Annotated in this window: 53 protein-coding genes and 2 pseudogenes; 27 read left to right on the top strand and 28 right to left on the bottom strand. The window is 65.8% G+C overall.

All coding sequences use genetic code 11. The features are described 5' to 3' along the window. Positions 1–106: 106 nt before the first annotated feature. Positions 107–332 (bottom strand): annotated as a pseudogene (locus tag H276_RS25455) (helix-turn-helix domain-containing protein); the annotation flags it as partial. 174 nt (positions 333–506) lie between these two features. Here H276_RS25455 and H276_RS0121755 point away from each other — a divergent pair. Further along, complete coding sequence (locus tag H276_RS0121755) at positions 507–1,160, top strand: sensor domain-containing protein (RefSeq protein ID WP_019973398.1); 654 nt, start codon at positions 507–509, stop codon at positions 1,158–1,160. Between the two features lie 109 nt (positions 1,161–1,269). Here H276_RS0121755 and H276_RS0121750 read toward each other — a convergent pair whose 3' ends face one another. Together H276_RS0121750 and H276_RS0121745 are read right to left on the bottom strand one after the other, a co-directional pair. After that, the gene (locus H276_RS0121750; protein ID WP_019973397.1) at positions 1,270–1,704 is read right to left on the bottom strand and encodes an FHA domain-containing protein; all 435 of its coding nucleotides are present in this window, start codon (positions 1,702–1,704) and stop codon (positions 1,270–1,272) included. A gap of 90 nt (positions 1,705–1,794) precedes the next feature. Further along, on the bottom strand, positions 1,795–2,028 hold the full coding sequence (locus tag H276_RS0121745) for a hypothetical protein (protein WP_019973396.1): 234 nt from the start codon (positions 2,026–2,028) through the stop codon (positions 1,795–1,797). 807 nt (positions 2,029–2,835) lie between these two features. On the opposite strand from H276_RS0121745, the gene H276_RS0121740 reads away from it, so the two are divergent. After that, positions 2,836–3,141, top strand: a complete 306-nt coding sequence (locus H276_RS0121740) for a transposase (RefSeq protein ID WP_019973395.1) — start codon at positions 2,836–2,838, stop codon at positions 3,139–3,141. Between the two features lie 8 nt (positions 3,142–3,149). After that, positions 3,150–4,031 (top strand): annotated as a pseudogene (locus H276_RS0121735) (IS3 family transposase); the annotation flags it as partial. Between the two features lie 26 nt (positions 4,032–4,057). On the opposite strand, the gene H276_RS25730 reads toward H276_RS0121735, so the two are convergent. The 9 genes from H276_RS25730 to H276_RS0121690 form a co-directional block, all read right to left on the bottom strand. After that, complete coding sequence (locus tag H276_RS25730; RefSeq protein ID WP_019973393.1) at positions 4,058–4,255, bottom strand: TnsA endonuclease N-terminal domain-containing protein; 198 nt, start codon at positions 4,253–4,255, stop codon at positions 4,058–4,060. 437 nt (positions 4,256–4,692) lie between these two features. Then, the gene (locus H276_RS0121725) at positions 4,693–7,359 is read right to left on the bottom strand and encodes a replicative DNA helicase (protein WP_026357291.1); all 2,667 of its coding nucleotides are present in this window, start codon (positions 7,357–7,359) and stop codon (positions 4,693–4,695) included. Between the two features lie 500 nt (positions 7,360–7,859). Next, the gene (rplI, locus tag H276_RS0121720; RefSeq protein WP_019973391.1) at positions 7,860–8,315 is read right to left on the bottom strand and encodes a 50S ribosomal protein L9; all 456 of its coding nucleotides are present in this window, start codon (positions 8,313–8,315) and stop codon (positions 7,860–7,862) included. A gap of 11 nt (positions 8,316–8,326) precedes the next feature. Beyond that, the gene (gene rpsR, locus H276_RS0121715) at positions 8,327–8,584 is read right to left on the bottom strand and encodes a 30S ribosomal protein S18 (RefSeq protein ID WP_018603057.1); all 258 of its coding nucleotides are present in this window, start codon (positions 8,582–8,584) and stop codon (positions 8,327–8,329) included. A gap of 36 nt (positions 8,585–8,620) precedes the next feature. Then, complete coding sequence (locus H276_RS0121710; protein WP_019973390.1) at positions 8,621–9,121, bottom strand: single-stranded DNA-binding protein; 501 nt, start codon at positions 9,119–9,121, stop codon at positions 8,621–8,623. Positions 9,122–9,190: 69 nt separating this feature from the next. Next, entirely contained in the window at positions 9,191–9,481 is a 291-nt protein-coding gene (gene rpsF, locus H276_RS0121705) for a 30S ribosomal protein S6 (RefSeq protein ID WP_018603055.1), read from the bottom strand. Between the two features lie 104 nt (positions 9,482–9,585). Next, the gene (locus H276_RS0121700) at positions 9,586–11,211 is read right to left on the bottom strand and encodes a glycosyltransferase family 87 protein (protein WP_019973389.1); all 1,626 of its coding nucleotides are present in this window, start codon (positions 11,209–11,211) and stop codon (positions 9,586–9,588) included. Continuing rightward, positions 11,208–13,646, bottom strand: a complete 2,439-nt coding sequence (locus tag H276_RS0121695) for a transglycosylase domain-containing protein (protein WP_019973388.1) — start codon at positions 13,644–13,646, stop codon at positions 11,208–11,210. Before H276_RS0121695 ends, H276_RS0121700 begins: the two co-directional genes overlap by 4 nt. Continuing rightward, entirely contained in the window at positions 13,639–14,070 is a 432-nt protein-coding gene (locus H276_RS0121690; protein WP_026357289.1) for a DUF5318 family protein, read from the bottom strand. Before H276_RS0121690 ends, H276_RS0121695 begins: the two co-directional genes overlap by 8 nt. A 103-nt stretch (positions 14,071–14,173) precedes the next feature. Between H276_RS0121690 and H276_RS0121685 the strand changes: the two genes are divergently transcribed. The 8 genes from H276_RS0121685 to H276_RS0121650 all read left to right on the top strand — a co-directional run bounded on the left by H276_RS0121685 (position 14,174) and on the right by H276_RS0121650 (position 23,325). Then, positions 14,174–15,025 (top strand): DUF1707 domain-containing protein, encoded by an 852-nt coding sequence (locus H276_RS0121685; protein WP_019973386.1) that lies wholly within the window; start codon positions 14,174–14,176, stop codon positions 15,023–15,025. Between the two features lie 229 nt (positions 15,026–15,254). Further along, positions 15,255–15,800: a PadR family transcriptional regulator gene (locus H276_RS0121680; RefSeq protein WP_026357287.1), complete on the top strand. Its 546-nt coding sequence runs from the start codon at positions 15,255–15,257 to the stop codon at positions 15,798–15,800. Between the two features lie 62 nt (positions 15,801–15,862). Beyond that, positions 15,863–16,942, top strand: a complete 1,080-nt coding sequence (locus H276_RS0121675) for an inositol-3-phosphate synthase (protein WP_019973384.1) — start codon at positions 15,863–15,865, stop codon at positions 16,940–16,942. 215 nt (positions 16,943–17,157) lie between these two features. Next, positions 17,158–19,239, top strand: coding sequence for a PhoX family phosphatase (locus H276_RS0121670; RefSeq protein WP_026357286.1), 2,082 nt, complete (start codon positions 17,158–17,160; stop codon positions 19,237–19,239). A gap of 30 nt (positions 19,240–19,269) precedes the next feature. Continuing rightward, positions 19,270–20,085 carry an LLM class F420-dependent oxidoreductase gene (locus H276_RS0121665; RefSeq protein WP_196807973.1) on the top strand — a complete coding sequence of 272 codons (816 nt, stop codon included), beginning with the start codon at positions 19,270–19,272 and terminating at the stop codon, positions 20,083–20,085. Positions 20,086–20,192: 107 nt separating this feature from the next. Then, positions 20,193–21,962, top strand: coding sequence for an ABC transporter substrate-binding protein/permease (locus H276_RS0121660; protein WP_019973381.1), 1,770 nt, complete (start codon positions 20,193–20,195; stop codon positions 21,960–21,962). After that, positions 21,962–22,699, top strand: coding sequence for an amino acid ABC transporter ATP-binding protein (locus H276_RS0121655; RefSeq protein WP_019973380.1), 738 nt, complete (start codon positions 21,962–21,964; stop codon positions 22,697–22,699). The genes H276_RS0121660 and H276_RS0121655 overlap by 1 nt, the downstream gene beginning before the upstream one ends. 92 nt (positions 22,700–22,791) lie before the next feature. Then, complete coding sequence (locus H276_RS0121650) at positions 22,792–23,325, top strand: MarR family winged helix-turn-helix transcriptional regulator (protein WP_019973379.1); 534 nt, start codon at positions 22,792–22,794, stop codon at positions 23,323–23,325. 6 nt (positions 23,326–23,331) lie between these two features. On the opposite strand, the gene H276_RS0121645 is transcribed toward H276_RS0121650, so the two are convergent. Continuing rightward, positions 23,332–24,672, bottom strand: coding sequence for an amylo-alpha-1,6-glucosidase (locus H276_RS0121645; protein WP_026357285.1), 1,341 nt, complete (start codon positions 24,670–24,672; stop codon positions 23,332–23,334). 75 nt (positions 24,673–24,747) lie between these two features. On the opposite strand from H276_RS0121645, the gene H276_RS0121640 reads away from it, so the two are divergent. Continuing rightward, on the top strand, positions 24,748–25,413 hold the full coding sequence (locus H276_RS0121640; protein ID WP_019973377.1) for an SDR family oxidoreductase: 666 nt from the start codon (positions 24,748–24,750) through the stop codon (positions 25,411–25,413). 49 nt (positions 25,414–25,462) lie between these two features. Here the strand turns inward: H276_RS0121640 and leuS are convergent, their stop codons facing one another. After that, positions 25,463–28,327, bottom strand: coding sequence for a leucine--tRNA ligase (gene leuS, locus H276_RS0121635; RefSeq protein WP_019973376.1), 2,865 nt, complete (start codon positions 28,325–28,327; stop codon positions 25,463–25,465). A gap of 224 nt (positions 28,328–28,551) precedes the next feature. On the opposite strand from leuS, the gene H276_RS0121630 reads away from it, so the two are divergent. Continuing rightward, positions 28,552–29,469, top strand: coding sequence for an LpqN/LpqT family lipoprotein (locus H276_RS0121630; RefSeq protein WP_019973375.1), 918 nt, complete (start codon positions 28,552–28,554; stop codon positions 29,467–29,469). A gap of 59 nt (positions 29,470–29,528) precedes the next feature. Then, a complete protein-coding gene (locus H276_RS0121625; RefSeq protein ID WP_019973374.1) occupies positions 29,529–29,879 on the top strand; it encodes a hypothetical protein in 351 nt (116 codons plus the stop codon). An 11-nt stretch (positions 29,880–29,890) separates the two neighbouring features. Here H276_RS0121625 and H276_RS0121620 read toward each other — a convergent pair whose 3' ends face one another. Beyond that, positions 29,891–30,496, bottom strand: coding sequence for a YqgE/AlgH family protein (locus H276_RS0121620; protein ID WP_019973373.1), 606 nt, complete (start codon positions 30,494–30,496; stop codon positions 29,891–29,893). Positions 30,497–30,648: 152 nt separating this feature from the next. On the opposite strand from H276_RS0121620, the gene H276_RS0121615 reads away from it, so the two are divergent. Both H276_RS0121615 and H276_RS0121610 read left to right on the top strand, forming a co-directional pair. Next, positions 30,649–31,935: an MFS transporter gene (locus H276_RS0121615; protein WP_026357284.1), complete on the top strand. Its 1,287-nt coding sequence runs from the start codon at positions 30,649–30,651 to the stop codon at positions 31,933–31,935. Between the two features lie 21 nt (positions 31,936–31,956). Further along, positions 31,957–32,769, top strand: a complete 813-nt coding sequence (locus tag H276_RS0121610; protein ID WP_019973371.1) for a TIGR03084 family metal-binding protein — start codon at positions 31,957–31,959, stop codon at positions 32,767–32,769. 83 nt (positions 32,770–32,852) lie between these two features. On the opposite strand, the gene H276_RS0121605 is transcribed toward H276_RS0121610, so the two are convergent. Together H276_RS0121605 and H276_RS0121600 are read right to left on the bottom strand one after the other, a co-directional pair. Beyond that, positions 32,853–33,365: a hypothetical protein gene (locus H276_RS0121605; RefSeq protein ID WP_019973370.1), complete on the bottom strand. Its 513-nt coding sequence runs from the start codon at positions 33,363–33,365 to the stop codon at positions 32,853–32,855. A gap of 18 nt (positions 33,366–33,383) precedes the next feature. After that, positions 33,384–34,826 carry a CCA tRNA nucleotidyltransferase gene (locus tag H276_RS0121600; protein ID WP_019973369.1) on the bottom strand — a complete coding sequence of 481 codons (1,443 nt, stop codon included), beginning with the start codon at positions 34,824–34,826 and terminating at the stop codon, positions 33,384–33,386. A gap of 84 nt (positions 34,827–34,910) precedes the next feature. Between H276_RS0121600 and H276_RS0121595 the strand changes: the two genes are divergently transcribed. The 8 genes from H276_RS0121595 (at position 34,911) to H276_RS0121560 (ending at position 45,867) form a co-directional block, all read left to right on the top strand. After that, a complete protein-coding gene (locus H276_RS0121595) occupies positions 34,911–35,711 on the top strand; it encodes an NUDIX hydrolase (protein WP_019973368.1) in 801 nt (266 codons plus the stop codon). Between the two features lie 26 nt (positions 35,712–35,737). Next, a complete protein-coding gene (locus tag H276_RS0121590) occupies positions 35,738–38,113 on the top strand; it encodes a hypothetical protein (protein WP_081625530.1) in 2,376 nt (791 codons plus the stop codon). Further along, positions 38,110–41,718 (top strand): murein biosynthesis integral membrane protein MurJ, encoded by a 3,609-nt coding sequence (gene murJ, locus H276_RS0121585; protein ID WP_019973366.1) that lies wholly within the window; start codon positions 38,110–38,112, stop codon positions 41,716–41,718. The genes H276_RS0121590 and murJ overlap by 4 nt, the downstream gene beginning before the upstream one ends. Positions 41,719–41,818: 100 nt before the next feature. Next, on the top strand, positions 41,819–42,457 hold the full coding sequence (gene sigM / locus H276_RS0121580; RefSeq protein WP_019973365.1) for an RNA polymerase sigma factor SigM: 639 nt from the start codon (positions 41,819–41,821) through the stop codon (positions 42,455–42,457). Further along, a complete protein-coding gene (locus H276_RS0121575) occupies positions 42,408–43,136 on the top strand; it encodes a hypothetical protein (protein WP_019973364.1) in 729 nt (242 codons plus the stop codon). Before sigM ends, H276_RS0121575 begins: the two co-directional genes overlap by 50 nt. Positions 43,137–43,245: 109 nt before the next feature. Further along, positions 43,246–44,181, top strand: a complete 936-nt coding sequence (gene trxB, locus H276_RS0121570) for a thioredoxin-disulfide reductase (protein WP_019973363.1) — start codon at positions 43,246–43,248, stop codon at positions 44,179–44,181. A 34-nt stretch (positions 44,182–44,215) separates the two neighbouring features. Then, positions 44,216–44,548 (top strand): thioredoxin, encoded by a 333-nt coding sequence (gene trxA / locus H276_RS0121565; protein ID WP_019973362.1) that lies wholly within the window; start codon positions 44,216–44,218, stop codon positions 44,546–44,548. 128 nt (positions 44,549–44,676) lie between these two features. Beyond that, positions 44,677–45,867, top strand: coding sequence for an N-acetylmuramoyl-L-alanine amidase (locus tag H276_RS0121560; protein WP_019973361.1), 1,191 nt, complete (start codon positions 44,677–44,679; stop codon positions 45,865–45,867). A 161-nt stretch (positions 45,868–46,028) separates the two neighbouring features. On the opposite strand, the gene H276_RS0121555 is transcribed toward H276_RS0121560, so the two are convergent. The 11 genes from H276_RS0121555 to rpmH form a co-directional block, all read right to left on the bottom strand. Continuing rightward, a complete protein-coding gene (locus tag H276_RS0121555; RefSeq protein ID WP_019973360.1) occupies positions 46,029–46,673 on the bottom strand; it encodes a class I SAM-dependent methyltransferase in 645 nt (214 codons plus the stop codon). Between the two features lie 141 nt (positions 46,674–46,814). Next, positions 46,815–47,108, bottom strand: a complete 294-nt coding sequence (locus H276_RS0121550; RefSeq protein WP_019973359.1) for a putative quinol monooxygenase — start codon at positions 47,106–47,108, stop codon at positions 46,815–46,817. 76 nt (positions 47,109–47,184) lie between these two features. Continuing rightward, the gene (locus H276_RS23430; protein ID WP_019973358.1) at positions 47,185–47,973 is read right to left on the bottom strand and encodes a hypothetical protein; all 789 of its coding nucleotides are present in this window, start codon (positions 47,971–47,973) and stop codon (positions 47,185–47,187) included. Positions 47,974–48,201: 228 nt separating this feature from the next. Continuing rightward, positions 48,202–49,197 carry a ParB/RepB/Spo0J family partition protein gene (locus tag H276_RS0121540; RefSeq protein WP_019973357.1) on the bottom strand — a complete coding sequence of 332 codons (996 nt, stop codon included), beginning with the start codon at positions 49,195–49,197 and terminating at the stop codon, positions 48,202–48,204. A gap of 51 nt (positions 49,198–49,248) precedes the next feature. Beyond that, positions 49,249–50,217, bottom strand: a complete 969-nt coding sequence (locus H276_RS0121535; RefSeq protein WP_155943215.1) for a ParA family protein — start codon at positions 50,215–50,217, stop codon at positions 49,249–49,251. A gap of 2 nt (positions 50,218–50,219) precedes the next feature. Beyond that, complete coding sequence (gene rsmG / locus H276_RS0121530) at positions 50,220–50,894, bottom strand: 16S rRNA (guanine(527)-N(7))-methyltransferase RsmG (protein WP_036461585.1); 675 nt, start codon at positions 50,892–50,894, stop codon at positions 50,220–50,222. Between the two features lie 60 nt (positions 50,895–50,954). After that, complete coding sequence (locus tag H276_RS0121525; protein WP_019973354.1) at positions 50,955–51,491, bottom strand: R3H domain-containing nucleic acid-binding protein; 537 nt, start codon at positions 51,489–51,491, stop codon at positions 50,955–50,957. Between the two features lie 35 nt (positions 51,492–51,526). Then, positions 51,527–52,612, bottom strand: a complete 1,086-nt coding sequence (yidC, locus tag H276_RS0121520) for a membrane protein insertase YidC (RefSeq protein ID WP_036461583.1) — start codon at positions 52,610–52,612, stop codon at positions 51,527–51,529. Beyond that, the gene (gene yidD / locus H276_RS24335) at positions 52,587–52,871 is read right to left on the bottom strand and encodes a membrane protein insertion efficiency factor YidD (protein ID WP_081625528.1); all 285 of its coding nucleotides are present in this window, start codon (positions 52,869–52,871) and stop codon (positions 52,587–52,589) included. The genes yidC and yidD overlap by 26 nt, the downstream gene beginning before the upstream one ends. Beyond that, positions 52,868–53,224 carry a ribonuclease P protein component gene (gene rnpA, locus H276_RS0121515; protein ID WP_019973352.1) on the bottom strand — a complete coding sequence of 119 codons (357 nt, stop codon included), beginning with the start codon at positions 53,222–53,224 and terminating at the stop codon, positions 52,868–52,870. The genes yidD and rnpA overlap by 4 nt, the downstream gene beginning before the upstream one ends. Positions 53,225–53,245: 21 nt before the next feature. Beyond that, positions 53,246–53,389, bottom strand: coding sequence for a 50S ribosomal protein L34 (gene rpmH / locus H276_RS24330; RefSeq protein WP_070355130.1), 144 nt, complete (start codon positions 53,387–53,389; stop codon positions 53,246–53,248). 509 nt (positions 53,390–53,898) lie between these two features. Between rpmH and dnaA the strand changes: the two genes are divergently transcribed. The 3 genes from dnaA to H276_RS0121495 form a co-directional block, all read left to right on the top strand. Next, on the top strand, positions 53,899–55,353 hold the full coding sequence (gene dnaA / locus H276_RS0121510; protein WP_019973351.1) for a chromosomal replication initiator protein DnaA: 1,455 nt from the start codon (positions 53,899–53,901) through the stop codon (positions 55,351–55,353). A gap of 590 nt (positions 55,354–55,943) precedes the next feature. Continuing rightward, positions 55,944–57,134: a DNA polymerase III subunit beta gene (gene dnaN / locus H276_RS0121500; protein ID WP_019973349.1), complete on the top strand. Its 1,191-nt coding sequence runs from the start codon at positions 55,944–55,946 to the stop codon at positions 57,132–57,134. 25 nt (positions 57,135–57,159) lie between these two features. After that, a partial coding sequence (locus H276_RS0121495; protein ID WP_019972992.1) for an NAD(P)-binding domain-containing protein occupies positions 57,160–57,671 on the top strand: 512 nt, incomplete at its 3' end.

Below are 57,671 nucleotides of genomic sequence, written 5' to 3'. Positions count from 1 at the left end.
TAGGACGAATGGGTCTAGGAACGGGCAACGCCGGCCGCACAAATTCGATTGATGCAACTTCGTGACTCACTATCGGAACTCTGCTGACGACGAGCTGGCGGGACTCTTGGGACAGGTATCGGTATGCAGTTGCACGTCCAATCTCAAATGCCACGGCAAGCTCTCCGACTGGTCCCCCGGTCGCAGCAAGGCGACGCAACTGCTGTTGGCGCTCGGGGCTGAGCTTTGGTGGTTTTGGTGGTCGGCATCTGCCGAGCACGACCGAGTTCGAGTTCGAGTTCGACCAGCGTGGCCATGATCGCTGCCGCGGCTCGACCAGTGGGGGTGGGCGTTGCACTCCTGCGCTGAGCGAGAACAAATGCCTCGGCCAGGCCGCTGGGCCGCTACGGGCAGAGACCCTGCCCGCCGACACCCGGATGCAGATGTCTGACCGGAAACCTCCCCAGACATGGCCAAATCGCACAGGTCAGCCAAGGTGCACCCGCTGAATCTGCGACAGTTGATGCATGCGTGTGCGGATGGGTGTCGCGTTGCTCGGGGTCGCGCTGCTGCTGGGCGCTTGCGCACCCACACCCGTACCTGACGCCGCGGTCGTTTCTCGGCTCGATGACATGCTCGTCGACGGGTCCATCGTCAACGCGATCATGGGTCCGCCACCGCTAAAAGCCACCCACACCTACCTCGCGTTCGAACAATGGCCTGCCGGGTACTCCTACTCGCCCGCAGACTGCCTGGCGGTCAGCGCAAACGCGATGGCGTCGGTGTACCAGGGAACCCGCAGCGGCAAGATGCGCGGGACACTGTTCACCAACGATCAGGGCAGCGCCGAGGTCGACGAGGCGGTGGTGGCGTTCGACACCGCCGCATACGCCCGTGACTTCGTCGCGTCCATTGTGGGTACCTGGCAGCGCTGTTCCGACGAGGTGCTGACCATCACGTCCGCGGGCCGACCGCCGCGGACGTTCACCATCGACGTGCCGCGCGCCGTTGGTGCCGACGAGGTCACGGACTGCCAATCGCAGTCGTACAGGGGCTGGGGCACGGTGCACGCGATGCGAGCCCGCGGCGACGTCGTCATCGATGTGCGGGTCACCGGGGAACGACTCAACGACCAGGCCGTGCGTGTGGTCAATGCGATAGTCGACCACGGAAAGCTCTGAACGCACGAACCATCGAGATTCTTGCCACTTCTTACTGCAAGTTCATCGAAAGAGCAGGTGGAACCAAATCCGTACAGTGCTTTCGAGGGATAGCCCGCTTGCTGCTCGGTCAGCTGGCTGCGCTGCTGGTGAAGAACAGCAAGTGGAAGTTGCCGAGCTGAATTTCATCGGCGTGGGTCAGTGTCGCGGTGTCCACCGGTTGACAGTTGAGGTAAGTGCCGTTGAGGCTGTTGGTGTCCACGATCTGGAATTCACCGCTGGTGCACCGGAATTCGGCGTGCAGGCGGCCGACGGTGATGTCGTCGAGATAGATGTCGCTGCGGGGATGACGCCCGACGGTGGTGATCGGCTGATGCAACAGGAACCGTAGCCCGGGGGTTGGGCCGCGTTTGACGACCAGCACGGCGGCTCCGGCCGGCACCGCGTCGAGGTGATCCAGCACGTTTGCTTCGGGTGCGATGGTTTGGCTGGACGGGGCGGGGAATCCGGTGGCGGTGTCCTCGACCCGGTCCTCAGAGGTCTGGTGGCTGTGTGTGGTGCTCACGGGTTGTCCTTTTCGGCCGCTTGCGCGGTCTCGTGGTGTGTCCTGCATTTGACTGATCTTTTCGAGGGCGAAGCGCCCGCGGGCTTCTGGCTATTCGCCGGCAGGGACGTCGATGGAGAACGAGCGGTCCGTGTGCCACCGATGGCCGGGTAGCACGACGACGGGTGGCCGGGCGATGGTGTTGGGCGTGGCGACGATTCCAGGCCTGGGCGTCGGTTGGTAGGAGTACGTGCCTGCGTTGGCCATGCCCGCCAGCCCGAGTGCTGCGCCGCCGAGGATGCCTGCGGAGACGGCGGACATTGCGATGTAGCGGGTAATGGTCATCTGCGTTCTCCTGCGGGGGTGGGCGTTTCGGTTCTGCTGCCGGTTGTGTCGGCGTTGACACAACTCTCTCGCATCGCGCTGGCCGCGTCTGTCCGGCGATAGGTGGTTGAACCGGTGGAATCCGGTATCCCCCGATCGGGGGACAAGGGCGCCCGTCGCCGGGTCACCCGGCTCAGAGATTGCACCGGATACCAGGACGACGCGGCCCCATCAACGCGTCCCGGTAGGACGCAGCAGCGTCGCGACTTGCGGTTGCGCCCCGGTGGCAACGGCAGTCGGCCCGAACTCACATCTAGAACTGCAGGCGATGCGCTCTCCGCAACCACCACATCATGCAATCGATCGCCGGCCCTCCTGCCCTAACCGAACAAGACCCTTCCCACATTGGTGTCGCAAGCGACATTTCGGCGGCAACTCCAATTGGGAAAATGAGACAGGATCTGGGACCCTACAACATCTGTGACTTCTCAAGTTCGGCTGCATTCACGGATGTCGCTGACCTGGGCTTTGATGTTCTGTCTCACGGCGAGGGCACTCTTGTCCGTCTCACGAGACGCTTCATTTCCTAAGGTAGGAAACACTTCGTGACCACTGCCCCGGGATGTTTGGCGACATACCCTATGAGGTAGATGACAGGAAAGAGGCAAATCGCGACCTGGCGCTTTGGAGCGCAGCGCGGGACATGGCCCGGTTAGCGTTACGAGTATGGGTGAGCCGTGGCGAGAGGCGAAGGTGCGCCCGTGAGCCTCCCCCGAGTGGTGGACATCGAGATAGCGGGATCGAGGATCCCGCTGGAAGGATGTCACTATGTCCCGAACCCGCCGGTCGTTCACGACTGAGTACAAGGTCGAGGCCGCTCATCGGGTGATCGATTCCGGTCGCACGATCGCCGAGGTCGCACGTGAACTGGGCCTCAACGAGGGTCTGCTCGGGCGGTGGGTCGCCGACGAACGCCGCCGCATAGGGGCTGCAGCAGCCCGCGACGACGTGCCACTGACTGCGGCCGAGCGCACCGAGTTGGCGCGGTTGCGTAAGCAGGTCGCCGAGCAGGAGAAAGACATCGCGTTTCTGAAAAAAGCCTCCGCGTACTTTGCCGCCAACGGACCGAAGTAGACCGGTTCGAGTTGATGGCCGCAGAGTGCGCGACCACCGAGACCACCCGAATGGCACGCCTGCTGGGGGTATCGACCTCCGGCTACTACAAATGTGTGAGGCGTTCGGCAACAACGGAATTGACCGATCGGGAACAACGGAAGGCTGACCTGATCGTGAAGATCACCGACCATCACCGCGACTCGGGCGGCACCTACGGTTCGCCACGGATCACCGCGGATCTGCGGGCTGCCGGTGAGCAGGTCTCGGAGAAGACCGTCGCCAAGATCATGGCCGAGATCGGGCTCGCCGGGATCAGCCCACGTACGTTCAAGGTCAAAACCACCGTTGTCGATCCCGCTGCATCGTTTCCCGACGATCTGGTCGAGCGCCGATTCGACCAGGGGCGACCCGACGCGGTGTGGAGTTCGGACATCACCTACCTCACGTGCGGTGAGGGCGACATGTACCTGTGCGCGATCCGTGACGAGCACTCCAAGCGGGTGCTCGGTTGGTCGGTGGCCGATCACATGCTCACTGAGCTGGTCACCGACGCGTTGGCCCGGGCGGTCGCGGTGCGGGGCGGCGACGTGGCCGGCACGATCATGCATTCCGATCGCGGCACGCAGTTCACGGCTCACGCGATGGCCCGGGCCTGCGCTGATGCCGGCCTACGCCGCTCCATGGGCGCCACGGGGATCTGCTGGGATAACAGTGGCGCCGAATCGCTGTGGTCGACGTTCAAACACGAGTACTACTACCGTCACACCTTCGCCACTATGGCGGAACTCGTTGCAGCCATTGACAATTGGATGCACTTCTATAACAATCGAAGACGCCACTCAGCGATTGGAATGCTCAGCCCCATCGCGTACGAACAATTACTGACCACGGCCGGCCAGGCCGCATAACCCCTGTCCACTTTTCGGGGGGAACCTCAGAGTTCCACCGCCGGCGGCTCACTCCACACTTCGTAGCGCCAGCCACGACTCTCCACGAGCTTGCGCGACCATCCCAGGCTGAAGCGAACTTTGGGATCATCCAGCCGCGCAGCAGGTTTCACATCGACGATGACCGGCCCATCCGCATCGACGAGCAGAAAATCCGGGACATGCCGGCGTTCGCGTCCTTCCACCGTCGCTTTTAGGAGAAACGGCTGCGGAACGATTCGGCGCCACCGCGAAGTCGAAGTCGGCGTAGAGCAACCGCGCCAACTCCAGGCGAGATTCGTAGATGACATGGGCACACTCCGTCGCCGACCAATACGTGCCCGAATAGTGCTTTTGTCCGCGGTACCACCTAAAGGTGCGCCACGGTGCGGCGGTGCTGAGCAGATCAAGGGTCGCGAGGCCCCAGTCGGTGGATAACTCGGCCAGGGTCTCTTTGTTTCGAACGGAAACCGTCGCTTCGGCGGTCCGTCGAATGCCGGACACCCCTCGACGATCCCACCTCGACGGGCTCCCGCTCCGCAACCGCGTGCGGCGTGTCTCACGTTAATTGCACAAGTGCAGCGGTCGTGCAGTCAATCGTGAGAAAGTGCAGTCAAACTTGAGAACCTACAACATCGTCGCCTTATCGCGCCATATTCGTGAACCGCGACAAATGCAGTTGGTGCGCAACAGTTATCGTCGCGGTCGGGCCGTTGCGGTGCTTGCCAAGAATAATGTCGGCTTCTCCGCCGCGCGGATCGTCTCGATCAAATGCATCTGGCCGATGCAAAAGCATCACCATGTCGGCATCTTGTTCCAAGGAATTATGGGCCGTGATGCCCTGGGCAACGAAATTGCTTGTGCCAGGAACCGTTCCGTCATAGACATCGCAGTAACCGATGCTGGTGATCGCGACGATCTCGTCCCAGAACACGTCGTTGGTGGCCAAGGCATGCAGGTCGGAATCGTCGAGCACTGCCGCAGCCCGGTGCAGCCGTGATCGGCTCGGCGCATGCTTCCACAGCGCCGAGCCGCAGAACTGTGTGCCCATCGCGGCAGCGAACTGCCGGTGCGTCGTCCCCTGACGCACCAACGCCGACTTCACCTGCCCCCAAACCCCTTTCGGTACGGTGTCGCGGTTTGTGTTTGGCGCGGCGCCTTCGAGATGTGCCAGAACCTCGCGCGCTTTATCTCCGCGGGCACCGTGCACACCGACGTGCGCTATGAACCGCTTCTGGTTCTCCCCGCCATAGATGAGCACATGCCAGCAGTCGCGGTAGCCCGGCTTCTTGGCACACTTGATCCACGCGTAGACACCGACCCGCAGCAACAGTTGTGTCACGTCATCGGCCAGTTGCCGGCTGGTAGTGGCGTAGTAGACGCGTCCCTGGCCGACCTTCGAGTCCCACCGCACCGAACCGTCAGTCGCCCACAAGTGCTTCAGGAACAACGCCACCTGATCATTCGGCAGCGCGAAAACCTCTTTGGGAACGAACTTCTCGTAGCTCCGTCTGCCAAAGAGGCCCAGCTTGTCTAGCCACGCGGTGATGGGATTGCGCTTGCCATGGGTCAAGCGGTACGGCGCGGGCAGCCGCATCGTCGTGACGCGCGCTGCCGGATACTCGTCACGAATCGGTGTGACGCCGAAGTGGGCGGCGGAGATCTCTACCGCTGCCAGATTGGCCTCGTCGATGCTGGTGTAGCGGATCGGCTGACGTTTCACGCATGAGCCGTCGCCGATCATGTGCGCGAGCATCACTACCTCAGAGTCATGCATACGTTCGATCTGTACCGGCTCGGGCACCCGCCGCGGCGTCGCGAGAGGGTCCCCGATGTTCAGCTCTCCTAACGGAATCCAGCCGTCGATCGTGAGGAACGGATGATTGGCGGTCGCCTCAACTTCACGTCCGGACGCCAGCCGGAGCTTGAACACCTCTTTGTGCCCGCTGTAGAACACGTTGGTCATCGGCCGGGCCACCATGCGCTTGTGCTCGTCGAGGGACCACACCAACGGCCGCTCGCCGGTCGCCATCAACTCGCCGAAAGTGACCTCAGCGCCGTTGTCGGCCCGCAGGATTCGTGTGTTCGCGGTCAGGCAGCCGGACTCACGAAGGTCGGACACCTGCGGCCGCTTGTCGGTGCGTTGCTCAGGCCCGCGATTGAGCTGGCTGATCGCGACCACGGGCACGTCGAGCTCCTTGGCCATCAGCTTGAGGCTTCGGGAGAAGTCCGACACTTCCTGCTGGCGCGACTCATACTTCTTGCCGGAGCTCATCAGCTGCATGTAGTCGACCACCACGAGCCGCAGATCGGCCTTCTGCGCCAACCGTCGTCCCTTGGCGCGGATCTCCATCATCGTCAGGTTGGGCGAATCATCGATATACAAAGGCGCTTCGCTGATCTCACTCATGCGCCGCGCCAGCCGAGTCCAGTCGTCATCGCTCATGCGGCCTGAACGCATATCGCCCAGCTTGATCTTCGCCTCCGCCGAGAGCAGGCGCATGACGATCTCGGACTTGCTCATTTCCAGTGAGAAGATGACGCTGGCCATCTGGTGCTTGATCGAGCAGGAGCGCATGAAGTCAAGTCCCAGAGTCGATTTCCCCACACCGGGACGCGCCGCGATGATGATCATCTGCCCGGCGTGCAGCCCGTTGGTGACCTCGTCGAGCTCGGTGAACCCGGTGGGTACGCCGCGGGCGATTCCGCCCTGGGACGCAATCGCGTCGATCTCGTCCATGGTCGGCTGGAGCAGGTCTTCCAGCGGCACGAAGTCTTCCGACGCGCGCCGCTCGGTGACGTCGTAGATCTCGGCCTGTGCGCGGTCCACCACGTCGCTGACATCGGCGCCGTCGGCACCGGCGTAGCCGTACTGCACCACGCGGGTGCCTGCCTCCACGAGCCGGCGCAAGAGCGCCTTCTCCGCGACGATGCCGGCGTAGAAACCGGCATTGGCGGCAGTCGGCACCGTGGAAATCAGGGTGTGCAGATAGGGCGCTCCGCCGATACGGCGCAGCAGACCGCGCCGGTCCAGCTCGGCCGCGACAGTGACCGCGTCAGCGGGCTCCCCACGGCCGTAGAGGTCAAGGATCGCGTCGTAGATGTTCTGGTGCGCCGGGCGGTAGAAGTCACCGGGTCGCAGCCGCTCCAGTACGTCGGCGATCGCGTCCTTGGAGAGCAGCATCCCGCCCAGCACCGACTGCTCGGCGGCCATGTCCTGCGGTGGCTGACGGCCGAAATCCTCGCTCGGTGGCGCGCCGTCCATATTCGGAGGTCCGTCCGGATGCCCCAGGTCGTCGACGACAGCCACAGACTTCCACCCCCTTTTCGAGACCTGCCCTACAACAAGCTCGAACGTCTATTCGAAACGGCACTGCAACTGTAAAACCGAGGTCCGACAACCAAACCCTTCGAACGCCTCGCGGCAGCTTACGGTAGACGTTGCTGGCGACCCCCGATACCCGGCCTGTTGATGAAGTTGTGGATGGCATGGGGATATCTGTGGGTAGTGGTGTTGAGTCGTTGGGGAGAACCTGTGGATTACTGCCGAGTCAGTTGCCATACGCCCAGTTCAGATCACTAACCAGCACGTGAAAAACTGTGGATGGGAATTACCACGGCGTGTCGTGGCGGGTTGCCAACTCGGGCGTGTTGTGTTGCGCACAAGGGCCGGTCAGGTTAACGCTCGGGTGGGTTCGCTGCACACGGCATCTTGCCGGCAATGTTCGCCGCGGACACAGCAACGCCCGGGTGGGATCCGATCACGGACCCGACCCGGGCGTTTTGACGCTGCCGCTAGAACTCGGCCACTTACTCCGCGATGACGTTCAGCGACACCTTGGCTTCGACACCGGTGTGCAGGCGAATGGTCACCGGGTGGGTGCCGACGGACTTGATGTGTGCCTTGGGCAGCTGGACGGTGCGCTTGTCCAGGTTCGGGCCACCGGCCTTCTTGATCACTGCGACCACGTCGGTCGCAGTGACCGAGCCGAACAGCTTGCCGGTGTCGGCAGCCGCGTGGACGGGCAGCGGCACCTCGCCCAGACCCTCCAGCGCGGTCTTGAGCTCGTTGGCGTGCTCCAGACCCCGCACGACCTTGGTCTCGCGGGCCCGACGGATCTCCTCGGCCTGGCGCTCGGCGCCCCGGGAGGCCACGATGGCCAGCCCGCGCGGCAGCAGGTAGTTGCGGCCGTAGCCGTCCTTGACCTCGACGGCGTCGCCGGCGACACCCAGGTGCTCCACCTCGGCGGTGAGAATCAGCTTCATGATGTTCCCCTCTACCGCGTCGACGAGCTGAACGGCAGCAGAGCCACCTCGCGGGCGTTCTTCACGGCGACGGCGATGTCGCGCTGGTGCTGGACACAGTTGCCGGTCACCCGGCGGGCACGAATCTTGCCGCGCTCGCTGATGTAGGTGCGCAGCAGCGCAGTGTCCTTGTAGTCGATGTTCTGCCCCTTCTTGGAGCAGAACACGCACTTGCGGGTTTTGACCGGCTTCTCCGGTGCCGGCCGCCGCTTGGTATTCGACTTGGCCATTGGTTATCTCTTCCTTGCAAAAATTTTCGATGTTGATCAGAAGGGCGGTTCGTCGTCGGCCCCGCTGAAGGAGCCCGACGCGGGCGCGCTGCCCCACGGATCGTCTTTCGGCTCGGACTGGCGGGAGCCTCCCCCGCCGCTACTGCCGAACCCGCCGCCACCCCCGCCACTGCGGCTGGCCTTGTTGACCTTGGCCGTGGCGTAGCGCAGGGACGGACCGATCTCGTCGACCTCGAGCTCCACGACGGTGCGCTTCTCGCCCTCTCGAGTTTCGAAGGAGCGTTGCTTGAGCCGGCCCTGAACGATCACCCGCGAACCGCGGGTGAGGCTCTCGGCCACGTTCTCGGCCGCCTCGCGCCAGATGTTGCAGCGCAGGAACAGCGCCTCGCCGTCTTTCCACTCATTGGTCTGACGGTCGAACGTGCGCGGTGTCGACGCAACGGTGAAGTTGGCGACGGCCGCGCCGGACGGCGTAAAACGCAGTTCCGGGTCGGCAGTCAGGTTTCCGATAACGGTGATGGTGGTGTCACCAGCCACGAGATCCTCCTGGGATAGGCATGTCCGTTTGCGCGAAGCCTACGTAGCGACGCCGACGACTGACAGCCTTTAGTGCTTGTCGGTCCGCATCACCTTGGTGCGCAGCACCGACTCGTTCAGGTTGAGCTGACGGTCGAGCTCGGACACGGTGGCCGGTTCGGCCTTGACGTCGACGACGGCGTAGATGCCCTCGGCATGCTTGGCGATCTCGTACGCGAGCCGGCGACGGCCCCAGATGTCGACCTTGTCGACAGAACCGCCGTCCTTGCGGATAACGTTCAGGAACGTTTCCAGCGACGGAGCTACGGTGCGCTCGTCAAGTGTGGGGTCGAGAATGACCATGATTTCGTATGGACGCATTAGAACCTCATCACCTCCTATGGTCGTTTCGGCCACGGCGGATTCCGTGGCAGGAGGGTCGCCTGCGTCGGCAACCGACCTAGGCTACCCGAAACCGCCCTGCGCTATGAAATCGCGATGGGACGAGGATCGGGCGCGGCCTCCACGCGTACCCGGTCGCGGTCGGGGCGCAGCCAGTCCGGCAGCCACCGCGGCGGATTGTCGGGTGCCCCGTCGAACACTCCGCCCGCCGGATCATCGATGCGGCCACCGTGCCGCACCAGATCCAGCTCAGGCCGGTAGATTTGACGAATCACCAACGCGCACAAGGTGATAACGGCGATATCGCGCAGCAGCACCGTCGTGGTGAACCACTGCTCGGGCAGTCCCCGGTTGGCCTCGCCGTACAGGTAGAGCATCCGCGGCACCCATACCAGCGCGTCAATAGTCATCCAGGCCAAGAGGATTCGGCGATGCGGCAGGGCCAACACCGCCAGCGGCACCAACCACAGGGAGAACTGCGGGCTCCATACCTTGCTGGTCAGCAGAAATGCCGTCACCACCAAGAACGCCAGCTGCGCCACCCGGGGTCGCTGCGGCGCGGTCAGTGCGATGTAGCCGATGACGATGAGGCAGGCCGCGAACAACACCGCGGTGACGACGTTGGTCACCGTCGGCGGTTGCCAGAAGCCGAGATTCGGGTCGAACCCGCGCCACCCGGTGAACGACTTCACCACGTTGTAGAGCGAATCCATGTCGTCGCCGCGGCGGGTGTTGAGCCGGAAGAACTCCGACCACCCGCGCGGGAACATCACCATGATCGGCAGGTTCACCACCAGCCAGGTGGACACCGCCGCCAGCACCGTCCTGCCGACCTCCCGGCCCCGCCCGGTGCGCACCGCCAGCATCGCCACCGGCAGCAGCAACAGCAGCGGATAGAGCTTGGCCGCGACGCCGAGGCCGATCAACAACCCGGCGAGCCCGGGTTTGCGGCGCGCCCAGGCCAGCATCGCGCCGGCCGCCGCGGCAGTCGCCAACGCGTCGAAGTTGGTGAATATCTGGAAAATCAGGATCGGCGAACCAGCCACCAGTGCGGCATCCCAGATGCGCCGGGCCGCCAACCGTGCCGTCGCCCACACGGTGGTGAGCCAGGCCAGCGCCAGCCCGAACGCAGAGATGTTGAAGAACATCACCACCTCGGCGATGATCGGGAGCGCAATCACTGTCGTGGCGGCGGTATAAGTCTTCGCCAGTGCCATCGACACGTACTGGTAGATGCCGGTGAGCACCGGATACTCCATGTAGCGCACAGCGGGCTTGCCGTCGTACTGCAGGCGCTGTTTACCCGTCGCGTCGTTCTCCTGCCAGCTCGACTTGTACGGGAACTTGCCGAGGTTCAACAACTCTGCGGTGTAGAGCGGGACCGTGTCGGAATAGCACAGCTCGTAGTAGGCCCGGTTGTTCTCCCAGTTGGCGACGCGTTGGCCGGCAGTGCCCGATCCGGTGGTCTGCAGGCAGGCGGCCTTGGTCGAGTAGCCCAGGGCCAGGAACACCACCGCGATGATGAACATGACGCGCAGCGGCGTCATGAACCGCGCCCGCCCGATCACCGCATGCCGGCCGACCGGGCCGCCGATCGGATGCGACAGCGCCCGACTCAGGACGTCGTTGCGGCTGGGCAGGTCGCGATCGTCCGCCTCGCGGGTGTCCTCTGCGAGCGGAGCCGGTGAAACCAATTCCCGTTCCGTCACGGAGGCGGCATGGGCGCGCCGGGACCATCCGGTGCAACCGGTTCAGCCGGCTGCACCGGTGCCACCGGCACGGTCGTCGGGGGGCCGACCGGGATCGTGATACCCGGCGCCACTTCGATGGTCGGCTGGATGACGGTCTCCGACGGCGGGGTGCCTGGCACGGGTTGGCCCGGCAGCACCACCGGAACCGACGGCGCGGGCGGCGCGGGCGGCGGCGGCACACCGGCATAGCCACCGATCTCCGTCGGCTTCGGGAAGGACTCGTTGTCGGTGCCCTCCAGGGCGCCGTCCATCGTCGACTTCCAAATGTCCGACGGCAGGCCGGACCCGTAGACCGGTGAACCCCACTGATTCACCAGCGGTTTGACACCCTCCGTGGTGCCAACCCACACCGCGGTCGACAGCGAGGGCGTGTAACCGACCATCCACGCATCGCGGTTGGCGCCGGTGTCGCCGAGCTGGACGGTGCCGGTCTTGGCTGCCGAGAGCCGGCCACCGGCCAGGTTGTGCCCACGCGACCATCCGGCGATCGGCTGCATCGCCGAGGTCACGTTATCGGCCACGGCTTTGTCGATGCGCTGTTCCCCGTTGTCCTGCTGCGAGGCGTCGAACAGCACCTGGCCCGCGGAGTTCACGACCTTCTGCACGAAGTGCGGCTTGTGGTAGACGCCCGACGCGGCCAGCGTGGCGTACGCCGAAGCCATGTCGAGCACCCGGGACTGGTACTGCCCCAGCACCACACCATTGTTCGGTGGGCCGCCCTTGCCGTCCTCGGACAGCGTGTGCTCGACCCCGGGGAAGCTCTCGGCGACACCGGCGTCATGCGCGGCCTTGGCGACGTCTTCCGGTCCATTCTTGAGCTTCAGCATCAACCGGTAGTAGCTCGTGTTGAGCGACCGCTTGAGCGCCTCGGCGATCGAACAGACCCCGCAGCCCTCACCCTCCACGTTGGTGATCTGGATACCGTTGACCGTCACCGGCGAGCTGTCCACCTGGTAGCCCAGACCGATGCCCTGCTGCAACGCGGCGACGAGGGCGAACACCTTGAACGACGACCCGGTCGGCAACCCCGCCTGGGCGAAGTCGAAGCCGTTGGCGTCCGATCCGCCGTAGTACGCCTTGATCGCCCCGTCGTGCGGGTCGACCGACACCACCGCGGCCCGCATGTCCGAATCCTGGCCGTCCATGTACTTGGTGACGGCCTTCTCGGCGGCCTCCTGCGCCTGCGGATCGATCGTGGTGGTGATCTGCAGGCCCTCGGTGTTCAGCGTCTGCTCGCTGACGTCGAACAGGCCCATCAGTTCCTTCATGACCTGCCGTTCGATCAGACCGTTGGGACCGGTGGTCTGATTCTGTTCGCTGGCCTGGTCACGCGACACCGTCGGCGGAAACACCTGCTTGGCCCGATCACCGGCCGACAGCGCCCCGATGTCGACCATGCCGTCGAGCACCCAGTTCCAGCGCTCCGCGGCGCCCTCGGGATCGACCGCGGGGTCCAGGGTGGACGGACGCTGGATCAGTGCCGCCAGCAGAGCGCCCTCGGCCACGTCGAGTTGCTCGACGGGCTTGTTGAAGTAGGCCTTGGCCGCCGCGGAGATGCCGTAGGCGCCGCGACCGAAATAGATCATGTTCAGATACGCCTGCATCACGGCGTCTTTGGACCATTCGTTGGACATCTTCGTCGAGATGACCAGCTCCTTGGCCTTACGGACCAGGCCGCCGATCCCGGAGCGCTCGTCGCCGACCAGCGCGTTCTTCACGTACTGCTGTGTGATGGTCGAGCCGCCCTGCAGTTCACCGCCGAACAGGTTGTTCTTGATGGCCCGCATGAAGCCGGTGAACGAGAAGCCCGGATTGGTGTAGAAGTCACGGTCTTCGGCAGCCATCACCGCGTCGCGGACGTGTACCGGGATCTGGTCGATGTTGACGTCCACCCGGTTGCCCTCCGGCGGCACAATCTTGGCGATCTCTGAGCCGTCGCTGGCCAGGATGGTCGACACCTGATTGGTGCGGATGTCACCCGGCTGTGGAACGTCGACGATCAAGTAGGCCATGCCGAACGTCACCAGTGGCAGCAGCACCAGCACGGCCACCACGGCGGCTGACCCGCGTCGCACCCACTTCCAGTTGATCCGGAACTGCTTGCGGGGTTGCTGCGGTCCTGGCGGGGGCTCGGACGGTCCGGACGGACCACCGCCGCCGGTCGGAGGCGGAGGCGGTGGCTTGGCCGGCGGGGTGCCGTCCAGCGCGGCCTTGACGACATCAATGGGGGCCGGGCTGCCCTCGCGGACCGGCGGCAGCACTGTGGTCAGCCGGTCGTCCGGCGGAACCGCGGAATGCGACCGATTGGCGCCCAGGGGCGGACGCGCACCGAGGCGACCAGCCGCGTCCTGGACGTCGTCGGCTGACCGGTGCTGGCGCCCTTCGCTATTCACTGGCTGTACGCGCGGATTTGCGCGGCGCCGGGGTTCGTCGTGGCCTGCGCGCCTCCGGAGGACGGGGCGCGCCGAGCACATACGACTTGACCAAATGGTTCCAACTGCAGGTCCGGCATACCTCCACCACGTGTACTGCGAACTCGTCGTAGCGGGTCGCCAACAAGACCAGCTCCTCTGCCGTGCGCGCGGACCCCGACACCGGGCCCAAATGATCCCCGAACACCCATGACACCAGCGTCAGTTGTTCCTTGCGGCAGATCGGACACATCACCGAACTGGGTTTTCCGTGGAACTTCGCCGCGCGCAACAGGTACGGATTGGCGTCGCAGACCTCGGAGACGCCGGTGCGGCCCGAGTAGACCTCAGCCAGCAGGGACCGCCGCCGCAGCGCGTAATCCACCACCTGTCTCTGCAATCGCACGTTGACCAGAGTACGTCGGCCCTCACGCCGCCGAGGCGTGACCGTGTCTGGAACTCCTACGATCATCGGCGTGGCAACAAGACAGCAGTCTCCGCAAAGCGCCATGACACGGGCCAAGGACAGCGACCGCGACGACACCTGCAAAGTGCTCGACAGCGCGTTGGAGGAAGGTCAGCTGTCGATGGAGGAGCACCGTCAACGCGTGAGCGCCGCCACCAACGCCACCACCTTGGGCCAACTCGCCACGCTCGTGGAGGACCTGCAGAACTCCAACGCACCGGTCCGACTGCCGACCCTGACCCAATCGCGGGTGCGAAAAGTGCCGGGCCCCATCCACGCCGGCTGGGGTCTGCGGTTGGCGATGGCCGTGGTGCTGGTGCTGTTCGGCATCGGGATCGGCTGGGGTCTCTACGGCAACACCACGTCACCGCTGAGCTTCACCACGGACCCGGGCGCCAAGTCCGACGGCATCCCCGCCACGGTGCTCACCTCGCCACGGCAGCTGCTGTCCCTCGGCGGGTTCAACGGGCTCTTCGAGCAGATGCGTAAGAAGTTCGGCGACACCACCGGCTACGAGCTGGAGATCCGGGAGGACTGGGCGGAGCTGTACCGCGCCGACCCCAACGACAACCGTCGCAAGATCGAGTACGACTACCGCGGCGGCTGGGGCGACCCGAGATCATCATCGCCGAGCGCGCTGAGTGACGGGGACCGCCTCGTCGACCTGGCGAAATTCAATTTCGACGCGATCATCGGCATGCTGCGCGGCGCACCGGAATCACTCAACGTCCCTCGGGCCGACGTCAAGTACACGTGGTTGGAGATCTCCCCGTCAGAGGATCCCGCGACGCCGGATGCGGTGAACATCACCATCCGTGTCAGCGGTGATTTCGGCGGCGGCTACATGGTTCTCGCGCCCGACGGCACTCCCAAAGAGGTCTACCCCAAGCAGTGATCGGCCGCCGATGATCCGGCCGGCTGGTTCGCTCCCGTGCGTCACTCTGGCGTGACGCTCGACGTCGGCAGCCACTCTGGCGTGACGAAGCCGGAGGTGACAAAGCCGGCAGTGGCGAAGCGTGCGTGTTGAAGTTCAGTTGGCAAGCAATATATCGGCGCGATACAGTGACACGAGGTGTTGATCCGCCGTAGCGATCCACACATGTCCTGTCGAGGGGGTGAATTCGGTGCTGGAGCTCGCCATCCTGGGTCTTCTGCTCGAATCACCCATGCACGGCTACGAGCTGCGTAAACGCTTGACGGGTCTACTTGGCGCCTTCCGGGCGTTCTCGTACGGTTCGCTCTACCCGGCACTGCGGCGCATGCAGGCCGATGGGCTGATCGTCGAGGATGCAGCGCCGCTCGGGTCGACCAAGGTGCGCCGTGCGCGCCGGGTTTACCAGCTCACCGATGCCGGCAAACAGCGGTTCACGGAGCTGGTGGCCGATACCGGCCCACAGAACTTCTCCGACGACGGTTTCGGGGTACACCTCGCCTTCTTCAACCGCACCCCGGCCGAGGCCAGGATGCGAATTCTGGAGGGGCGCCGCCGCCAGGTAGAGGAACGCCGGGAAGGTCTGCGCGAAGCCGTGGCGCGGGCCAGTAATTCGTTCGACCGCTACACCCGTCAGCTCCACCAGTTGGGGCTGGAGTCGAGCGAACGCGAAGTGAAATGGCTCAACGAATTGATCGCGGCTGAACGGCTGGGCCAAGGCCGCCCAGAGAACACTTGAGTGCAGCCGGCCCGGAACCAGGCCACTGCCGAGCAGTACCGAATTGAGTAAGGAGACCGTCCATGTCTGAGCACGCAGGAGAGATCCGGGTCGCCATTGTCGGCGTGGGTAACTGCGCGTCGTCCCTGGTACAGGGCGTGCAGTACTACCAGAACGCCGACGAGAACACCACCGTGCCCGGGCTGATGCACGTGAAGTTCGGCCCGTATCACGTCCGTGACGTGAAGTTCGTCGCCGCGTTCGACGTGGACGCCAAGAAGGTCGGCTTCGACCTGTCCGAGGCGATCTTCGCCTCCGAGAACAACACCATCAAGATCGCCGATGTGCCCCCGAGCGACGTCATCGTGCAACGCGGCCCGACCCTCGACGGCATCGGCAAGTACTACGCCGACACCATCGAGGTCTCCGACGCCGACCCGGTCGACGTCGTCAAGGTCCTGCGGGAGGCCAAGGTCGACGTGCTGGTGTCCTACCTACCGGTGGGTTCCGAAGAGGCCGACAAGTTCTACGCCCAGTGCGCCATCGATGCCGGGGTGGCATTCGTCAACGCACTGCCGGTGTTCATCGCCTCGGACCCGGTATGGGCCAAGAAGTTCGAGGACGCCGGGGTGCCGATCGTCGGCGACGACATCAAGAGCCAGGTCGGCGCCACCATCACCCACCGCGTGATGGCCAAGCTGTTCGAGGATCGCGGCGTACAGCTCGACCGCACCATGCAGCTCAACGTCGGCGGCAATATGGACTTCCTGAACATGCTCGAGCGTGAGCGCCTGGAGTCCAAGAAGATCTCCAAGACCCAGGCCGTCACCAGCAACCTGCAGCGCGAGTTCAAGACCAAGGACGTGCACATCGGCCCGTCCGATCACGTGGGCTGGCTCGACGACCGCAAGTGGGCCTACGTGCGGCTGGAAGGCCGCGCTTTCGGTGACGTGCCACTGAACCTGGAATACAAGCTTGAGGTGTGGGATTCGCCGAACTCGGCCGGCGTCATCATCGACGCCGTGCGGGCCGCCAAGATCGCCAAGGATCGCGGCATCGGTGGTCCGATCATCCCGGCCTCGGCGTACCTGATGAAGAGCCCGCCCAAGCAACTGCCGGACGACATCGCCCGCACGCAGCTGGAGACCTTCATCGAGGGCTAGTTTTCATCCCTGAGACTGCGTTGAGATCGCCTGAGGATATGCAATCCCGATCTCGGCGCAGTCTTGGCGTATAGAGACTCCCGGTATTCTCTTGTGGCCGAACGTGTCATCAGCAGTTCACCAGCTGGATCACAGCCGATTGCCAAGCTGCCGTAGTTTCGCCGTGACCGGTGGCCCAGCCCTCCGCCGGTGTCGAGCGGAAGGATCTGCGCGCCATGGCGCTCATACCGTTGAATCTCTTTGTCTCCCACCGTGGAACTTCGTCGCGGCAACACATCACGTGCCGCTATCGCTGCGGTGACGCCTGCTCGAAGCCGGTGCCGAACACCAGTGACAACGAGTACTTCGGCGACATCGTCAAGCGGATGTCACGCCGATCGCTGCTGCGGGCCGCCGGTGTAACGGTATTGGCCGTCGGTACCGGGTCGGCGCTGGCGGCCTGCGGACGAGACGAGGCACCGACCTCGCAGCCGCCGGCACCGACCACACCCGACCAGACACCCACCGGTATGCGCTTCGCGTCCGTCGCCCCGAACACCAGTGACGCAGTCGTGATCCCGGACGGTTACCGACAGCAAGTGGTGATCGCCTGGGGCGACCCCGTGCTGCCCGGCGCGCCCGCGTTCGACGTGCACAAACAGTCCGGCGCCGCGCAACGCCAGCAGTTCGGATTCAACAACGACTTCGCAGCCCTGCTGCCGGTCCCCGCCCGGGACGGCAACTTTCTCTTGGTGACCAACCACGAATATGTGACCCCGCAATTCATGTTCCCCGGATACGACGCCGCGGCCCCCACCCGCGAGCAGTTCGACATTGAGATCGCCGCGGTCGGTCTCACCGTGATCGAGGTCGAGCGCACCCGCGACGGCGCGCTGCGGCCCGTGCCCGGGCAGTACAGCCGGCGCGTCACCGCCGACACCCCGTTCACCCTGACCGGACCGGCTGCGGGAACCGACTTCGTCAAGACTCCAGCCGATCCCACCGGCCGCACGGTGGCAGGCACTTTCGACAACTGCTCCGGCGGTGTAACACCCTGGGGCACAGTGCTTTCCGGTGAGGAGAATTTCAACAGTCGGTTTGGTGCGGCCGCGGGCAGCCCGACACCAGGCCCGGTGGACGCCGACCGCTTCAAGCGTTACGGCATCACCGCCGAACCGTCGGAACTGCATTGGGAGACTTTCGATCCGCGCTTCGATCTGACCAAGACGCCCAACGAAGTGAACCGGTTCGGCTACGTCGTCGAAATCAATCCCTGGGACCCGGCCTCGACACCGGTGAAGCATTCCGCACTCGGCCGTCTCAAGCACGAATCGGCCAACATCTACGTCACCGCAGACGGCACTGTGGTCGCCTACACCGGTGACGACGAACGCTTCGATTACATGTATAAGTTCGTATCCGCCAAAAAGATTCAGCCGGGCTGGGAAAGCGGAGACTCCGCCGCCGTCGCACACAACATGACCCTCCTGGACGAGGGCACGCTGTACGTCGCCAAGCTCACCAGCGACATCCCGGCCGACGAGATCGACGGCTCCGGAAAGCTGCCGGCTGCGGGTTCATTCACCGGCTCAGGAACCTGGCTCCCCTTGCTGACGTCTGGGCCAAACGGAACCGGTGAATCGCTCGTTGCCGGCATGACCGCGCAAGAGGTCGCCGTGTTCACCCGGTTCGCCGCCGACAAGGCCGGCGCCACCAAGATGGACCGGCCCGAAGACTTCGAGGCCAATCCGCACACGGGCAAGGTCTACGTCGCACTGACCAACAACGACAAGCGCGGCACCGCAGGCAAGACACCCGCCGACGCGGCCAACCCGCGCAACGAGAACAAGAACGGCCAGATCCTGGAAATCACCGACGACCATGCCGGGACAGCGTTCACCTGGGATCTGCTGCTGGTGTGCGGTGACCCGAATGCCGCCGACACGTACTACGCCGGGTTCGACAAGGCCAAGGTCAGTCCCATCTCCTGCCCGGACAACCTGGCTTTCGACGAACACGGCAACCTGTGGATATCCACCGACGGCAATGCCCTCAAATCCAACGACGGACTGTTTGCGGTTGCCCTCGAAGGGCCGAATCGCGGTGAGACCAAACAGTTTTTGACCGTGCCGGTGGGTGCAGAAACCTGCGGGCCGGTGGTCACCGAGAACCTGGTGACCGTCTGCGTCCAGCATCCGGGTGAAGGTGACGACTACAGCCTGGACAAACCGCTCTCGCACTGGCCCGACGGCGGTTCGGCGCCGGCTCGGCCGGCCGTGGTGGCGGTGTGGCGCGACGGCGGTGCGATCGGTGTCTGATCACGGCGATCGAGCCCGGCGCGAACCACCTTGAGTACGCTGACTGAAGTGACCCTCCCCATCCGCATCGGCGTACAACTGCAGCCGCAACACTCGCCGGAATACAGCTATATCCGTGACGCGGTCCGTCGCTGTGAAGACATCGGCATCGACATCGCATTCAACTGGGACCACTTCTTCCCGCTCACCGGCGACCCCGACGGCGCGCACTACGAGTGCTGGACGATGCTCGGTGCGTGGGCTGAGCAGACGTCGCGCATCGAGATCGGTGCGCTGGTCACCTGCAACTCCTACCGCAACCCCGAACTGCTCGCCGACATGGCCCGCACAGTGGACCACATCAGTGCTGGACGGCTCATCCTGGGCATCGGATCTGGTTGGAAACAAAGAGATTACGATGAGTACGGCTACGATTTCGGCACCGCGGGCAGTCGGCTCGACGATCTCGCCGCCGCACTCCCGCGGATCAGTGCCCGGCTGGCCAAACTCAACCCGGCTCCCACCCGCAAGATTCCGATCCTCATCGGCGGGCAGGGCGAGCGCAAAACCCTGCGATTGGTCGCCGAGCACGCCGACGTGTGGCACGCGTTTGTCGACCGCAACACCTACCCGGCCAAGGCACAGGTGCTTCTCGAGCACTGCGAAAGCGTGGGCCGCGACCCGGCGACCGTCGTTCGCTCGGCCGCGGTGCGGGACACCGGCGGGCTCGATGCCATGCTTGCCGAGGCCGACGCGCTCGCCGATCTCGGCGTCACGATCCTGACCGTCGACACCAACGGTCCGGATTACGATCTGACCGCGGCCGAAGCGCTGTGCCGGTGGCGAGACCGGCGCAACGGCGGCTGATACGGATTCCATGCTCGCCGAGCTGACCGTCGCGGTGTGCTCGGCGAATTGCAGTCGCCTTGAGCAGAATCCCACATCGCTGCGCGTGTGACCACTACGTTGCAACGATGAGCTTCGGACGGCTACTGGCGCTGATGGCATCGATCCTGATGGTCCTGGGGTTGACGCTCGCGGGCCCGGCCCGCGCCGACACCGACCAGTGCGCGCCGCCCGGAATCGACAGCGCCAGTGCGCTGCCGACCAACCTGGCCGCCGCCGCAACCGGTCCCGGGGCGGACAAATACACCACCGCGACGGTGCAGCCGCTGGACACCGTCAAGGTGGACGACCTCGGGCTGGGGACCCCCGGTGTGCTGACCGTCGGCACGCTGTCAGACGCGCCGCCCAGCATCTGCATCAATGCCAAAGGGCAGTTCACCGGTTTCGACAACGAGTTGCTGCGGGCCGTCGCCGACAAGCTGGGTCTGAAGATCAACTTCGTCGGAACGGAGTTCTCCGGTCTGCTGGCCCAGACCGCGGCGCGACGCTTCGACGTCGCGTCGTCCTCGATCACCACCACCGACGCGCGAAGGCGCACTGTCGGATTCACCAACGGCTACGACTTCGGCTACTTCTCGCTCGTGGTGCCCACCGGGTCACCGATCACCGGATTCGGCAAGCTCGCACCGGGACAGCGCATCGGCGTGGTGCAGGGCACCGTGCAGGAGTCCTATGTCATCGACACCCTGCATCTGCAACCGGTGAAGTTCCCCGATTACGCCACCGTTTACGCGAGCCTCAAGACCCGTCAGATCGACGCCTGGGTGGCGCCCTCGCAGCAGGCATCGGGCACTGTCCAACCGGGTGATCCCGCCAAGATCATCGAAAACACGTTCAGCTTGGACAATTTCGTCGCGTGGGCGGTGGCCAAGGAGAACCGGCCACTGATCGACGCACTCAACTCCGGTCTCGACGCGGTGATCGCCGACGGCACCTGGGCTCGGCTGTACTCCGATTGGGTGCCCCGCGCCCTGCCGCCGGGGTGGAAGCCCGGCTCGAAGGCCGCGCCGGTACCGCAGCTGCCCGACTTCGCCGCCATCGCCGCCGCCCGCGAAAAGCCTGCCAGCAACGGTGCCGTGGCACCGAAATCCACACTGTCGCAATTGGCCGCCTCGTTCCTGGACTGGGATCTCTACCGGCAGTCGATCCCCGTCCTGTTCAAGACCGGCCTACCCAACACCGTGATCCTGACCATCTGCGCCAGCATCATCGGGCTCGTCCTCGGGATGGGTCTCGCGGTGGCCGGCATCTCGCGGTCGCGATGGCTGCGCTGGCCGGCCCGCATCTACACCGACATCTTCCGCGGGCTACCCGAAGTGGTGATCATCCTGCTGATCGGGCTGGGTGTCGGGCCGGTGGTCGGCTCACTCACCGGCAACAACCCCTACCCGCTGGGCATTGCCGCCCTGGGATTGATGGCCGCGGCCTACATCGGGGAGATCTTCCGTTCCGGTATCCAGAGTGTCGAGGCCGGACAGCTGGAAGCGTCTCGCGCACTGGGCTTCAGCTATTCCGCGTCGATGCGACTGGTGGTGATCCCGCAGGGGGTGCGGCGGGTGCTGCCCGCGCTGATGAACCAGTTCATCTCTCTGCTGAAAGCCTCATCCCTGGTGTACTTCCTGGGCCTGGTGGCCAGCCAACGCGAACTGTTCCAGGTGGGCCGCGACCTCAACGCACAGACCGGCAACCTGTCCCCGTTGGTGGCAGCCGGCTTGTTCTACCTGCTGCTGACCATTCCGTTGACCCACCTGGTGAACTTCGTCGACAACCGGCTGCGCCGAGGTCGACCCGCCGCCGAGGAAGACCCGCCGGCCTCCGTCGAGCAGGAGATGATCTGATGCCGGCTGCTGAGCCAGTCTCGTTGTCCGCCAAAGGCATCAAGCTCGCCTTTGGGCCGAACACCGTGTTGCGCGGAGTGGACCTGGACGTCCCCGCCGGCACCACGACCGCCATCATCGGACCGTCCGGGTCTGGCAAATCCACCTTGCTGCGGACCCTGAACCGGCTCTACGAACCGGACGCGGGCGACATCCTGCTCGACGGCCGCTCGGTGCTGACCGACAACCCCGACCAGTTGCGCCAACGCATCGGCATGGTGTTCCAACAGTTCAACCTGTTCCCGCACCGCAGCGTGCTGGAGAACGTGACGCTGGGCCCACGCAAGCTGAAAAGGCTTGCCGACGACGAGGCGCGTGAGCTGGGGCTGGCCCAGTTGGATCGAGTCGGCCTGCGGCACAAGGCCGATGTCCGGCCCGCCACGCTGTCCGGCGGGCAGCAGCAGCGGGTCGCCATCGCCCGGGCGCTCGCGATGGCGCCGCAGGTGATGTTCTTCGACGAGGCCACCTCGGCGCTGGATCCCGAACTGGTCAAAGGCATTCTGGCGTTGATGGCCGACCTGGCGGCCGACGGGATGACGATCGTGGCGGTCACCCATGAGATGGGCTTCGCGCAGTCGACCGCAGACACCGTGGTGTTCATGGATCACGGCGCGGTCGTCGAATCGGGCAGCCCGGACCACATCTTCTCCGCGGCCGAAACCGATCGGTTGCGGCGTTTCCTGTCCCAAGTACTGTGAGCCCATGCAGAGGAAACTGTGAGTTGACGCGCGTTCGGCAAACCTCGCAAGGTGGCGTCGCGGCAGGTCCAGACAGGTTAGACTAGCGAACTATGGTGGAGACCGAATCCCAGGTCACCGAGCTGGCAGGGGAACTGCAGCGGGTGCTCTCCAAGGTTTTCTCGGTGCTGCGCCGCGGAGACACGCACAAGGGAACAGCGGGTGAGCTCACGCTGGCTCAGCTATCGATTCTGTTGACCCTGCTGGACCAGGGCCCGATCCGCATGACCGAACTCGCCGCCCGCGAACGGGTGCGCACTCCCACGACAACCGTCGCGATCCGGCGACTGGAGAAGCTCGGCCTGGTCAAACGTTCACGCGATCCATCCGACCTGCGGGCCGTTCTCGTCGACGTCACGCCGCGCGGGCTGGTCCAGCATCGGGAATCCCTCGCAGCGCGCCGCGCCGACCTCGCCAACCGACTTGCGCGGCTCAGCGACGAGGATCTGGAAACCCTGGCCAAGGCGATCGCACCGCTGGAGCGGCTCTCCGCGCAGGACCCCGACGACCAGGCCGGCGCGCACCACGACAGCAGCACCGAAAGTGCGGATAACTCAGCAAAAGCCGACTACCCCGACTGCGGCTGAGCCTGCTCAACCCAACCAATCAAGCACCGCGGCCGCGGTCCACGACTGCTGCATGCTGCCCAGCGGTTCACCGGTGAACGGTTCGTAGTACTCGGCGAAGGTGCCATCGCTGGCCTGCCGCAGCCCTTCCCGGCGCAAATCCAACGACCGCTCGGCCCAGCCGCGGCGGGCAAAGCACCACGAGAACAGCCAGGTCATCACCGGCCACACCGGTCCCCGCCAGTACTCCCTCGGCCGGAAGTCCCGTGACACCGGGGAGGTCGACGGGATCAGCGCGTACCGCAGGTCCGGATGCCCGCAGAAGCGTGGCCCCTCCAACAGTCGCAGCAGGGCCCGTTCGCGCTCATGCGGCAAGCCGCCACAGAGCAGCGGCGCGAACTGGGCGACCGTCTCGGTGGCCACCCACCTTTTTGTCCGGACGTCGTAATCCCTTGCCGCACCGGAACGTTCGTCCGCAGTCTCGACCACACCGGTGCGGAACCGCTCCGCCCACGAGTAGAGATCACGCACGTCGGCGTTGGGGCGCTTGTGCTCCTCTCCGATTTCGGCGAGCACCTGACAGGCCACCGAGAAAATCGCCGAGACGAACACGTCCTCGACCGCGAAGCTCATCACCTTCGGTAGCAGATGATCCTCGTAGCGCACCGATTTCATCTCCTCGAGCAACCACAGGTACCGGTCATACTCGAGGTCCGACGGCCGCTGGGTGGCGTCGGTGACGATGTTGTTGTCCTCCCGCTGGTACTCCGGGACGTTGCCGGGAACCACGTTGGCGTAGGCGGTGTCCCAGCGCGGCGAGTTGTCCATGCCGGACTCCCAGCCGTGATACAGGGTGATGCGGCCACGCCCGTTCTGGTCCCGGTTCTCGGCGAGCCAGCGGTGCCAGCGCACCAGGTCCGCCCAGCGCCGGTCCAGGAACGAGGCAGCGATCGCTCGAGTGGACCGGCCCCGGATGCGGGCATGGTCGAGGATGCGCTGCACCGCAATGGCATGTACCGGCGGCTGGGTGATGCCCGACGTGTGCCGAGTGCGGGGCGCATTCGCCGCGAGCGCCGCGGTGGCCCACCGCGCCGGACCCGGGAAATAGCCGTCGACGCCGTTGGCGAACACGATGTGGGGAATCATGCCGTTGTGCCACTGCGTCGAGAGCAGGGTGTCCAGCTCCACCACGGCGCGCTCGACGCTCAACGGCGCCAGGCCGATCGCGACGAACGCCGCATCCCAGCTCCACATGTGTGGATACAGCAACGGCGCGGCCGTGGTCATGGCGCCGAGATCGTTGCCGCGCAGCAGATAAGCGGCGCGGGCAGCGAGTTGCGTGGGTGCGAAGCTGGGGTCCGGTGGCATCGGTACCATCATGCGACGCGCGCGCAAAACTCGCACACCGACAGCCACCGGTGACGTCTCAGTAGAGTTGCAGTCGTGCCCACCGCGTTGATCACCGGGGCCGGCGGCGGCATCGGCTCGGCCATCGCCGCTGCTCTCGCACCCACCCATACCCTGCTCCTGGCCGGCCGCCCGTCTGCCCGGCTGGACACGCTCGCTGAGCGCCTGGGCGCGCCGACCTGGCCACTGGACCTGGCCGATCGCGACTCGATCGAGGCCAGCTCCGAAGTGCTCGCCGAGCTCGACGTGCTGGTGCACAACGCCGGCGTGCTCTATCCGGGCCGGGTCGCCGAGTCCTCGGCCGAGCAATGGCGGGCCAGCTTCGAGATCAACGTCACCGGCGCAGTGGCGCTGACGATCGCGCTGCTGCCGGCGCTGCGCGCGGTCCGCGGGCACGTGGTGTTCATCAATTCCGGTGCGGGCCTGACGGTTTCGCCCGGTATGGCGTCATACTCGGCAAGCAAGTTCGCGCTGCGGGCGTTCGCCGACTCGCTGCGGGCCGACGAGCCGTCGTTGCGCGTGACGTCGATCTTCCCCGGCCGCACGGACTCCGACATGCAACGCAACCTCGTCGCCTACGAAGAACGCGACTATCGCCCGGACCACTTTCTGCGACCGGAAACTGTCGCGGGGCTCGTCGTCACGGCCCTCACCACCCCGCCCGACGGCCATGTGCACGAGATCGTGGTGCGGCCGGGGTGATTTGTGTGCGTTCAGCGGCGGTCAGCGCCGCTGAACGCACACAAATCACTCAGACGACGAGGTTGACCAGCCGACCGGGTACGACGATGACCTTCTTGGGCGTCTTCCCGCCCAGGAAGACCTGCACCTTCTCGTCGGCCAGTGCCGCGACCTGAAGCGCTGCCTTGTCTGCATCGGCGGCGACGGTGACCTTGCCACGCACCTTGCCGTTGACCTGAACCGGCAGTTCCACAGTGTCGTCGACCAGGTAGGCCGGGTCAGCCACCGGGAACGGCCCGTGCGCCAGCGATGTGTCGTGGCCGAGCCGCTTCCACAGCTCCTCGGCCAGGTGCGGCGCGAGCGGCGCCACCATCAGCACCAATGGCTCGAGCGCGGCGCGCGATGACACGCCTTCCTTGGTGAGATGGTTGGTGTACTCGATCAGCTTGGCGACGGCGGTGTTGTTGCGCAGTGCCGCATAGTCTTCGGTCACCCCGGCGATGGTCTTGTGGAGTGCGCGCAAGGTTTCCTCGGAGAGCGCCTCGTGCTCGGCAACATGTTGAGCGCCGGTGGTCTCGTCGATCACCGCACGCCAGACCCGCTGCAGGAAGCGATGCGAGCCGATGACGTCCTTGGTCGCCCACGGGCGCGACGCCTCCAGCGGTCCCATCGACATCTCGTACACACGCAGGGTGTCCGCGCCGTACTCGTCACAGATCTCGTCGGGTGACACCGAGTTCTTCAGGCTCTTGCCGATCTTGCCGAACTCCTGATAGACCTCGGCGTCCTCGTAGAAGAACTTGCCGTCGCGTTCGACGACCTCGGCGGCCGGCACATAGCTACCCCGGGAATCGGTGTAGGCGAAGGCCTGGATGTAGCCCTGGTTGACCAGGCGCCGGTACGGTTCGCGCGAGGTCACGTAACCCAGGTCGTAGAGCACCTTGTGCCAGAACCGCGAGTACAGCAGGTGCAGTACCGCGTGCTCGACACCGCCGACATACAGATCCACCCCACCCGGATCACCCGCGCCGTGCAGTTCGGGCCGCGGGCCCATCCAGTAGGCCTCGTTCTCCTTGTCGCAGAACTCTTCCGAATTGTGCGGGTCGGCATACCGCAGCTCATACCATGAGCTACCCGCCCACTGGGGCATCACGTTGGTGTCACGGGTGTAGCTCTGCAAGCCGTCGCCGAGGTCCAGTTCGACATGCACCCAGTCGGTGGCCTTGTTCAGCGGCGGGGACGGTTCACTGTCGGCGTCGTCCGGGTCGAACAAAACCGGCGAATAGTCGGGCACATCCGGAAGTTCCACCGGCAGAATGGATTCCGGTAGCGGGTGGGCTTGGCCGTCGGCGTCGTAGACGATCGGGAACGGCTCACCCCAATACCGCTGCCGCGCGAAAAGCCAGTCCCGCAGCTTGTATTCGATGCGGGCCTGCCCGCGGCCGTCGGCCTGCAACCGACTGACGATCGCGTCCTTCGCGTCGGCCACCGACATGCCGTTCAGGTAGTCGGAGTTGACCAGTTTCCCGTCACCGCTGTACGCGCCTTGCGAGATATCGCCGCCCGCAACCACTTCCACAATCGGCAGGCCGAACTCTCCTGCGAAGTCCCAGTCGCGCTGGTCGCCGCCGGGCACCGCCATGATGGCCCCGGTGCCGTAGCCGATCAACACATAGTCGGCGATGAAGATCGGAATCTGGTGGTCGTTGACCGGATTGATCGCGTAGGCCCCGAGGAACACGCCGGTCTTGGTCTTGTTCTCCTGGCGTTCCAGATCGGACTTCGCGGCGATCGCGCTCCGGTACTCGGCGACGGCGGCCGTCGGGGAATCGGCCCCGTAGGTCCACCGGCTGTCGACGCCGTCGGGCCAGGACGCCGCGGTGAGCTTTTCGACCAGCGGATGTTCGGGTGCCAGCACCATGTAGGTCGCGCCGAACAGTGTGTCGGGGCGGGTGGTGAACACCTCGATGTCGCCGGCGTGAGTCGCGAAGTGCACCTGCGCACCGATCGAGCGCCCGATCCAGTTGCGCTGCATGGTCTTGACCTTGTCCGGCCAATCCAGCACGTCGAGATCCTCGAGCAACCGGTCGGAGTAGGCGGTGATCCGCATCATCCACTGCCGCAACCGCTTGCGGAACACCGGGAAATTGCCGCGGTCACTGCGGCCGTCGGAGGTGACCTCCTCGTTGGCCAGCACGGTGCCCAGACCCGGGCACCAGTTCACCATCGAATCCGCGCGATAGACCAGCCGATGGGAGTCGATGACCGTCGCGCGTTCGGCCGCGCTCAGCTGCGACCACGCCCGAACGCCATCGAGAGTACGTGCGCCAGAAGCGAATTGGGCTTCCAACTCGGCGATGGGCCGGGCCTTGTTCTGCGCCGGATCGAACCAGGCGTTGTAGATCTGCAGGAAGATCCACTGAGTCCACTTGTAGAAGTCGACGTCGGTGGTGGCGAAGCTACGGCGGGCGTCATGCCCCAACCCCAGCCGACCCAGCTGACGCCGGAAGTTGACGATGTTGGCCTCGGTCCGGGTCCGCGGATGGGTCCCGGTCTGCACCGCATACTGCTCGGCGGGCAAGCCGAACGCGTCGAAGCCCAAGGCGTGCAGGACGTTACGACCCGTCATCCGGTAATAGCGGGCGTAGACGTCGGTGGCGATGTAGCCGAGCGGATGACCGACGTGCAAACCTTCCCCCGACGGATACGGGAACATGTCCTGGACGAACATCTTGTCGGCAGGGACCGCTGTACCGTCCGGCGGTGCCAGCGTGCCGACCGGGTTGGCGACGTTGAACGTGCCCCGCTCTGCCCAGGTCTGCTGCCAGGCCTGCTCGATCTCCCCGGCCAGCTCCGCGGTGTAGCGGTGCCGCGGAGTGTCTTCTTCCAGACGCGAGGCGTCTGTACCTGACTGCGTGGTCGCGGGTTCGGTCACGCCAAACAGGGTATAAGGCGACCGCTGCCGGACCGAAATGCCCGTTCACCTGCCGTTGGGCCCGCTCCGAGGGCACGGCTTGGTATCGGTTGCATCGCAGCCGTGTCAGGGGTTGATCCCAGGTCGGTTGAGTACCTGGTGGCAAACCCAGTTACCTGGATACAGTCGGCGCCTACGTGTGGAAAGGACTAGTGTCCGCCGGCACCACTGGGAAGGACCGAGGAATGATCGAGATCGCCCGCCGCTGGCGGGTTCTGGCAGTTGGACTGGCCGCGGGAATGGCCGGTGTCATCGGCGTGGCGGGACCGACTGCCTCGGCCGAGCCACTCCTCCCGCTACCTCCCGCTCCAGGCCCTGCCACCGTGAGCCAAACCATGACCGTCGCGGCCACGCCGGCGGGGGTCGCCGGCCCACTCGCGCCAGGCGTCGCAGCCCCGGGTGTCGCGGCCTCCGCTATCCCCGCCGCGGCGCCCGTGCCCGGCGCACCGGCCATCGTGCCGGCCACCTCGGAAACCATCGCCGACTATCTCAACAGCAAAGGCGTCAAACTCGAACCCCAGGTGAGCCACAACTTCACCGCACTGAGCATCGTGTTGCCGATGCCCCAGGGCTGGTCCACCGTGCCCGACCCCAACGTCCCGGATGCCTTCGCGGTGATCGCCGACCGCTCCAGCGCCGACCTGTACACCCCGAACGCCCAGGTCGTGGTCTACAAACTCGTCGGTAACTTCGACCCGGTCGAAGCGATCAGCCACGGCTACATCGACAGCCTGCAGCAGATGGGCTGGCAGACCACCGACATGGCAATGGGCGATTTCAACGGCTTCCCGTCGTCGTTCATCGAAGGCAGCTACCGAGCGGACAGCCAGACGCTGAACACCTCGCGCCGGCACATCATCGCGACCGTCGGTCCCGACCGCTATCTGGTGTCCCTGTCGGTCAACTCAGGAGCCGCAAGCCAGGGCGTGTCGACAGCGGCCGATGCCACCGACGCGATCGTATCCGGGTTCAAGGTGAGCGCGCCTGGCGCCGGCGTCCCAGCCCCGCCCGCACCCCCGGCTGCGGGTTTGCCCGCGCCCGCGGGGCCCGTCGCACCGGCAGCCGCGGCGGGTTTGCCGCAGCTCCTAGGCCTGCACGGCTGAGTTCCGCCCAGCAGAACCCGATCTGACAACATGCCCATCCAGCTCGTATTGTGTGGCCCATGCTGATCGCCGCGCTGCTGTGCCTGAGCGTCGCCGTGATCGTCGGGATCCTGGGTCTGTGGTCGTTGACCAGGCCACAGTCCGACGATCCGGTCCGCACCGTGCTACGAGCCGTGGCCCCCACCCAGCTTGCCGCGGCCGTGATGCTGGCGGCCGGCGGTGTCGCGGCGCTGTCCGCTCAGCCGCGGACCGGCATGGTCGTGGTGACGGTCTGCGTCATCGGTGCGATCACCACGGTGGCAGCCGGCTGCTGGCAGAGCGCCAAGGTCGTCGCTCGCGCCGAGGCCGCGGCACCGGTCGGTGGCGGGTGCACCGGTTCGTGCGCCAGCTGCACCCTGTCGTGTAACTGACCGGACGGCCGTCAGTTACGGCTGGTGTCGATCGGGTGAGTCGCCAGTAACGATGTCGGCAACGGCTGACGCCGCAACACCCGGCCCCACAAATCGATCCGCGGTTCGATCAGCACATCGGACGGCAACGCTGAGAGCACGATCCAGTCGTCGCGCTCGATCTCGCCGTCGAGCTGCCCGATCGTCCACCCGGAGTACCCCGCGAAGATCCTGACGCCTTCGAGCGTCGGGGCGAGTGTGTCCGGGTCGGCGTCGAGATCGACCATCACGATGCGGCCCTGCACATGCCGCAACCCCGGCACCCCGTCGGCGTGCACGCCCACGCGCAGCAGCGCAAGACAGAGCGCGGAATCCCGCTTCACCGGGCCGCCGATGAACATGGTCTTGGGTTTGGCAGCAAGCTTGGCCCACTGCGGCAGCACGTTGTAGACCGCGGTCTCGCTCGGCCGATTCAGCACCACACCCAACGTGCCACCGGCGTTGTGCTCGACGATGTAGATGACGCTGCGACGGAACGTCGGCTCCAGCAGATCGGTATTGGCCAACAGGAGCGTCCCGGGTCGTACCCGGTGCGCCGCAGGCGCGATGAAGTCCTCCGGATCCTCTGACGGCGCCACCCGTCCATCATGGCACCAGCACCGCCGAGACGTGGCGAACAACCACGCGCGGTGCGCAATTTGTGGTGCCGGAAAGTTTGTACTGTGGAACAGGTCGCCGACCGTAGGCTGAACAGTCCCCGACACAACTCCCCGACCAGAATGTGATTGCCGTGGTTGACGCTGCCGCCCCGAGGGCCCTGTGGCGGTCTCTGCGCGGTATGACGGAGTTCCGCAAACTGCTGGAGCTGCGGGCGGTCAGCCAATTCGGTGACGGGCTCTTCCAGGCCGGGTTGGCCGGCGCGATCCTGTTCAGCCAGGAACGGGCTGCCGGGCCGTGGCAGGTCGCCGGATCGTTTGCCGTGACGTTCCTGCCGTACTCACTGCTCGGGCCGTTCGCCGGCGCCCTCCTGGACCGCTGGGACCGCCGGTTGGTGCTGGTCGGCGCGAACCTGGGCCGGCTGCTGGTGGTGCTGCTCACCGGTGTGCTGCTGGCCTACAGCGCCGGAGATCTGGCGGTTCTGTTCGCCGCGCTGATCGTCAACGGGCTGACCCGGTTCGTCTCATCGGGCCTGTCGGCGTCGCTACCCGATGTGGTGCCCAGTGGTCAGGTCGTCACGATGAATTCGGTGGCGACGGCCACCGGGTCGGCGGCCGCGTTCTTCGGGGCCAATTTCATGCTGGTGCCGCGGTGGCTGTTCGGCGCGAGCGATGCGGGCGCATCCGTGGTGATCTTCAGCGTGCTGGCCCCGGTCGCGTTGGCATTGTGGCTGTCGGTGCGATTCGGGCCGCACGTACTGGGCCCCCACCAGAGCAAACGCGCCATCCACGGCTCGGCCGCCTATGCGGTGGCCACCGGGTGGGTGCACGGCGCGCGCACGGTGATGTCGGTGCCGACCGTCGCGGGCACGCTGGCCGGGCTGGCCGCCCACCGGATGGCTTTCGGCATCAACAGCCTGCTGGTGCTGGTGATCGTGCGCCACACCGAAACTCCCGCCCCGGTTGCCGGTTTCGGTTTGGGCACGGCGGTGGTGTTTCTCGGCGTCACCGGCGTCGGCGTATTTCTTGCCACGGTGGCCGCGCCCGCGGTGATCGCGCGCTGCGGCCGATACGCTACCGCCAACGGGGCGCTGGCATTCGCCGCGGTGGCCCAGCTCGCCGCGCTCGGCTTACATCTACCGGTAATGCTCACCTGCGGGTTCCTGCTCGGCGCCGCCGGACAGCTGGTGAAGCTGTGCGCAGACTCCGCCATGCAGCTCGACGTCGACGACGCGCTGCGCGGACATGTGTTCACCGTGCAAGACGCGTTGTTCTGGATCTCGTTCATCGCCGCCACCTCGGCGGCCGCGGCGGTCATTCCCGCCGACGGAAAGTCGCCCGCACTGGTGGTGGCCGGCTCGGTGATCTACCTGGCAGGGCTGAGCCTGCACGCCACGATGGCCTCGCCCCGCCGCACCTGAGGCCGCTCTACCCTGACCAGCATGTCGACAGCAGAGCCGATCGTGGCCGATCTCCGTGCCGAAAGCAACGAACTCGACGCACTCGTCGCCGACCTGCCCGCCGAACAGTGGGCCGCTGAAACTCCCGCCGCAGGTTGGACCATCGCCCATCAGATCGCCCACTTGCTGTGGACCGATCGGGTCGCGCTGGTCGCCGTGACCGACGAGACGGGGTTCGCCGACATCGTGGCCGAGGCCATGAAGAACCCCACGGGCTTCGTCGACGCCGGCGCCGAGGATGTTGCGGCCACCCCGCCCGCCGAGCTGCTCGCCGATTGGCGCCAGACCCGGGGCCGGTTGCACGACGCGCTGCTGACGGTCGCCGACGGTCGCAAGCTGCCGTGGTTCGGGCCACCGATGAGCGCGGCGTCGATGGCCACGGCCCGGATGATGGAGACCTGGGCGCACGGACTCGATGTCGCCGACACCCTCGGGGTGCGCCGGCCTGCCACCCAGCGCCTGCGCTCGGTGGCCCACATCGGTGTGCGCACACGCGATTTCGCGTTCGCTCTTCATGGGTTGCCCGTTCCCACCGAGGCGTTTCGGGTCGAGTTGAAGGGTCCGGCGGGCAGGAGCGAAGCGACCGGGGGATCAACAGAGGATGGCGATCTGTGGACCTGGGGGCCGGAGGATGCTGCGCAGCGCGTGACGGGTTCGGCTGAGGATTTCTGTCTGCTGGTCACCCGGCGTCGCCCACGTGCCGAGCTCGACGTGACAGCCGTGGGTGCCGACGCCGAGAAGTGGCTGACCATCGCCCAAGCCTTCGCGGGCCCGCCGGGGACCGGGCGGGGCTGAGCAATCGACCGGCAATTGATTCGGACGGGTCGATTCTGCGCTGAGGACGGAAAGGCCGATAAGGCAGCGCCGTGAACGCAGAGTCAATGGCCGGCCACCGGGCCGGCCGAATCGGCCAGCCCGTCGCCGTCGGAATCGGTCAATATGAGGTCCCATCGGCCGTCACCGTCGGTGTCGACATAGGCCCGGTCGCCCACCAGCACACGGTCGGCCAGCCCGTCGCCGTCGACGTCGAGCAGCTGATCGTCAGCCGAACCGTCGCCGGAAAAGTCGACCAGCGGTCCACCGGGTCGGGCGACTTCCACGCCGTCCAGCCCGAACCATCGCACCTGCCCGCCGCGATCCACCCGCAGTGCCCAGGTGCCCGAACCGTCGTCGGTGAAATAGCTCTCGGCGCGGCCGTCGTCGTCGACGTCGAGCACGGCATGCTCGGCGATGCCGTCGCCGTCCAGGTCGGCCAGCACATCGTCGAGGCGGCCGTCACCGTCGAAATCCAGGCCCACACCATCCACTGTGCCGTCCGCGTCGAGGTCGACATCGGGCACTGCACTCCACATGGTCGCCGAACCGTCGGGATCGCCAAGGCAGTAGTCCATGCCCGATCAGACGCACGGCTACGCCTGGGCGTTCCACCATTCCTGCAGAGCGGCGATGGCTTCGTCGTGCTCCAGCGGACCGCGCTCCAGGCGCAGCTCCTTGAGGTAGCGCCACGCCTTGCCCACCTGCGGCCCGGCCGGGATACCGAGGATCGTCATGATCTCGTTGCCATCGAGGTCCGGCCGCACCCGCTGCAGGTCCTCCTTGGCGGCCAGTTCCGCGATCCGCGCCTCCAGATCGTTGTAGCTGGCCTGCAGCCGCGCGGCCCGACGCTTGTTGCGGGTGGTGCAGTCGGCACGCACCAGCTTGTGCAAGCGCTCCAGCAGCGGCCCGGCGTCGGCCACGTAGCGGCGTACGGCCGAATCGGTCCACTTGCCCTCGCCGTACCCGTGGAACCGCAGGTGCAGGTAGACCAGCTGGGAAACGTCGTCGACCATCTGCTTGGAGTACTTCAGCGCGCGCATACGCTTGCGGACCATCTTGGCCCCCACCACCTCGTGGTGGTGAAAGCTGACGCCGCCGTCGGACTCGTGCTTACGCGTCGCGGGCTTGCCGATGTCATGCAGCAGGGCCGCCCAGCGCAGCACCAAGTCAGGACCTCCGGGACCCTCCAGATCCATGGCCTGGCGCAGCACGGTCAGCGAATGCCAATACACGTCTTTGTGCTGGTGGTGTTCGTCGATGGCCATCCGCATGTCGCCGACCTCCGGCAGAACCACAGCGCCGAGCCCGGTCTGCACCATCAAATCGACACCCGCGACAGGGTCCATGCCCAGCAGCAGCTTGTCCAACTCTGCGGCCACCCGCTCGACCGTGATCCGGCCGAGTTGAGGCGCCATCTCCAAAAGCGCCTCCAGCACCCGCGGCGCGATCGTGAACCCGAGTTGCGAGACGAACCGGGCGGCCCGCAGCATCCGCAGCGGATCGTCGCCGAAGGACACCTGCGGGGTCGACGGGGTGTCGAGCAGCTGGGCTCGCAGTGCCGCCAAACCACCCAGTGGATCGCAGAATTCACCCGGGCCCTCAGGCGTGATGCGCACAGCCATCGCGTTGACGGTGAAGTCGCGGCGCACCAGATCGTCATCGAGTGTGTCGCCGAACTCGACCGTGGGGTTACGGGTCACCTGGTCATAGCTGTCGGCGCGGAACGTCGTGATCTCCACCCGCTGACCAGCCTTGGCCGCGCCGATGGTGCCGAATGCGATTCCGGTGTCCCACAGTCCGTCAGCCCAGCCGCGCAGCAGCTTCTGCACCGCCTGCGGCCGAGCATCGGTGGTGAAGTCCAGATCGGCACCCAGCCGGCCCAGCAACGCGTCGCGCACGCTGCCGCCCACGAGGTAGAGCTCGTGGCCCTCGGCAGCGAACAGCTGACCCAGCCCGCATAACAGTTCGCCGTGCTGGTTCAGCGCGACGAGTGCGCGGGCCAGCAGTTCGGCGTCATCGGCTGAAGCATCGGACACGTTCGGAGAGCCTAGTGCGCCCGCTGGGCCCGCTACCGGCGAGTGTGGCAGGACTGCGACTCTGTGGCAGCTACTATCGCTTGGGTGTCGGACGGCGAACAGGCCAAACCACGACGGCGCCGCAGTCGCCGCCGCGGCCAACGCCGTGCCCAGCGCGCTGCCGGACCGCCCGACGCGGGTACCGCCGAGTCCAGCGAACATCCCTCCGAGTCCGCGAGCAGCGTTGACAAGCACCCCACCCCGCGGGACCAGTCCAACCAACGCAAACCGCGACCGCGGCGTCCGCCCGAGCGGTTGCGGACCGTGCACGAGACCTCCGCGGGCGGTCTGGTGATCGACGGTATCGACGGCCCGAAGGACACTCAGGTGGCGGCTTTGATCGGCCGCATCGACCGCCGGGGCCGGATGCTGTGGTCACTTCCCAAGGGGCACATCGAACTGGGCGAGACGGCCGAGCAGACCGCCATCCGGGAAGTCGCCGAGGAGACCGGAATCCAGGGCACGGTGCTGGCCGCGCTGGGCAGCATCGACTATTGGTTCGTGACCGAGGGCCGCCGGGTGCACAAGACGGTGCACCACTATCTGATGCGGTTCCGGGACGGCGAACTCTCCGACGACGATGTCGAAGTCACGGAAGTCGCCTGGGTGCCGCTGGACGAGCTGCCGTCGCGGCTGGCCTACGCCGACGAACGCAAGCTGGCCGAAGTGGCCGGCGAGCTGATCGACAAGCTGCACACCGACGGGCCCGCCGCTCTGCCGCCGCTGCCCCACAGTGCGCCGCGGCGGCGGGCCCAAACTCATTCGCACACCCGTGATCACCACCGCGACGACTCCGGTCAGTCCCAGCCTCCCCGGCGCACGAACGGATGCGGACAAGGGCCGTGACCGCGGACCCGGCGATGCCCCGTTGGATGTCGACGGCGGCGCGCATCCTCACGGTCGTAGCCGTGCTGCTGCTCATGGCCGTACCCGCGGTTCTGCCACGCGCGGCGGCCGGTGAGCCCGGGCAACTGCCGTTCCTGCAGCTGCGCATCGATCACGTATCCCCCGACCTGGTCACCACCACCAGCGAGCCTGCGGTCACGGTGTCCGGCGTGGTGAGCAACGTGGGTGACCGGCCGGTACGCGACGTGGTGATCCGGTTGGAGCACGCCCGGGCCGTGGCCTCGTCCACCGAACTGCGCACCGACCTCAGCGGAAGCCTCGACAAGTTCTCCCCCGTCGCCGACTTCATCGACGTCTCCACCGAAATGGCCCGCGGCCAAACGGTTCCGTTCAGTCTGTCCTACCCGCTACGGGCTACCGACCGGCCGTCCCTGCAGATCGACCAACCCGGGGTATATCCGGTGCTGGTCAACGTCAACGGCACGCCGGACTACGGTGAGCCGGCCCGACTCGACGACGCCCGGTTCCTGCTGCCGGTGCTCGGAGTACCGTCCGAGCAACCAGCCGGGCCTGGCGACGACGGCGGAGCGTTGAGCGCGGTGGTGGCTCCGGACACTTCGCGGCCTGTCGGCCTGACGATGCTGTGGCCGCTGGCCGACCGCCCGCGACTGGCTGCGGGAGCCCCCGGCGGCACCACACCGGTGCGGCTGATCGATGACGATCTCGCGACGTCCCTGGCCCCCGGTGGCCGGCTCGACACCTTGCTGTCCGCGGTGGACTTCGCCACCACACCGACGGTCGACCCGGCCGGTCAGGTCCGCGCCGCGCTGTGCCTGGCCGTCGATCCGGATCTGCTGGTCACCGTCAACGCGATGACCGGTGGATACGTCGTCGACGAAGCCCCCGACGCCGGACCGGGCACCCCGACCCGGCCCGGTACCGGGCGCGACGCCGCCATCGCCTGGCTGAACCGGTTACGCGGGCTGGCCCAGCACATGTGCGTGGCGCCGACGACGTACGCGCATGCTGACCTGGAGGCGCTCGACCGCGTCAACGACGCGGGCCTCAGCGCCATCGCCACCAAGGGTGCCGGCGCCATCGTCGACCAGATCCTCGGCGTCGCCTCGACGCGCGGAGCGACCATCGTCGGGGACGGACCGCTCACCGGATCCGCCGTGGACCTGCTCAGCGCTCAGGGCCCGACCGTGGCGATCGCGGCTGCCCACACCACCGCGCAGGACTCGGCAACCGGTGCTCCTGAGACCGCCGACGTCACACCGTTGCGGTATAGCCCAAACCTGGTGTCCGCGGCATTCGATCCCGCGGTCGGCGCCGCACTGGCCGGTGCAGGTACCGATCCGGTGGCCCCCTCGTATCTCGATCCGACGATGGACATCCCGGTCCGGCACGACTCGGCGACCGCGCGGCGCCAGGACGCCGTGGGCGCGCTGCTGTGGCAGGGACTGACCCACAGCATCGAGCCGCGCAGCCAGATCCTCATGCCGCCGCTGGTCTGGTCCCTGCGTCCCGACGATGCAGAGGCGATCCTGACGTCGGTAGCGACCACCATTCATGCCGGGCTGGCGGTGCCCCGCCCCCTGGCCGCGGTGATCGCCGAATCCAATGCGGTACCGGCCGAACCGGTGCAGCCACGGCCGTCCGACACGCTGGGTAATCCGCGCAGCCGCATCGACGATGCGATCACCTCCGGGATCGCGGGGGTGACCGGCAGGCTGTGGGGTCTGACCGCGGCGCTGACCACCGACGAACGCACCGGCCTGACCGGTACGCAGTACACCGCGCCCCTGCGGGAGGACATGCTGCGGGCGCTGAGTCAGTCGGTGCCGCCCGACACCCGCGAGGGGTTGGCCCGCCAGCGCCTGGACATCGTCACGCACAGCGTCGACGACATGTTCAAGGCCGTGACGGTGGTGAACCCCGGCGGCTCGTACACACTGGCCACCGAACGCAGCCCGCTGCCGCTCGCGCTGCGCAACGACCTTCCTGTGCCGATCCGGGTCCGCCTGCAGATCAACGCCCCGCCCGGGATGACCGTGACCGACATGGGAGTGATCGAGCTGCCACCCGGCTATCTGCCGTTGCGCGTTCCGATCGAGGTCCACTTCACTCAGCGGGTTGCCGTCGACGTCGCCCTACAGACCGTGGCGGGGCTGCCGCTGGGTGACCCGGTGCGCCTTTCGGTCCACTCCAACGCCTACGGCAAGGTGCTGTTCTTCATCACCCTGTCGGCGGGCGCGGTCCTGGTTCTGCTCGCCGGGCGACGCCTGTGGCACCGGTTCCGCGGCCAACCCGACCGGGCCGATCTGGACCGCCTCGACCCGATCGACGTCGCGCAGGCGTTCAATCCAGATGAGCCGCCGACCCAGGGACCGCACCGATGACCGTGCCGAAACCTCCTCCCCACCCGCCCGCGCGGCCACCCGCCGGCGCCCGTCCCGAGCTGTCCGACGCCGCGGTGGTGTCCCGATCGTGGGGCATGGCATTCGCCACCCTGATCTCCCGGATCACCGGCTTTCTCCGCATCGTGTTGCTGGCGGCGATCCTCGGCGCAGCACTGTCGAGTTCTTTCTCGGTAGCCAACCAGCTGCCGAACATGGTGGCGGCGCTGGTGCTGGAGGCCACCTTCACCGCGATCTTCGTGCCGGTGCTGGCCCGTGCCGAACGCGACGACCCCGACGGGGGCACGGCCTTCGTGCGGCGCCTGGTGACCCTGGCCACCACCCTGCTGCTGGTGGCGACGGTGCTGTCGGTGGCGTGTGCGCCACTGCTGGTGCGAGTCATGCTCGGCAGCGATCCGCAGGTCAACAATCCACTCACGACGGCATTCGCCTATCTGCTGCTGCCGCAGGTGCTGTTCTACGGTTTGTCGTCGGTGTTCGGCGCGATCCTCAACACCCGCAATGTGTTCAGCCCGCCCGCGTGGGCCCCGGTGCTCAACAACGTGGTGGCCATCCTCACGTTGGGCCTCTACGTCCTGGTTCCCGGCGAGCTCTCGGTGGACCCGGTACACATGGGCAACGCCAAACTGCTCGTGCTCGGAATCGGCACCACGTTGGGTGTCGTGGTCCAGGCCGCCGTACTGCTGGTGGCGATCCGCTCCGAGCGCGTCAGCCTGCGCCCGCTGTGGGGTATCGACGATCGGCTCAAGAAGTTCGGGGCGATGGCCGCGGCCATGGTGCTCTACGTACTGATCAGTCAGGTCGGCCTCATCGTCGGCAACCAGATCGCCAGCACCGCCGCCGCGTCCGGACCGGCGATCTACAACTACACCTGGCTCGTGCTGCAACTGCCGTTCGGCATGATCGGGGTGACCGTGCTGACGGTGGTCATGCCGCGGCTGAGCCGTAACGCGGCCGCCGACAACGTGCCGGCCATTCTCGACGACCTGTCGCTGGCCACCCGGCTGACCATGGTGACGCTGATCCCGATCGTCGCGATGATGACCGTCGGCGGTCCCGCGATCGGCAGTGCGTTGTTCGCCTACGGCAACTTCGGCGAAACCGACGCCGGCTACCTGGGCATGGCGATAACGCTGTCGGCGTTCACCCTCATCCCGTATTCGATGGTGCTGCTGCAGCTGCGGGTGTTCTACGCGCGCGAGCAGCCGTGGACGCCGATCATCCTGATCGTCGTCATCACGGCGGTGAAGATCGCCGGCTCGCTGGCGGCCCCGCATCTCACCGACAACCCCGACATGGTGGCCGGATACCTCGGCCTGGCCAACGGACTGGGATTCCTGGCGGGCGCGATCGTCGGACATGTGCTGCTGCGGTCCAGTCTGCGGCCGCCGGCCGGCCAGCTGGTCAGCCGGCCGGTCGTGCGGACCATCCTGGTGACGATCACGGCGTCGCTGGGTGCGGGTCTGGTGGCGCACGTCGCCGACCGGCTGCTCGGATTGGCATCCCTGACCTCGCATCTGGGCGCGGGCGGATCGCTGCTGCGGCTGCTGGCGCTGGGCCTGATCATGGTCCCGATCATCGTGTGGGTGCTGATCGCCGCCCGCGTACCCGAGGCCCAGGCCGCGCTGGCGATCGTGCGTCGCCGGCTCGGCCGCCCGGCGCAGAAACCGGGCGCGGAGGTAGCCGCAACACCGGCTGCCCTGCCCGTCCAGCCACGCCGCCAGGGTGCGGTCCCGTACCCTGATCAGAGGAATTCTTCTCCACATCGGTGGCCACCAAACCCGGCGGCCACCTTGGGTGGGGCTCCGGCTTCGGTTGCCGGAGCGGGGATGCGGAAAGGACCACCGTTGACCGACGAATCCGCGGGCGGACCCGCACCCCACCCCGAGGGCACCGCGACGACGAGGCTGCCACGCCCGACCGCCGACAATTTCCGGCCCGATGTGCCCGACGCTCACGACACGCCCGACGCGGCCGAACCCGACAGTTCGGCGATCGGCCCGTCCAACGGCGCCACAGCAGTCATCGACACCTCGGCCGATTACAGCCGGGAACCGGCCTCGTTTACCCCGCCGCGGGAACCGGTGGCCGAAACCGCCGACGACGACATCCAGCTGATCCCGGGCGCCACCATCGCCGACGGCCGTTACCGGCTGCTGGTGTTCCACGGCGGGCCGCCCAACCTGCAGTTCTGGCAGGCACTGGATACGGCACTGGACCGACAGGTGGCGTTGACATTCGTCGACCCCGACGGCGTCATGTCCCGCGAACAGGTGCAAGAGATCCTGTCGCGCACCCTCAGACTCAGCCGCCTCGACGTGCCGGGTGTCGCCAGGGTGCTCGACGTCGCCCAGAGCGGGTCGGGCGGGCTCGTCGTATCGGAGTGGATCCGCGGCGGCTCGCTGGCCGAGGTGGCCGACACCTCACCGTCGCCGATCGGCGGCGCTCGGGCCATCCAGTCATTGGCCGCAGCCGCCGAGGCCGCCCACCGGGCCGGTGTGGCGCTGTCGATCGACCATCCCAGCCGCGTGCGGGTGAGCATCGAGGGCGACGTGGCACTGGCCTTCCCGGCCACCCTGCCCGAGGCCACACCCGACGACGACATCCGGGGCATCGGGGCGGCGTTGTACGCCCTGCTGATCGACCGGTGGCCGCTGCCCGAGTCCGGCGTCCGCAGCGGACTCGAGCCGGCTGCCCGCGACGCGGCCGGCCAGCCTGTCGAACCACGCGCGGTGGACCGTGACATCCCGTTCCAGATTTCAGCGGCCGCGGCCCGTGCCGTCCAGGAGGGTGGCGGTATCCGCAGCGCACCCACGTTGCTCAACCTGCTGCAGCAGGCCACCGCCATTGCCAACCGCACAGAGTTGATGGAGGCCCCGCACGAGCCTCCGGCGCCCGAGCCGGCCCGGCCCTACGCCGCAACGGGTGGCGCCGAGGAAGCTGCTGCACGTCGTCGCAAGGGTCTGATGATCGGCTTGATTGCCGGTGGCGCGGTCATCGTCGTCGCACTCGTCGTGCTCGCCTCGATCCTCAACCACATCTTCGGTGACGTCGGCGACGGGCTGAACAAGGACGAGTTGGGTCTGAACGCGCCTTCGGCCTCGACCACCGCGACAACCGACTCCGCGCCGTCGGGCAGCGTCGTGAAACCCGTCAAGGCGACGGTCTTTTCGCCCGAAGGAGGGGCCGACAACCCGAGCCAGGCCGGGCAGGCCATCGACGGTAATCCGGGTACGGCATGGTCCACCGACGCTTACACCGACTCCACACCGTTCCCGAACTTCAAGAACGGTGTCGGTCTGCTGCTGCAGCTGCCGCAGCCCACGGTGGTCGGCTCGGTGACCGTCAACCTCGACAGCACCGGTACCGCTGTGCAGATCCGGTCCGCACAAAGCTCGTCGCCGTCGGCACTGACGGACACCACCGAGCTGAGTTCTCCGACCCCGCTCAAGCCCGGGTCCAACACCATCACCGTGAGCAAGACAGCACCGACGTCGAACGTGCTGGTGTGGATCACCACGCTGGGCACCGTGGATGGCAAGAACCGCACCGACATCTCCGAGATCACCGTGCGATCGGCATCCTGACCGGGTCATCCACAACCTCCCGACCGCGCTGAGCACGGCCGAGGCGAGTTCCGGCAAATAAGTGTCAGGAGCCTTCCCCGGCACCCCTTAGTGTTCGGCTGTGAGAAGGTTCGGGGGGACCGAAGATCCGTCAGCGTCAGCCAGTGCGGGACCACGCACGGATGCCGAGTTGCTCGCCGCCCACGTGTGCGGGGATCGCTATGCGTTCGAGGAATTGGTCCACCGCCATCATCGGCAGCTGCGCCGGCTGGCGTATCTGACCAGCCGCCACGACGACGATGCCGACGACGCGGTGCAGGATGCCCTGCTGTCCGCACATCGCACCGCGGCGGCGTTCCGATACGACTCCGCGGTGAGCAGCTGGCTGTACCGCATCGTCGTCAACGCCTGCCTGGACCGGCTCCGGCGCGCCAAGTCCCAGCCGGCCGTCGCGCCGTACGACACCGAACTCGGCCATCTGCGGGACCCCGCAGGCGATCCGGCGCACCGGGTCGACACCGCGATCATGGTGGAGCGCGCGCTGCTGGCCCTGCCCGTCGAGCAGCGCGCAGCGATCGTCGCGGTGGACATGCAGGGCTATTCGGTGACCGAGACGGCCCGGCTGCTCGGCATCGCGGAGGGCACCGTGAAGAGCCGTTGCGCGCGAGGCAGGGCCAAACTCGCGCGGTCGCTGCGATACTTTGATCCCGATGGACGCCAGCACGCACCCAGCGCCGTCAGACGAGCCGATCACGCCTGACCTGCTCGCTCAGCTGCAGGCGGGGTTGCTCGACGACGCCACCGCCGCCCGGCTGCGGCGCCGCGTGCGTACCGAACCCGAAGCGGCGGCCATGCTGGCCGCGCTCGACCGGGTGCGCCGTGAGCTGGCCGATCTGGCCGACGACGCGCGATCCGCGCCTCCGGCACCCCACGAGGTCACCGCGCACCTCACCGCGGCCTTACGCGCCGCTCCCCCGCCCGAACACGCTCTACGGCCCGGTGTGCGCAGGCTGCGTCGGGTTGCTGCCATCGCGGGCGGGTGCGCAGCACTGGCCGCCATCGGGCTCGGCAGCGCCGCGCTGATGCACCCCGCCCGGCCCACACCGGCGGCGACGGCCAGGTTCGAGCAGATCACGGTGTCGCGACATGAACCGACAGTCGACCTTTCCGAGCCGCAGCTGCTCGGGCTGCTGGCCGCCCGCCCCGATCTCGGGCCGCTGACCGACCCCCACCGGCGCGCCCAGTGCCTGTCCGCGCTGGGCTACCCGCCGGGAATCAAGGTGCTCGGTGGCCGGCCCATGGCTGCCGGCGGCCAACGCGGCGTGCTGATCCTGCTGCCCTCGGATATCCCCGATACGGTCGTGGGCCTCGTCGTGGCCCCGGACTGCGACACCGCCCACGCCGGGTTGCTTGCGGACACAATGGTCAAACACCCGTAGTCTGTCCCACGCGTTCGCCGGGAACACCCCGGCCTAGGCTGGCGTTACCAGGCATACGTTTTGCTCCTGAAGTCCGCGTGCCGAACGACTATCCGGCAGAAAGGCCGATATGACCACCCCAGAGACCGTCCACGACGTCATCATCATCGGATCGGGACCTGCCGGTTACACCGCTGCCGTGTACGCGGCGCGCGCCCAGCTCAAACCGCTGGTGTTCGAGGGCACACAGTTCGGCGGCGCACTGATGACCACCACCGAGGTGGAGAACTACCCGGGCTTCCGCGAGGGCATCACCGGACCTGAGCTGATGGACCAGATGCGCGAGCAGGCGCTGCGCTTCGGCGCGGACCTGCGGATGGAGGACGTCGATTCGGTCGACCTCACCGGCCCGCTGAAGTCGGTCACCGTGGGCGACGAGACCCACCGGGCCCGCTCGGTGATCCTGGCGATGGGTGCCGCGGCCCGACACCTCGGGGTGCCCGGTGAAGAGGCGTTGACGGGGATGGGGGTGAGCACCTGCGCCACCTGCGACGGCTTCTTCTTCCGGGACGAGGACATCGTGGTCGTCGGCGGCGGCGATTCGGCCATGGAAGAGGCGACGTTCCTCACCCGGTTCGCCCGCAGCGTGACCCTCATCCACCGCCGCGAAGAATTCCGCGCGTCGAAAATCATGCTGGAGCGCGCCCGGGCCAACGACAAGATCACCTTCCTCACCAACACCGAGATCACCGAGATCGAAGGTTCGCCCAAGGTGACCGGGGTGCGGTTGCGCGACACCGTGACGGGTGAGGAATCCAAGCTGGCCGTGACGGGTGTGTTCGTGGCGATCGGCCACGATCCGCGTTCGGAACTGGTGCGCGGACAGGTCGACCTCGACGGCGAGGGTTACGTACTGACCGTCGGGCGCACCACCGCGACGTCGGTCGACGGCGTGTTCGCTGCCGGGGACCTGGTCGACCACACCTACCGCCAGGCCATCACCGCCGCGGGCAGCGGCTGTGCGGCGTCCATCGACGCCGAACGCTGGCTGGCCGACAACGACTGATCCCCAACCCGTTTCGAGCGACAGGAGTGACAACATGAGTGAGGACAGCGCGACCGTAGCGGTCACCGACGATTCGTTTTCCGACGACGTCCTGGCCAGCAGCACGCCGGTGCTGGTGGACTTCTGGGCCACCTGGTGCGGGCCGTGCAAGATGGTCGCGCCGGTACTGGAGGAGATCGCCTCCGAGAAGGCCGGTCAGTTGACGGTGGCCAAGCTCGACGTGGACGCCAACCCGGCTACCGCCCGGGACTTCCAGGTCGTGTCGATCCCGACGATGATCCTGTTCAAGAACGGCGCCCCGGTGAAGCGCATCGTGGGTGCCAAGGGCAAGGCCGCGCTGCTGCGTGAGCTCGGCGACGCACTCTGAGGCTGCGTTAACAGATGGTAAGACCCGGGTCGGGTCCGCCAGCCGTTTTCCGGTATTCGGCCGAAATCTGAGACAATGCTGGCTGGTCAGTTTCGGCAACCCGCCGGAAACCAGCCTGGAGGGACCGTATGTCGAGTCTGCGTCACGGAGACCGTGGCGGTGCGGTCACCGAGATCCGGGAAGCGCTCATGGCGCTGGGTCTCATCGACAGCCCCGACGCCGATCTGAGCACCGGCCGGCATGTCGCCCTGGATGTGTTCGATGCCGAACTCGACCAGGCAGTGCGTGCCTTCCAGCAGCATCGCGGGCTGCTGGTGGACGGCATAGTCGGCGAGGCGACGTATCGCGCGTTGCGAGAGGCCTCCTACCGGCTGGGGGCGCGCACACTGACCCATCAGTTCGGTGCACCGATGTACGGCGACGACGTCGCTACTCTGCAGGCCCGGCTCCAGGATCTCGGTTTCTACACCGGCATGGTCGACGGCCACTTCGGCCTGCAGACCCACAACGCCCTGTCGTCCTACCAACGTGAGTACGGTCTGTACCCGGACGGTATCTGCGGCCCCGAAACCCTTCGCTCCCTGTACTTCCTGGGGTCGCGGGTGACCGGCGGCTCACCGCACGCCATTCGCGAAGAGGAACTGGTCCGCCGGTCGGGGCCTCGGCTGTCAGGCAAGCGGGTGATCATCGATCCGGGCCGCGGCGGCTCCGACCACGGCATGATCATGCACGGCCCCGAGGGTCCGATCAGCGAAGCGGACATCCTGTGGGACTTGGCAAGTCGGCTGGAAGGCCGGATGACGGCCATCGGCATGGACACGTTCACCTCCCGCCCCGCCAGCCGCAGTTCGCTGGATGCTGAGCGCGCGGCGACCGCCAACACGGTGGGCGCCGATCTGATGATCAGCCTGCGTTGCGCGACTCAGCTCAGCACGTCGGCCAACGGCGTGGCCTCGTTTCACTTCGGTAACTCGCACGGTTCGGTGTCGACCATCGGCCGCAACCTCGCCGACTTCATTCAACGGGAAGTGGTGGCCCGCACCGGGTTACGTGATTGTCGCACCCATGGCCGCACCTGGGATCTGCTCCGGCTGACCCGGATGCCGACCGTCCAGGTGGACATCGGTTACATCACCAATCCGCGTGACCGTAGTCTTCTGGTCTCCACCCAAACGCGCGACGCCATCGCAGAGGGCATTCTCGCAGCGGTCAAGCGCCTGTACCTACTGGGCAAGAACGACCGGCCCACAGGAACTTTCACGTTCGCCGAGCTGCTCGCCCACGAACTGTCGGTCGAGCAGACCCCGCGCGGAGCGTAATCAACAGAACCCGAACGTGTCTCGACACCTCACCGGTTACGGTGTTGTGCGGTCTAGGATCTCGGCTGCGACTTACCTGTCCGTTTTCGTTGAATCTGAGACAAATTTGAATCTGCGCGCAAACCCAACCTGGTCGGTATCCGCAAGAGGCGCCGCCTAATTCAGTACAGTGGCTGCTCGACTGGCTTCTGCCAGACCAGTAGGTACCGCCAGAAGAGCAGGCGCCGCACGCGGACGCTCGGAAGAAGGGTTGCCGCCAGTTCGGCGACTTGGCGGGTAGTCAATGGTGGGTCCATGACCACGGGCATCGCGCCGTGATCGGGCGCCTTTTGGAACCCAGCACCTGTCCCTAGCAACCGTGCTGCGAGAAAACGGAGACCGAACGCACGATGTGCGATTGCGGCGGCGAGTTCATGTGGCCACTCGTGCCGTAAGTCGGCCCGAGGCAGCGCTACCGCCGCCAGGACGCCGCCGGGCCGTAGAGCGTCAGCGAGCCGAGGAAGTACAACTTCGAGCGGCATGTGGTGCAATGCTGTTATCGACACGATCGCGTCATAGTCTGTTGCCGGCAGCGCGTCGTTCAAGACATCGGCCTGGACACAGGCCACATTCATCGGCGTCCGTCGTTTCGCTTCGGCGATCATCGCTCCTGAGCGGTCAACGGCGTCGACGTGGTTGCTCCGTTGGGCGAGTAGGACCGCAAATGCGCCGGCGCCGCAACCGACGTCCAATACCCGTTCGCACCGTTGCGGCACATGGCGGAGCAACAGGTGCTGGTAGTAGGCGTTGTGGTCCCAATCGAGCACGTTCCGATCTTATGGGCCGGCCTTGGTGTGGGCGAGTCGGTAGCTGTCGGTGATCGGTGACCATTCGGTGGCGATTTCGCCGCCGGATTATTTGTGCATCGCCAGATACGTTCCCGCACAACGTCTGTATGGCCATCACCCCTACTCTTGCGACAGAGACCGCGCCGAAACGACCCGGTACTCGGTCACGGCCGCTGAAATCATTGCCGCAGTTTGATCGTCGCTCGGCCCGTCACCGCGGAATGCCTCTACCGCTGACTGCGAAGCCCACCGCTCGTACACATTGATCCGACCCGGGTCGATCAGATCTGCGGTGACCGCAAAATCGAGACAGCCGGGTGTGCGGCGGGCCTGTTCCACGACGGCTACGCATCCCGCCAGATATGACTGCCGCGCTGCGGGTTCGACGATGATGTGCCCTGCAACGATGATCATGCGCTGTCCTGTCGTCGAGTGCTCCTGCGCTACTCAGGTAGACAACTTCAAGACACCGAATTCATCGGCGATCGGGTCAGAGCACCGTCTTGTGCCACACCGGCCGGGTGCTGTTCATCGTGGCACCGATCATCGCCGAGCCGACCGGCAACTCGATGCGGGCATTCGCGAGCAATCGCTCGAGCGCGGCCTCGACCTCGGCCTTCCAGCCGAGGCCCTTGTCCAGCTCAAGGCGCAACCGCGGGAAGTACGTATGCGGAGCGACGATCGAGAATCCGACATCCAGCAGAAAGTCGGACCTGATCATGCACTGGTCTACGGCGCAATCCCCCAGCACCTGGACGACCGGCGCCAACTCTTCGGGCAGTGACGCGCAGCCTTCGAGTTCGGTGACTGCCTCGGTATAGCCGAACGCCTCCAATGCCCGCACCCCGCGCCGAACGAGATCACCGACCACGGCGGCAAGCAGGCTGGCCGGTAAACCCTCGGTGTCATCGTTGGATTCCACCGCGACGGCAGTCAACAGCACCGCATCGGCACTGACGGGCGCCGTCGGGAACAGTCGGGCCCGCGGCACCGCCCCGGGCGGGGCATAGAAGGCATATCCGAGACAGGCCTCGTCACCCGTGATCGGCGGGCTGAACTCACCGCCATCATCGGGCGGAGACTCGACGGCGAGTTGAGCGCACGATCCCCACTCGAGCATGACCATGGAGAGCCACGCTTCCTTCTCGAACTCGGGATCGCTGAGATGATCGTCGCCGCCGAGCGTCGAGGGGTCGACCTCCCAGAAGACACACCGCCGCGCGTGCTTCGGCAACTGCTCGAATCCCTCGAGCCGGAGCGGTGTGATGCGTGCTGACACTAGACTCCCCGGTTTCCACACGATGCCGGTACACGCGGCACTCTCTCAAGGATAGGAGAGCTTGGCCGCAACGGCGCGGTCGGCGACAAATCTCTCATCTTCCGCCGCCTCCCGAACGAAATATGGTGCCGCCCAAGTACTTTCCCTATCGCGGCCGTTCACGCAACGACACTTGTGACCCGATGTGTCACAGTGACGGAATTCCCCGGTGTGGTTGGACGTAGGTTTTCAGTGCTCTTCGGTGCTCATCAGTTCGACAATTCGCTGCAGATCGTCGACCGATCCGAATTCGACGACGATCTTGCCTTTGCGTTTGCCGAGGCTCACGGTCACTCGGGTGTCGAACGTTGTCGAGAGTCGGTCAGCAACGTCCTGCAGACCAGGCATCTGAATCGGCTTGCGCCGCGGAGCCGGCGGGGTTGAGCCATCCCGATTGGCCAATGTGACGGCCTCTTCTGTGGCACGCACCGACAATCCCTCGGCCACGATCCGCGCCGCAAGCTCCTCTTGCTTTTCCGGGCCGCCCTCGAGGGCAAGCAGCGCACGGGCATGGCCCGCTGAAAGGACGCCGGCCGCCACCCGACGCTGCACCACGATCGGCAGCCGCAACAAGCGGATCATGTTCGAGATCACCGGCCGCGACCGGCCGATCTTCGTCGCGAGTTCGTCGTGGGTGACACCGAATTCGTCGAGCAGCTGTTGGTAGGCCGCAGCCTCCTCCAGTGGGTTGAGCTGCACCCGGTGGATGTTCTCCAGGAGTGCGTCGCGCAGCATGCTGTCGTCAGCGGTCTCCCGCACGATCGCCGGGATGGCAGTCAGCTCGGCGATCTGTGCGGCACGCCATCTCCGCTCCCCCATCACCAACTGGTAGCGCGTGGCTCCATCGGTCTTCACGGCACGCACCACGATCGGCTGCATCAGACCGAACTCGCGGATCGAATGCACGAGCTCGTCGAGCGCCTCTTCGTCGAAGACCTGGCGGGGCTGACGCGGGTTGGGATCGATCAGGCCGGGATCGATCTCCCGATACGTCGCACCGACGCCATCGACCTCTGCTTGCGGTGTATCGGATGCCGACGATACGGCCGGGCCGAGCAGAACGTCTGCGGCTGTCGCCCCCATTCGCGGGCTCAAGTAGTCGGTGCCGTCGTCGGCCGGGCCGGTAGGAATCAGAGAAGCCAGACCGCGGCCGAGCCCACTGCGCTTCTTCGCCGGCTGATTCATGATCGTCTCCTGCTCATCGCTGTCAACTGCCCGACCTGTTCGCCAATCGCCCTACTCTGCGCGGGGCGGCGCACCACGCTGCGCGATCTCGCGGCTGGCGTCGAGGTAGCTCAGCGCGCCACGGGAACCCGGATCGTAATCGAGGATCGTCATCCCGTAGCCGGGCGCTTCGGACACTTTGACGCTGCGCGGAATCACGGTCTTGAGCACCTTGTCACCGAAGTGCTCACGAACGTCCTCGGCGACCTGATCCGCCAACTTGGTCCGGCCGTCGTACATCGTGAGTATCACGGTCGATACCGACAGATTCGGGTTCAGGTGAGCCTTGACCATCTCGATATTCCGGAGCAACTGACCGACACCTTCCAGCGCGTAGTACTCGCACTGGATCGGAATGAGCACTTCCGCCGCGGCCACGAACGCGTTGATGGTCAGCAAGCCCAGCGACGGCGGGCAATCGATGAAGACGTAATCAAAGTTGTGCTGTTTGAGCTCGGCCAACGCAGAACGCAACCGGCCCTCGCGCGCGACCATACTGACGAGTTCAATCTCCGCGCCGGCCAAGTCGATCGTCGCGGGAATGCAAAACAGGCGTTCATTGTGCGGGCTCTGCTGCAGCGCCTCCTGGACCGGCGTCTCACCAATCAGCACCTCATACGAGGACAGCGTGCCAGGCCGGTGTTCAATACTCAGCGCCGTACTGGCATTACCCTGCGGATCGAGATCGATCACCAGGATGCGAAGTCCCTGCCGCGCGAGAGCGGCCGCGACATTGACGGCCGTCGTGGTCTTGCCGACGCCACCCTTCTGATTGGCGATGGTAAAGACCCGCTGATGCGCCGGACGCGGGAGTTGGCCATGCGTGGTGTGCAGGAGCCGGGTGGCCCGCTCAGCTTCGGCCGCGATCGGAGTGTCCATTACGGCGTCCGCGGTCCAGTCAGAGCGATCGGCATCGCCGAGTGTTTCACGTGAAACGATGCTCGTCTTGGCGGCTGCGGCCCTGCTCTGACCCGAGCTCATCTTCATCTCCTGCCCGTCTTCCCCCGCGTCCCGCGCCGTGCCACGACGACGGTTGCGGGTGGGTTCAAATAGGTCGCGCCACATCTCACTACCCTGGCATCCACGGCACCGACTGACCTCATCACACGCCGGTGTTCCTCTATCTCAACTTCTGCCCGCTCGCCTTTGATCGCGAGCATGCGACCGTCTGCTCGCAGCAGCGGCATACCCCACCGGCTCAGCTTGTCGAGGGAGGCAACCGCCCGGGATGTCACCACATCCATCTCCCCCACTTCATTGCGAACGACTCGGTCTTCGGCGCGCCCACGGACGACCGCCACATCCAGGTCCAATTCGGCAATGACTTCGCGGAGAAACTCGCTCCGTCGCAAGAGAGGTTCGATGAGGGTGACCGTGACATCCGGCCGAGCCAGAGCCAACGGTATCCCGGGCAGGCCGGCTCCGCTACCGATGTCGGCTATGCGCTCGCCCTCGATCAGGAGCTCTCCGACCGCCGCGCTGTTCAAGACGTGGCGTTCCCACAGTCGGTCGATTTCCCGGGGCCCGATCAGACCCCATTCCACGCCCGCCCCGGCCAGGATGGCGGTGTACCGTTCCGCCACCTCGACTCTGTCGCCGAACAGGTCGGCTGCTACCTCCGGCACCGCGAGAACCGGGCCATGTTTCACGTGAAACATCCTCCGCACTCCCGCGGCGACGGGCTACTACACACGAACTACACCGGTGTAACTAATGAATCAGCCGAGCAGTACAACGACGCGACGCGACGGTTCAACGCCTTCGCTCTCGCTACGCACACCGTCCACGGCCGCAACCGCGTCGTGCACGATCTTCCGTTCGAACGGAGTCATCGGCGCGAGTTCTTCTCGCTGGCCGCTCTCCAGCACCCGTCGGGCCACCTTGTCGCCCAACGTGGCCAGTTCTTCACGACGCCGCCGACGCCACCGCGCGATGTCCAGCATGAGCCGGCTGCGCTCGCCGGTCTTCTGATGCACGGCCAGCCGAGTCAGCTCCTGCAATGCGTCCAACACCTCGCCCTTGCGGCCGACGAGCTTGTTCAGGTCGCTACCGCCGTCGATACTCACGACCGCACGATCACCCTCCACATCGAGATCGATGTCGCCATCGAAATCAAGCAGATCGAGCAGCTCCTCGAGATAGTCGCCGGCGATCTCGCCCTCGGCGACCAGTCGCTCTTCGAGATCGTCCACCGATGTTGCTGTCCGCGGAGCCTCCGGTTCGAGGCCGGCATCGGTGGTCTGTGCGTCCGTCATGTCTGTCTCTCCCTACTTTCGCCAGCCGGAACTGGTCAACGCTTCCGCTTCTTGGGGCGCGCGCCGGGTTTCGGGGTGCGGTCTGCCGCATCCTCCGTCGAGCCCGCTGCACTGCCATCGCCCGTGCCTTCGGTCAGTTCGGCGGCCGTACTCTCCGGCTCGTCCTTGTCTGCCGAATTCGACTCGGCCTTACGCGATCGACTGGGCTTGGCTCCCGGCGCCGGCGCATTGGCCGCCCGCCTCTCGATCGCCTCGACCTTCTTGGCTTCCTCTTCCTTCTCGATCATTCCGAACACATAGTGCTGCTGACCGAACGTCCAGATGTTGTTCGAGAACCAGTACAGGATGATCGCGAGCGGCAGGAACGGTCCACCGGCGACGACGCCGAACGGGAACACATACAACGCCAGCTTGTTCATCATCGCGGTCTGCGGGTTGGCCGCCGCCTCCGGACTCTGCCGCGCCACCGACGCCCGGCTGTTGAAGTAGGTCGCGATACCGGCCAGGATCATGATCGGTACGCCCACCGCGATCACCGCCGGCCGGTCGAAGACGGTGAAGGCGTCCAACCCGGTCTTCTGCACCATCGTCGCGCCCAAGGGCGCACCGAACAGGTTGGCATCCAGGAAGTGCGCCACGTCGGTCGAGCTGAACACATAGTTGCCCGTGGCCCGGTTCTCGGCCACCGACATGTGTACCTGACCGAATCCGCCCACCGTCCGGTTGAACGACCGCAGCACATGGAACAACCCCAGGAACACGGGCACCTGCGCCAGCATCGGCAGACAGCCGAGGATCGGGTTGAACCCGTGCTCCTTCTGCAACTTCTGCATTTCCAGGGCCATCCGCTGGCGGTCCTTGCCGTACTTCTTCTGGAGCGCCTTGATCTGCGGCTGCAACTCCTGCATCTGCCGCGTCGTGCGAATCTGCTTGACGAACGGCTTGTACAAGATCGCGCGCAGGGTGAACACCAAGAACATCACCGACAGCGCCCAGGCGAAAAAGTTCGACGGCCCCAAGACAAAAGCGAACGCCTTGTACCAGACCCACATGATCGCCGACACCGGGTAGTAGATGATGTCGAGGCTGAAGAAGTTAAACATAGGACTCGTTTCTGCCATCTCGGACGGCATCAGCGTTGCGGCGCTCCGGTATCGGATCCCATCCTCCCCGATGCCACGGGCCGCATTTCAGCAGCCGAACCATGGCCAACCAGCCGCCGTACAACAGGCCGTACTCGGTGAGTGCGTCTACGGCGTACTGACTACACGTCGGGGTGAACCGGCAAGTGGGCAAGCGCAGTGGCGAGAGCGTGTGTCGGTAGAGCTGGATCACGAAGATCACAGCGCGGGCCGCACCTTTACTTGCCCGCCGGATCATGAAGACGTACCGAGCCGTGCCGTGGCCCGCTCCAGAGCGGTGGTGAGTTGACGTTCCAAACGCGCAGACAGGGCTCCTCGGCAACTCGGCCGGGCCCGGATGACCACGCGGTCGGTGGGTTCGAGATAGGGCAGCACAGCACGGGCGGCGTGCCGGAGACGGCGAGACACCCGATGCCGTTCTACGGCATTACCGATGGCTTTCGAGACCACCAGGCCGATCCGCGGTCCACTGGCATCCACGTCGTCACGCAACGCGTGCACCACCACATCCGGTTGGGCTACGCGCACACCGCGACTGACGGTGGCACCGAATTCCGCGGACCGCCTCATCCGGTTCCGAGCCGGAAGCACCGCGCTAGATCCTGCGTCGAATCACGCAGTGAGCGAACGACGGCCTTTACTACGGCGGCTGGAGACGATGGCGCGGCCGGCACGGGTCCGCATGCGCAGCCGGAAACCATGCACCCGCGCACGACGGCGGTTGTTCGGCTGGAAGGTCCGCTTGCCCTTGGCCACGGCAATCTCTCCTTGTTTCTATGTGGCACCCGCGACTCTCCGACCCGATATGTGTCGGTGAGGACGCGACTGTCCCTAATAAGCTGTGGTGCGTCGTGCTCTACTTACCGGCGCAGACTCCGGGCGGACCAGGATCGCAGCCGTATCGCCACGTGCGGGCGACTGCTCGAGGGTACTGACGAGCTTTCGCTGGGTCAAACCTGCTACCCGGCGTATTAAGGCAATGTTGCAGAACGGTTGGCACGTCGAAAGAAAACTGTTAGCTTCTGGCAATACCTTTCGTAGCCGTCCCGCATCGGGCTGGCCTCAGACCAGGAATCGAGGACGTCAAGCAGCTGCCACATTCTCACACGATGTGAGCCCGCTACGACGTCCTGCGCACAAGTCAACAGAAGCGACGACAACTGTCCTTTTTCCACAACCTGTGGATAAATATGTGGACAGTTCGTCTTCGTTCTATTGGTCGTCCATTGACTGGACCTCCAGGGCAGTGATAGGGGTAACCGTCGATGACCGCTGACCCCGACCCACCCTTCGTCTCGATCTGGAACGACGTCGTCGCCGAGCTCAATGGCGACACGACCCCCCAGCAAAGGGCTTGGCTCAAGCTCGTGCAGCCGCTGGTCATCACCGAAGGGTTTGCTCTGCTGTCGGTTCCGACGCCTTTCGTCCAGAACGAGATCGAGCGCCACCTGCGCGAACCTATCGTCTCGGCACTGAGCCGCCGGCTCGGGCAGCGTGTCGAACTCGGCGTCCGGATCGCCATCCCGAGCCCGCCGCAGGAAACCGACATCCCCGACAGCCACCTCGAGCCGGCCGCGGCCGAAGTCGACGAGGTCGACGACGATCGAGCGGCCCGCGTCAATGTCGAGGAAAGCTGGCCCACCTACTTCAGCAGCCCGCAGCCGAGCGCCGACGAATCCGATGCCAATGCAGTCACCCTGAACCGGCGCTACACGTTCGACACCTTCGTCATCGGGGCGTCCAACCGGTTCGCCCATGCCGCGACGCTCGCGATCGCCGAGGCGCCGGCCCGGGCCTACAACCCGCTGTTCATCTGGGGTGAGTCCGGCTTGGGCAAGACCCATCTGCTGCACGCAGCCGGCAACTATGCCCAACGGCTCTTCCCCGGCATGCGCGTGAAGTACGTCTCCACCGAGGAATTCACCAACGACTTCATCAACTCGCTGCGCGACGATCGCAAGGCGTCGTTCAAACGCAGTTACCGCGACATCGACATCCTGCTTGTCGACGACATCCAGTTCATCGAAGGCAAGGAAGGTATCCAGGAAGAGTTCTTCCACACCTTCAACACATTGCACAACGCGAACAAACAGATCGTCATCTCGTCCGACCGGCCCCCCAAGCAGCTGGCCACCCTCGAAGACCGATTGCGTACGCGGTTCGAGTGGGGCCTGATCACCGACGTCCAGCCCCCCGAGCTGGAGACCCGCATCGCCATCCTGCGCAAGAAGGCACAGATGGATCGGCTCGACGCACCCGACGACGTTCTCGAGCTCATCGCCAGCAGCATCGAACGCAACATCCGTGAGCTCGAGGGCGCACTTATTCGAGTGACGGCGTTCGCCTCGCTCAACAAGACCCGGATCGACAAGTCACTGGCCGAAGTGGTGCTGCGCGATCTGATCGCCGACGCCACCACGATGCAGATCAGTGCGGCGGCCATCATGGCCGCCACTGCGGAGTACTTCGAAACCACGGTCGAGGAACTGCGCGGACCGGGAAAAACCAGAGCGCTGGCGCAGTCCCGGCAGATCGCCATGTATCTGTGCCGTGAACTCACCGATCTCTCGCTGCCCAAGATAGGGCAGGCGTTCGGCCGCGATCACACCACGGTGATGTACGCCGAGAAGAAGATCCGGGGCGAGATGGCCGAGCGACGTGAGGTTTTCGACCACGTCAAGGAACTCACCACCCGTATCCGTCAGCGCGCCAAGCGCTGAAGCACACCTCCCTGCGTTCCTCCGGCGGCCGGCGTCTTGTTGTCGCCATCTCACATAGTGGTCGCATCAGCTCACCGCGCAGCCGATTTGAACGACATCTTTTGTCACAGGCGCGTCAGCCGTCACAGTTTCGCGCGGTCGAGCCCTGTGGACAGCGCTGTGCACAAGCTGCGGGCGAACCACAGGATGAGTGGCGAAACGATCCACACGGCCCCGATTGTCCCCAGCACCCGCTCCGGTCCGACCCGGATCTCCACAGCCGACTCACACCACGACACACCGGACGTACAGGACATACACCGCGTCATCCCCAGATTCCACAATGCCTATTACTGTTACTCATATATCTACTTAGAGTTCTTCTCAGAAGAAGGCTGTTGGGGACATCCCTGATCGAGGGGTGCCTCACCCGCCTCGACAACTGCTGATGCCACCCCGATCGATTAGCTTTCAACTTGATGCGGAAAGCTCTACGGTGGTTCTTCGACGACGGTTTCTTCAGCGTGCTTGCATGGCCTTACGCTGTACAGTCCTGCCGGAAACCGCCGATTAGAGCTCATTGTGGGGATTATCGAAGGGGCGCATAGGACGTGTCGACGACTACGGCTGGGCTGACCGACCTGAAGTTTCGCGCGGTGCGCGAGGACTTCGCGGACGCGGTGGCCTGGGTGGCCCGTAACCTGCCGAGCCGGCCCACCATCCCGGTGCTGGCCGGTGTGCTGCTCACCGGTACCGATGACGGTCTGACCATCTCGGGATTCGACTACGAAGTTTCGGCGGAGGTCCGGGTTGCAGCCGAAATAGCTTCTCCAGGAAGCGTTTTGGTTTCTGGTCGGCTGCTCTCCGACATCACCAAGGCGCTGCCGGGCAAGCCCGTCGATGTCAGTGTCGAAGGCACTCGCGCCGCCCTGACGTGCGGAAGTGCCCGGTTCTCCCTACCGACGTTGGCAGTCGAGGACTACCCCGCGCTGCCCGCGCTACCCGACGAGACCGGTGTGGTCGCGGCAGACCTCTTCTCCGAGGCCATCGGACAGGTCGCGGTCGCCGCGGGCCGCGATGACACGCTGCCGATGCTGACCGGCATCCGCGTCGAAATCTCCGGCGAATCAGTGGTTTTGGCCGCCACCGACAGATTCCGGCTGGCAGTGCGGGAGCTGACCTGGGAGGCCACGGCGGCCGACGTCGAGACCGCAGTGTTGGTACCGGCCAAGACGCTGGCCGAGGCGGCCAAGGCCGGCACCGATGGCACCGAGGTGCACTTGTCACTCGGATCCGGACCGTCGGTCGGCAAGGACGGGTTGCTGGGCATTCGCAGCAATGGCAAGCGCAGCACCACGCGCCTGCTCGATGCGGAATTCCCGAAGTTCCGCCAGCTGCTACCCACCGAGCACACGGCGGTAGCGACCATCGGCGTGGCGGAGCTGACCGAGGCCATCAAGCGCGTGGCGCTCGTGGCCGATCGGGGCGCGCAGATCCGCATGGAGTTCGCCGAGGACGTGCTGCGCCTTTCGGCGGGCGCCGACGATGTCGGCAGGGCCGAAGAAGATCTGTCCGTCTCGTTCGCGGGTGAGCCGCTGACGATCGCGTTCAACCCGACATACCTGACCGACGGGCTGGGCTCGTTGCGTTCAGAACGTGTGACATTCGGATTTACGACACCTAGCCGTCCCGCAGTGTTGCGCCCGGCGGGCGACGATGATGGAACCGGTGCAGGTGGCCCGTTCCCGGCCGCCCACACCGATTACGTCTACCTGTTGATGCCGGTCCGCCTTCCTGGCTGACCGGCCCGGCGAAAGAGGAACCCATATGCAATTGGGGTTGATCGGCCTGGGCAAGATGGGCTTCAACATGCGCGAGCGGCTCCGCGAGGGTGGCCACGAGGTCATCGGCTACGACCCGCGCCCTGAGGTCAGTGACGTGGCGAGCCTCGCTGACCTGGCGGCCGCGTTGAGCACGCCTCGCGTGGTGTGGGTGATGGTGCCCTCCGGAACGATTACCAACGACACCATCAAGTCGCTGGCTGATGTGTTGAGCCCCGGCGATCTGGTGATAGACGGCGGCAACTCGCGGTACACCGATGATGGACTGCACGCGAAACTGTTGGGCGAGAAGGGTATTTCGTTCATCGACGCCGGGGTGTCCGGCGGTGTGTGGGGCTTGACCGAAGGCTATGGGCTGATGGTCGGTGGTAGCGATGCCGACGTGGCGCGGGCGATGCCGATCTTCGACACGTTGCGGCCGGCCGGTGAGATCGCCGACGGGTTCGTGCACGCCGGTCCGGTGGGCGCCGGGCATTACGCCAAGATGGTGCACAACGG

Source organism: Mycobacterium sp. 141 (assembly GCF_000382405.1).
Taxonomy (GTDB): domain Bacteria; phylum Actinomycetota; class Actinomycetes; order Mycobacteriales; family Mycobacteriaceae; genus Mycobacterium.
The sequence above is the reverse complement of the archived record's forward strand: the minus strand, read 5'-3'. Positions and strand labels throughout refer to the sequence as shown.

Bases quoted from the DNA above. Each gene is read 5' to 3' on its own strand.
- H276_RS0121740 (WP_019973395.1), top strand. From the start codon at position 2,836: ATGTCCCGAACCCGCCGGTCGTTCACGACTGAGTACAAGGTCGAGGCC.
- H276_RS0121745 (WP_019973396.1), bottom strand. From the start codon at position 2,028: ATGACCATTACCCGCTACATCGCAATGTCCGCCGTCTCCGCAGGCATC.
- trxB (WP_019973363.1), top strand. From the start codon at position 43,246: ATGACCACCCCAGAGACCGTCCACGACGTCATCATCATCGGATCGGGA.
- rplI (WP_019973391.1), bottom strand. From the start codon at position 8,315: ATGAAGCTGATTCTCACCGCCGAGGTGGAGCACCTGGGTGTCGCCGGC.
- H276_RS0121540 (WP_019973357.1), bottom strand. From the start codon at position 49,197: ATGAATCAGCCGGCGAAGAAGCGCAGTGGGCTCGGCCGCGGTCTGGCT.
- rpsR (WP_018603057.1), bottom strand. From the start codon at position 8,584: ATGGCCAAGTCGAATACCAAGCGGCGGCCGGCACCGGAGAAGCCGGTC.
- H276_RS0121550 (WP_019973359.1), bottom strand. From the start codon at position 47,108: ATGATCATCGTTGCAGGGCACATCATCGTCGAACCCGCAGCGCGGCAG.
- rsmG (WP_036461585.1), bottom strand. From the start codon at position 50,894: ATGTTTCACGTGAAACATGGCCCGGTTCTCGCGGTGCCGGAGGTAGCA.
- H276_RS0121590 (WP_081625530.1), top strand. From the start codon at position 35,738: ATGTCGACGGCGGCGCGCATCCTCACGGTCGTAGCCGTGCTGCTGCTC.
- yidD (WP_081625528.1), bottom strand. From the start codon at position 52,871: ATGATCCGGCGGGCAAGTAAAGGTGCGGCCCGCGCTGTGATCTTCGTG.
- H276_RS0121645 (WP_026357285.1), bottom strand. From the start codon at position 24,672: ATGCCACCGGACCCCAGCTTCGCACCCACGCAACTCGCTGCCCGCGCC.
- H276_RS0121575 (WP_019973364.1), top strand. From the start codon at position 42,408: ATGGACGCCAGCACGCACCCAGCGCCGTCAGACGAGCCGATCACGCCT.
- H276_RS0121560 (WP_019973361.1), top strand. From the start codon at position 44,677: ATGTCGAGTCTGCGTCACGGAGACCGTGGCGGTGCGGTCACCGAGATC.
- rpsF (WP_018603055.1), bottom strand. From the start codon at position 9,481: ATGCGTCCATACGAAATCATGGTCATTCTCGACCCCACACTTGACGAG.
- H276_RS0121535 (WP_155943215.1), bottom strand. From the start codon at position 50,217: ATGAGCTCGGGTCAGAGCAGGGCCGCAGCCGCCAAGACGAGCATCGTT.
- dnaA (WP_019973351.1), top strand. From the start codon at position 53,899: ATGACCGCTGACCCCGACCCACCCTTCGTCTCGATCTGGAACGACGTC.
- H276_RS0121670 (WP_026357286.1), top strand. From the start codon at position 17,158: ATGGCGCTCATACCGTTGAATCTCTTTGTCTCCCACCGTGGAACTTCG.
- H276_RS0121650 (WP_019973379.1), top strand. From the start codon at position 22,792: ATGGTGGAGACCGAATCCCAGGTCACCGAGCTGGCAGGGGAACTGCAG.
- H276_RS0121610 (WP_019973371.1), top strand. From the start codon at position 31,957: ATGTCGACAGCAGAGCCGATCGTGGCCGATCTCCGTGCCGAAAGCAAC.
- H276_RS0121625 (WP_019973374.1), top strand. From the start codon at position 29,529: ATGCTGATCGCCGCGCTGCTGTGCCTGAGCGTCGCCGTGATCGTCGGG.
- H276_RS0121675 (WP_019973384.1), top strand. From the start codon at position 15,863: ATGTCTGAGCACGCAGGAGAGATCCGGGTCGCCATTGTCGGCGTGGGT.
- H276_RS0121655 (WP_019973380.1), top strand. From the start codon at position 21,962: ATGCCGGCTGCTGAGCCAGTCTCGTTGTCCGCCAAAGGCATCAAGCTC.
- H276_RS0121685 (WP_019973386.1), top strand. From the start codon at position 14,174: ATGACACGGGCCAAGGACAGCGACCGCGACGACACCTGCAAAGTGCTC.
- H276_RS0121605 (WP_019973370.1), bottom strand. From the start codon at position 33,365: ATGGACTACTGCCTTGGCGATCCCGACGGTTCGGCGACCATGTGGAGT.
- H276_RS0121630 (WP_019973375.1), top strand. From the start codon at position 28,552: ATGATCGAGATCGCCCGCCGCTGGCGGGTTCTGGCAGTTGGACTGGCC.
- murJ (WP_019973366.1), top strand. From the start codon at position 38,110: ATGACCGTGCCGAAACCTCCTCCCCACCCGCCCGCGCGGCCACCCGCC.
- yidC (WP_036461583.1), bottom strand. From the start codon at position 52,612: ATGGCAGAAACGAGTCCTATGTTTAACTTCTTCAGCCTCGACATCATC.
- trxA (WP_019973362.1), top strand. From the start codon at position 44,216: ATGAGTGAGGACAGCGCGACCGTAGCGGTCACCGACGATTCGTTTTCC.
- H276_RS0121755 (WP_019973398.1), top strand. From the start codon at position 507: ATGCGTGTGCGGATGGGTGTCGCGTTGCTCGGGGTCGCGCTGCTGCTG.
- H276_RS0121525 (WP_019973354.1), bottom strand. From the start codon at position 51,491: ATGACGGACGCACAGACCACCGATGCCGGCCTCGAACCGGAGGCTCCG.
- H276_RS0121660 (WP_019973381.1), top strand. From the start codon at position 20,193: ATGAGCTTCGGACGGCTACTGGCGCTGATGGCATCGATCCTGATGGTC.